The organism is Arthrobacter sp. FW306-07-I (genome assembly GCF_021800405.1).
Taxonomy (GTDB): Bacteria; Actinomycetota; Actinomycetes; order Actinomycetales; family Micrococcaceae; genus Arthrobacter.
In genome coordinates this window covers 1,646,626-1,703,634 of record NZ_CP084550.1, presented here as the reverse complement: position 1 = coordinate 1,703,634, position 57,009 = coordinate 1,646,626, and the positions used below count along the sequence as shown (strand labels likewise).

Genomic DNA, 57,009 nt, shown 5'->3' with positions numbered 1-57,009 from the left:
TACCTGACGTTCATCCCCTCGTGGACGTCCACGCGGGGATCGTTGCGGAGGTGTGGCACCAACTGGCCGTGCCCGACGTCGACCGCCACCACGTGCGCGGCGCCGCGCCGAAGCAGGACGTCGGTGAAACCTCCGGTCGAGGCACCCGCGTCGAGGCACCTTTTGCCCTGCGGCAACACCTCGGGGAAGGCGTCCAGGGCGCCGGCCAGCTTGTGGGCGGCGCGGCTGGCGTAGGTGTCCTGGTCATCGAGTTCGACGGCGAGGTCCCGGCTTTCGTCAACTTGCAGGGAGGCTTTGGCGAGGACGTGGCCGCCCGAGGTGACTTTGCCCCCGGCGATGAGCGACGCTGCATGCGTGCGCGACCTCGCCAGGCCGCGGGCCACCAGGGCCTGGTCGAGGCGGACCGGCATCAGGCTGCCCCGCCGGCGCGGCCGGTTGCCGCCCTGACCTGGTCGATGGAATCGCTGTTCAGGGCTGCCAGCAGTTCGTCGTGGAGCCCGTTGTAGACAGCTTCATGGTCAGCCGCAGGGAGGCCTGGGATCCCGGAAAGCCTTGCCACGGCCCGTGCCACCTGCGGATCGCTGATGTGCTGCCCATTCTCCCGGGCGACGGGTTGCGGCCACTCCGGGGCAGGCTGGGCTGTCGAGTCGTCCGGTTCGGTCAGCTCAGTCATGGAACCAGTCTAGTGATTGAGCCACACCAGCTTGGGCGCCTGCGGGGTTGCAGCCTCTGGCATCTCCGCCCACCAGGCAGCGCAGGCCGCCCGCCAGGAGTCCAGGTTGTCCTGGCTGCCGATGATGCCCACCGCTCCGTTGGCCACGCGTGCCGTCGCTTCGCCGCACACGTAGGTGCCGTCGTCGTGCGTCACGTCCGGGTACGGGCGGTGCAGGTCCGTCAGGTTCCCGATGATGTAGTTGGGTCGTTCCGCGGAACGCGCCGCAAGGATTGTTTCGCGGGTGTCGACGCCGGTCAGCACCGCCACGGTGGCGAAGCCGGCGTTGTTGCCGCCCAGGATGTCCGTGTCCAGCCGGTCCCCCACCACCAGCGGACGCTCGGCCCCAAGACGTTTGGCAGCGGAGTGGAACAAAGGCGCCTCCGGCTTACCTGCGACCCTAGGCTGCTGCGCAGTAGCCGCGGCGACAGCAGCAACCAGGGTGCCGTTCCCCGGGGCGATCCCCCGAGCCTGTGGAATCGTCATGTCCGTGTTGGTCGCCACCCAGAGGGCGCCGGCGTTCACCACATAGGTGGCTTCCGCCAGCTCCTTCCACCCAATGCCGGGGCTGAAGCCCTGCACCACCGCCACCGGTTCCTCGTCCTGGCTGCCCACTGGCACCAGACCGGCCAGCTCGATTTCCCGGGCCAGCGCCGGACTGCCAGTGATGAGGATCCGTGACCCCGGAGCCAGCAGCGACGCCAGCAGGTCCGCCGCCGCCTGCGAGGAACTGACCACCTGGTTGTCCTCGGCGGGCGCACCCAGCTCGCGCAGGTGGGCTGCAACCTCCGCAGGCGAACGGGAGGCGTTGTTCGTCACGTAGCCCAAACCGATGCCCAGCCCGGAGAGCTTCTTCAGCGATTCCACTGCCCCGGGGATTGCATGCGGTCCCGCATACACCACGCCATCCAGGTCGGCCAGCAGGGCATCGAAGCGGGAAACCAGGGAAACGTCAGTCATGGGTGGTCAGTCCCGCCGTTCTTCATTCGCAAAGGTGTCCGCGCCGTCGTGGTGGTGTTCCGCGGCGTCCTGGTCTTCCACCTGGTCCCCGTTGCCGGGCTCGTGCGCAGCTTCGGGGTCAAGCTCGTCGTGTTCCACCGAGTCCTGGTCCGATTCGGCGTCGTCAGAGACGAAGTAGTCGGCCTCCTGGTCATCGATGCCGCCGTCCTGGACAGCCTTCGCTTCGGTGGCGCGTGGGCTCTCCGTAGCTGTGACCTCGTGGTCGGCTGCCGTTGTATCGGTGCCGGTATCGCCGCCGCTTTCAGCTCCGGAAGCCTTGGAAGCACGGTCCAGCATCCGGCGGCGTTCAGCCTCTTCCCGGGCCTCTTCTTCCTCGTCCCAGCCGAGGTCGATGATGTCAGGTTCCTCATCCGCACCCTGGCCCAGGGCATTTTCCGCCACTACAGCCTGCCGGCCCCACTTCTGCGACTCGTCGTCGCGACCTACCGCAGCAAGTGCGTCGGCGTAGGCACGGAACAGACGCGGGCTGTAGGAGAATGCACGGTTGATATCCAGCTGCGGGATCTCGAGCTCCGCCACTGCCGCGTCCAGCTGTCCCAGGTCGGTCCGGGCGCCGGCGGCAACAATGGCCAGTTCAACCTTGCCGGGAGCATCCAGATCCTGGGCTTCCTCCGAGCGGGCAACGTCCAGGGCGCGGTCGGGCCGGCCCAGGCCACGTTCACAGTCGGCCATCACGGGCAGATGCACGTTGGAGCCGCTGATGCGCCGGAAGGTGCGGAACTCGCGGAGCGCTTCACCGTAGTGGCCGGCAGCGTAAGCAGTCAGTCCTACGGCTTCACGCACGGCCGCCAGCCGTCCGCCGCGACGGCTGGCGGCAAGGGCGTGCTGGAAGGCCAGCTCGGGCTCGTCATCAATCAGGCGTCCGGCCATGACCAGGTGGCGGGCCACCCATTCCGCGCTCTTGGACTCGAGCGTCTTGATCTGGTGCTGCGTGGCGCGGTCGAGCTCCTTGCCCGTGACGTCCTCGTCGATTTCGGGTGAGCGTTCCCGGTCAGGGCGGTTGGCGCTGCGAAGGTCCGCGGCGTTGGGCACGCGCGCGGGGCGTTCCTCCTGGCGGTCGCGGCCGAAGCTGCGGGGGCCGGAATCACGGGGGCCTGCGCCGCGGCCGGACTCGGCACGTGAGTCTCGGCGGTCAAAGCTGCGGGGCGCACGTTCCTGCCGGTCGCCAAACGGTTTGCGGTTGTCGCCACCGAACCCACGGCGCTCACCCTCACCATCACGGCGCGGACGATCACCATAAGGCTTACGGTCACGATCAGCGCCGCCACCGAAACCACGACGGTCACCCTCACCATCACGACGCGGACGATCACCATAAGGCTTACGGTCACGATCAGCGCCGCCACCGAAACCACGACGGTCACCCTCACCATCACGACGCGGACGATCACCATAAGGCTTCCGATCACGGTCACCGCCGCCACCGAAACCACGACGGTCACCCTCACCATCACGACGCGGACGATCACCAAAGGGCTTCCGATCACGATCACCGCCGCCACCGAAACCACGACGGTCACCCTCACCATCACGACGCGGACGATCACCAAAGGGCTTCCGATCACGATCACCGCCGCCACCGAAACCACGACGGTCACCCTCACCATCAGGACGCGGACGATCACCAAAGGGCTTCCGATCACGATCACTGCCGCCACCGAAACCACGACGGTCACCCTCACCATCACGACGCGGACGATCACCAAAGGGCTTCCGGTCACGATCCTCGTAGGATTTACGCTCCCCGCCTCCGGTAGCTCCACCGCGGGAGAAATTGTTGCCGTCCCGGTCAGACCGCGACCTAAAGCCGCGGGGCTCACCGCCGGAGTTGTTGTTGCCGCGGAACGCGCCGCGGTCGTTGCCGCGGTTGCCACCGTTGTGCTCGGCCATATGGATTCCTCCTGTTGTGAGCCGACCACTGGCGCAACTGCAGCCGCTCGTTTCGTTTCCTACGCAACCCGAAATCAAGCGCTTCGAAGTCCGTACATCTTCATCAATTCTAGTGGAGCCGCAAAATCCCCTGGGACGATGGGAGCCCTGGCGGCGGTATCGTGGCCATCTTCACACCAACCAGGGACTGTGGTTCTCCCCAACAACGCCCGCTCACGTGTGGCGGGTTCTCCCCCGACGCCCGCTCACATCTGGCAGGTTTTCCCCCGGCCTCCGCTCACGGGGCATGGCCTGAGGTGAGCGGGGGTTGATCGCTTACCCGTCAAAGGTCAGCGTGGGTTGATCGCTTACCCGTCAAAGGTGAGCGGGGGTTGATGGTTCACCCGCCGGAGGTGGGCTGGGGTTTCTGGGAGCCTGGGGCCTGGCGGCTGTGGTGGTTAAAGTGATAGGGCCCTGACGTTTCGTTGTCAGGGCCCTACTCTAATAGTTGTTCCGGCGGTGACCTACTCTCCCACACCCTCCCGGGTGCAGTACCATCGGCGCTGTGGGTCTTAGCTTCCGGGTTCGGAATGGGACCGGGCGTTTCCCCCACGCTATGACCGCCGTAACCTTTTCACCCGAACCCCTTAGGTAATGCCGGGGGTGGGAAGACTTTGTGGTTACAACATTGGTGGTGTTGTTGTATTCAGTTGTTGGTTCCGTGCCATCGACCCCGGTGTTTTGGGGTTGTTGGTTGGGAACCACATAGTGGACGCAAGCAGAGTTTTGTATGTTTCTGTGTGGTGTAAGTTGTTGGCCTATTAGTACCGGTCAGCTTCACGAGTCGTTAGTCCTCGCTTCCACATCCGGCCTATCAACCCAGTGGTCTGGCTGGGGGCCTCTCACACCCGAGGGTGTATGGAAATCTCATCTTGAAGCGAGCTTCCCGCTTAGATGCTTTCAGCGGTTATCCCATCCGAACGTAGCTAATCAGCGGTGCACTTGGCAGTACAACTGACACACCAGAGGTTCGTCCGTCCCGGTCCTCTCGTACTAAGGACAGCCCTTCTCAAATTTCCTGCGCGCGCAGCGGATAGGGACCGAACTGTCTCACGACGTTCTAAACCCAGCTCGCGTACCGCTTTAATGGGCGAACAGCCCAACCCTTGGGACCTACTCCAGCCCCAGGATGCGACGAGCCGACATCGAGGTGCCAAACCATGCCGTCGATATGGACTCTTGGGCAAGATCAGCCTGTTATCCCCGAGGTACCTTTTATCCGTTGAGCGACGGCCATTCCACAATGTACCGCCGGATCACTAGTCCCGACTTTCGTCCCTGCTCGAGATGTCTCTCTCACAGTCAAGCTCCCTTGTGCACTTACACTCGACACCTGATTGCCAACCAGGCTGAGGGAACCTTTGGGCGCCTCCGTTACTTTTTAGGAGGCAACCGCCCCAGTTAAACTACCCATCAGGCACTGTCCCTGACCCGGATTACGGGCCGAAGTTAGATGTCCAAAGTGACCAGAGTGGTATTTCAACGATGACTCCACCCGAACTGGCGTCCGGGCTTCAACGTCTCCCACCTATCCTACACAAGCCACTCCGAACACCAATACCAAACTATAGTAAAGGTCTCGGGGTCTTTCCGTCCTGCTGCGCGTAACGAGCATCTTTACTCGTACTGCAATTTCGCCGAGTTTATGGTTGAGACAGCGGGGAAGTCGTTACTCCATTCGTGCAGGTCGGAACTTACCCGACAAGGAATTTCGCTACCTTAGGATGGTTATAGTTACCACCGCCGTTTACTGGGGCTTAAATTCTCAGCTTCGCCTTACGGCTAACCGGTCCTCTTAACCTTCCAGCACCGGGCAGGAGTCAGTCCGTATACATCGTCTTGCGACTTCGCACGGACCTGTGTTTTTAGTAAACAGTCGCTTCCCCCTGGTCTCTGCGGCCCCGATCCCCTCCCACCAGCGATGTGGTGTTCAAGGTTGGGGCCCCCCTTCTCCCGAAGTTACGGGGGCATTTTGCCGAGTTCCTTAACCATAATTCTCTCGATCGCCTTGGTATTCTCTACCTGATCACCTGTGTCGGTTTGGGGTACGGGCGGCTAAAACCTCGCGTCGATGCTTTTCTCGGCAGCATAGGATCACCAAATCCCCCCATACGGGGGTCCCATCAGATCTCAGGCCATATGAATGGCGGATTTGCCTACCATTCGCCCTACATCCTTAGACCGGGACAACCATCGCCCGGCTCGGCTACCTTCCTGCGTCACACCTGTTAATACGCTTGCCTCCCGGGATCAGGTCCTGCGCTCCACCAAAACCCTTCCGTCCAAAGGACGGTCGGGCAGGTTTCGGGCAGTTAGTATCCCCCGCTCAGCATGGGCGGTTTTTCGCCGGTACGGGAATATCAACCCGTTGTCCATCGACTACGCCTGTCGGCCTCGCCTTAGGTCCCGACTTACCCAGGGCAGATTAGCTTGACCCTGGAACCCTTGATCATTCGGCGGACGGGTTTCTCACCCGTCTTTCGCTACTCATGCCTGCATTCTCACTCGTGTAGGCTCCACCACTGGTTTACACCGCAGCTTCACCGCCCACACGACGCTCCCCTACCCATCCACACTCCTGAACCACGAAGGCTAGGACAATATGTGAATGCCACAACTTCGGCGGTGTACTTGAGCCCCGCTACATTGTCGGCGCGGAATCACTTGACCAGTGAGCTATTACGCACTCTTTTAAGGGTGGCTGCTTCTAAGCCAACCTCCTGGTTGTCTGGGCAACTCCACATCCTTTCCCACTTAGCACACGCTTAGGGGCCTTAGTTGGTGGTCTGGGCTGTTTCCCTCTCGACTATGAAGCTTATCCCCCACAGTCTCACTGCTGCGCTCTCACTTACCGGCATTCGGAGTTTGGCTGACGTCAGTAACCTTGTAGGGCCCATTAGCCATCCAGTAGCTCTACCTCCAGCAAGAAACACGCAACGCTGCACCTAAATGCATTTCGGGGAGAACCAGCTATCACGAAGTTTGATTGGCCTTTCACCCCTACCCACAGCTCATCCCCTCCATTTTCAACTGAAGTGGGTTCGGTCCTCCACGACGTCTTACCGTCGCTTCAACCTGGCCATGGGTAGATCACTTCGCTTCGGGTCTAGATCACGCCACTCACACGCCCTATTCAGACTCGCTTTCGCTACGGCTGCCCCACACGGGTTAACCTCGCGACGTAACACTAACTCGCAGGCTCATTCTTCAAAAGGCACGCCGTCACCAGAATCAGACTGGCTCCGACGGATTGTAAGCACACGGTTTCAGGTACTGTTTCACTCCCCTCCCGGGGTACTTTTCACCTTTCCCTCACGGTACTGGTCCGCTATCGGTCATTAGGGAGTATTTAGGCTTATCAGGTGGTCCTGACAGATTCGCACGGGATTTCTCGGGCCCCGTACTACTTGGGATACTCTCACAGGCGGTACAAACACATTACGGTTACGGGACTAACACCCTCTCTGGCCGGCCTTTCAAAACCGTTCACCTATGCGCGCACATCACACCCCACCAGCCCGGCAGAACTGGTATGGAAAGTCCCACAACCCCGACCATGCAACGCCCGCCGGCTATCACACATGGAACGGTTTAGCCTGATCCGCGTTCGCTCGCCACTACTAACGGAATCACTATTGTTTTCTCTTCCTGCGGGTACTGAGATGTTTCACTTCCCCGCGTTCCCCCCACGCACCCTATGTGTTCAGATGCGGGTCACCAGGCAACTCACGCCCCTGGCGGGGTTTCCCCATTCGGACACCCTGGGATCACAGTCCGGTTATCGACTCCCCCAGGCTTATCGCAGATTCCTACGTCCTTCTTCGGCTCCTAATGCCAAGGCATCCACCGTGTGCTCTTAAAAACTTGACCACAAAGATCAAAAACATTTTCGAGAGAACCACAGAAACTGTCCCGCGCACCCAAAGGCACACGAACCAGATCCAGGTTCATAATCTTGGAAATTGCTTCTTATACAAGATGCTCGCGTCCACTATGTAGTTCTCAAACAACAACCCCACACCACACACCCCACACACAACCCCCCAAAAAAGGAGTCAAACACGTGCAGAAACGTCATGGCAGGGAAACCAGAAACAAACAAACCCGGCAAGACCCGAAAGCCTCCCCGGTCCTGTTGTCTCAGGACCCAACAGTGTGCCAAACACTAAACCACCCGGAAAACCCCCGGCCCACCGTTCCAGAACCACCAGGGTTCGTACTAAAGAAGACCACAAGACCAGACAGCCGCTATTTGTTGATATTCCACCCTTGAGCACCCGCCACGGAACAGTCGTCCGTGCAACGGGCCTTTACTCCTGACAACACACCCACCACCAACATGCATTGGCGACGGATCATTGTAGGTGCTCCTTAGAAAGGAGGTGATCCAGCCGCACCTTCCGGTACGGCTACCTTGTTACGACTTAGTCCCAATCGCCAGTCCCACCTTCGACAGCTCCCTCCCACAAGGGGTTAGGCCACCGGCTTCGGGTGTTACCAACTTTCGTGACTTGACGGGCGGTGTGTACAAGGCCCGGGAACGTATTCACCGCAGCGTTGCTGATCTGCGATTACTAGCGACTCCGACTTCATGGGGTCGAGTTGCAGACCCCAATCCGAACTGAGACCGGCTTTTTGGGATTAGCTCCACCTCACAGTATCGCAACCCTTTGTACCGGCCATTGTAGCATGCGTGAAGCCCAAGACATAAGGGGCATGATGATTTGACGTCGTCCCCACCTTCCTCCGAGTTGACCCCGGCAGTCTCCCATGAGTCCCCGGCACTACCCGCTGGCAACATGGAACGAGGGTTGCGCTCGTTGCGGGACTTAACCCAACATCTCACGACACGAGCTGACGACAACCATGCACCACCTGTAAACCAACCCCAAAGGGGAAGGACTGTTTCCAGCCCGGTCTGGTTCATGTCAAGCCTTGGTAAGGTTCTTCGCGTTGCATCGAATTAATCCGCATGCTCCGCCGCTTGTGCGGGCCCCCGTCAATTCCTTTGAGTTTTAGCCTTGCGGCCGTACTCCCCAGGCGGGGCACTTAATGCGTTAGCTACGGCGCGGAAAACGTGGAATGTCCCCCACACCTAGTGCCCAACGTTTACGGCATGGACTACCAGGGTATCTAATCCTGTTCGCTCCCCATGCTTTCGCTCCTCAGCGTCAGTTAATGCCCAGAGACCTGCCTTCGCCATCGGTGTTCCTCCTGATATCTGCGCATTTCACCGCTACACCAGGAATTCCAGTCTCCCCTACATCACTCTAGTCTGCCCGTACCCACCGCAGATCCGGAGTTGAGCCCCGGACTTTCACGGCAGACGCGACAAACCGCCTACGAGCTCTTTACGCCCAATAATTCCGGATAACGCTTGCGCCCTACGTATTACCGCGGCTGCTGGCACGTAGTTAGCCGGCGCTTCTTCTGCAGGTACCGTCACTTACGCTTCTTCCCTACTGAAAGAGGTTTACAACCCGAAGGCCGTCATCCCTCACGCGGCGTCGCTGCATCAGGCTTTCGCCCATTGTGCAATATTCCCCACTGCTGCCTCCCGTAGGAGTCTGGGCCGTGTCTCAGTCCCAGTGTGGCCGGTCACCCTCTCAGGCCGGCTACCCGTCGTCGCCTTGGTAGGCCATTACCCCACCAACAAGCTGATAGGCCGCGAGTCCATCCAAAACCACAAAAGCTTTCCACCAACCACCATGCGATGATCAGTCATATCCGGTATTAGACCCAGTTTCCCAGGCTTATCCCAGAGTCAAGGGCAGGTTACTCACGTGTTACTCACCCGTTCGCCACTAATCCACCAGCAAGCTGGCATCATCGTTCGACTTGCATGTGTTAAGCACGCCGCCAGCGTTCATCCTGAGCCAGGATCAAACTCTCCGTTGAAAACAAACAGACACAACCACAACCACCGGAAATAACGGCGACCACGGCTGCACAAAATTTGAAACCAGCCAAAAACACCATGCACACCACGGGGTGGCGGCACAGCACAATCAACCAATCACATTACATAATCGGTATCAACAAACTTGGCACACTATTGAGTTCTCAAACAACAGACACATTCGAATATTCCCGGAAACAATTCAAAGAATTTCTATTCCGTATTTCTTCGCTGCGATGTTTTTATCTTATTTCATTCATATTCACTTTTGCAAATCCGGCTATTTTCCCGGAATCAGCTTGGCGAAATGAATCTGCCCAGCAAAATAAGAAGCAGCTTCTCGGGATCCGCGTATTCGCGGTAAGAATTGCTTCTCATTAGTTGGGGGTTTGTCACCACTCAGCGGCGGCGACTCAGAAAACAATACACGCCCCCCAGCGGCCGTGCAAATCGGCTGCCGAAGGGCGTGCATGCAGGACTCAGAGGTGCTAGGGAACCAGTACCTCAACAGTGGCCAGGTTCTTCTTACCCCTGCGCAGGAGCAGGTACTGGCCGTGCAGAAGTTCAGACTCCGAGATCACGGCCTCGGGATCGGACACCTTCTCGTTGTTCACGTAGGCGCCACCCTCCCCTACCGTTCGTCGAGCGGCAGATTTGCTTTCGGACAGACCGGACGCCACCAGCAGGTCCACAATCCCCATCTCATCCACCTGCACGGTGGTGGTGGGCAATTCGGAAGTGGCGGCCTGGAGGGTTGCCTTGTCCAGGGCAGCCAGGTCACCGTTTCCGAACAATGCCGCGGAAGCATTGATCACCTTTTCGGTGGCCTCCACGCCGTGCACCAGTGAGGTCACTTCGAAGGCGAGCTTCCGCTGTCCTTCACGGGCGAATGGACGTTCAGCCACTGAAACGGCAATTTCTTCGATTTCGGCGCGCGTCAGGAAGGTGAACACCTTGAGCCGGTCCACCACATCTGCGTCGGCGGTGTTGAGCCAGAACTGGTAGAAGGCGTACGGGCTGCACATGCCGGCGTCGAGCCAGATGGCGTTGCCCTCGCTCTTGCCAAACTTGGTTCCATCGGAGTTGGTGATAAGCGGGGTTCCAAGGGCGTGGACGCTCTTGCCCTCGACTTTGCGGATCAGTTCCGTACCGCTGGTGAGGTTGCCCCACTGGTCCGAGCCGCCGGTCTGCAGGACGCAGCCGTAATCGCGGTAGAGCTGCAGGTAGTCCATGCCCTGCAGGATCTGGTAGCTGAACTCGGTGTAGCTAATGCCCTCATCGGAGTTCAGCCGGGATGCCACGGCGTCCTTGCGCAGCATGGTGCCCACGCGGAAATGCTTTCCCACTTCACGCAGGAAGTCGATGGCGCTCAGCGGCGCCGTCCAATCCAGGTTGTTCACCATCCTGGCAGCGTTGTCTCCCTCGAAGCTGAGGAAGCGCTGCACCTGGGCCTGGAGGTAGCCAACCCACTCCGCCACCGTGTCCTTGGTGTTCAAGGTGCGTTCCGCCGTCGGACGCGGGTCACCGATCATGCCGGTGGAACCGCCCACCAGTCCCAGCGGCTTGTGGCCGGCCAACTGAAGCCGCCGCATGACCAGCAACTGGACCAGGTTGCCCAGGTGCAGGCTCGGCGCGGTGGGGTCGAAGCCGCAATAGTAGGTGACCGGCCCGTTGGCGAGGAGCTTTTCCAGCTCTGCTTCGTCAGTGGAGACATGGACCAGCCCACGCCACTTCAGTTCCTGCCAAATATTGGCGAAAGTGGGGTCATTGCGCTGCGGTTCGAGGTTGTTCAGTTCAGGCACGCTTCCTAAGTTAGCAGTAACGCCGAAGGCGCCGTCAGCCGGCAATCCCTGGCGGCACCGGTTCCGCTGCAATCAGCCGCAACCGTTGAGTGGCGCGGGTCATGGCCACGTAAAGGTCCCCCACCTTGCCGTGCTCGTGGTTGAGCATCATCGACGGTTCCAGGACCACTACGCCGTCGAACTCCAGGCCTTTCGCCTCACGGGGGCTGATGACCACGATGTCCTGCTCGTAGCTGCCGGCCCCACTGCCGATCCGGCGCCCGTACACGGCACGCAGTGCTGATGTGGCCTGGGGCAGCAGGTCACCATCGGCAATCACGGCCAGCAGGCCGCCGTCGAGCGCTTCAAGCTCCTCCGGAAGCACCTCGACGAGCCGGTCCACCACGGCACCGGGAGAGACTTCGTCGATGATGGGCTCCCAGCGGCCTTCCCGGACGGCCTTGGGGGCGGAAACAACAAGCCCGGCGGCGTTGGCCATCCGGACAGCTGCCTCGGCGATCTGCGACGGCGTACGGTAGTTGACGGTCAGCTCCTCCAGCTGCCAACGGTCCCCGAACATCGGCGCCAGTGCCCCCTGCCAGGAGTTGGCTCCCGCCACAGAGCTGGTCTGCGCGATGTCACCGACGATGGTGAAGGACTTCAGCGGGCAGCGGCGCACCAGCAGCCGCCACTGCATGGGCGACAGCTCCTGGGCCTCATCGACCACGATGTGCCCAAACGCCCAGGTGCGGTCGCTGGTTGCCCGCTCTGCGGCTGTCTGCCGGACATCCTGCTCCCGGTTCTGCTCGGCCAGCTCTTCGGCCGACATAAGCGGGTCCACCCCGGCGGCCTCCATGTTTACCAGGGTTTGCTTGGCGTTGGCCAGGTCCCGGGCACGGTCGTGCTCCTGCTGGGCCAGCCCGCGCCCGGCCGCCGGATCCAGCTCGCCGAGCAGTTCGGCGGCCTCGTCCAGCAGCGGCACGTCGGACTCGGTCCAGGGAGCATCAGCAGGCCGCTGCAGCAGGGCGCGCTCCGCCGGGGTCAGGTTGGGGGTGCAGAACTCCAGTATTTCCGGCTTGCTGAAGAGATCGGTAATCAGCTTCTCCGGCGTCATGGGCATCCAGCAGAGGTTCAGGGCGATCCGCACGTCCCGGGCAGTGCGGACGTCCTCCGCAAGGTAGGAGCGGTCCGCGTTGTTGCCGATGTTGCCGGCCTCGACGAGCTCGGTCATCTGCTCGGTCAGCTCGCGCAGCAGGATTTTCACAAACGTCACGCGTGCCTCGTTGTACGGCTTTCCGGTGGCGCGTGCACGTTCCCGGGCCCGGCGGACCTGGCGGGGCGTCAGCGTGAGCTTGCGTCCGTCCACTTCGAGGATCCGGTTCTGGGCAGGGACGCGCATGCGGTTGGAGACGGCGTTGGCCACGATGGCAGCCATGTCCAGGCGCCCCTTGATGGCGGCCACGGCCGCGTTTGCTTCGGGCACGGCGTTGATGCCGGGCATCAGGCGGCCGACGCTGGCCATGACCACGCCGGTCTCGCCGAGTGAGGGCAGCACCCGTTCGATGTATTTCATGAACGACGACGACGGGCCCACCAGCAGCACGCCTGCACTCTTGAGGCGGTCGCGGTGGGTGTAGAGCAGGTAGGCGGCGCGGTGCAGGGCCACGGCGGTCTTGCCCGTGCCCGGCCCGCCCTGGACCACCACGGCTCCGGAGATGGAGGAGCGGATGATGCGGTCCTGTTCGGACTGGATGGTGCTGACGATGTCCGACATGCGGCCTGTGCGCTTGGAGTTCAGCGCAGCCAGCAGGGCGCCTTCGCCCTGGAGGGACTCGGCGTCCGTGAGCATGGAGGCGTCCAGGACATCGTCTTCAATGGCCTTGACGTCGCGTCCCTGCAGGATCAGGTGCCGGCGGCGGCGCACGCCCTGCCGGTCAAAGGCTGTGGCCTGGTAGAAGTGCCCGGCCTCGGGGGCGCGCCAGTCCACCATCAGCCGCTGCAGGTCCTCGGTGGTGAGCCCGATGCGGCCGATGTACTGTGCTTCCCCGGAGTCCAGGTCCAGGCGGCCGAAGACCAGCCGGTCATCCACCGCGTCCAGCTGCGCCAGGCGGTCCTCATACAGCGCGGCGAACGCGTCACGTTCTGAAACGTTCTGCATGGTGCCCACGGCTCCGGCACGACGGACCTGCGCCAGCTGACGGCGCTTTTCCTCCCGGAGTTCCTCCAGCCGGGCGTACAGGCCGGCAACATACTCCCGTTCGTGGGCCAATTCGGCATCGAGCATTAACGTTCCCCTATCGCGAAAGACAGACCGTCCATTCTACTACCATTTCGATTAACGCTTGTGAAACGTTGCGCCGGGCGGCGCATCTGCCATCCGCTTCCGGGCACGGGGCTGCGCCGCCTTGTATTTGGACACCGTGGGGTCGCCGGTGAGCCAGAACCGCCAGGCGTACTCGTCCGAACCTCCCGCTCCTGCCACGCCCACCCGCGGGCCGGAACTGACGGGACCGCTGGCGCCGGAGGGAAGCTCCAGGCCGAAAGGTGGAGCCAGCGCGTCCCGGCCGCTGTCCGCCGTCGTCAATCCCAGCGCCTTGGCGAGACGGGCAGGCCCGCTGGCCAGGTCCGCGGGACTTTTCGACGTCGGCCGGCGCCGCTGCGCCAGTTCCAGCCCGTCCACGATTTCGCCGGCCCGGAGCAGAAGGGCGGAGGCGACGCCGGCGGGACCGCAGACGATGTTGGTGCAGTGGTGCATCCCGTAGGTGAAGTAGACGTAGAGGTGCCCGGCGGGACCGAACATGGGGGCGTTGCGGGGTGTCGGGCCACGGTAGGTGTGCGAGCCGGGATCCGGGTGCAGGGAGTCCTCGGGTCCCATGTAGGCCTCCACCTCGGTGAGCCGGATGGAAACGGCGCCGTCGCGTGACTCATGGGTCAGCACGGCGCCCAGCAGCTGCGGGGCGAGCTCACGGGCGTCGGCGGACAGGAAGTTCCGCAACCCGTCCGCTCCCAAAGTGCTTTCGTTCATTACTTGACCTTACCCAGATGCTGCGGATTTGATCCTCGGTGAAGCCTGGCCTGGCGAAGTTTTGCCCCCTCCACGCCCATGTCCGATTTCCGCTAGTAGCAGCGAACCCGGGCTGGCAGGATGGAGGAATGGACTTCTGGCAGCGCTACCGGGCAATCGATGCCCGCGACCCCCGGTTCGACGGCCAGTTCTTCACCGCCGTCCGCAGCACGGGGATCTACTGCCGCCCCTCCTGCCCGGCCCGGACACCCAAGGCGGCGAATGTGACGTTCTACGAGACGTCCGCGGCGGCCCACGAGGCAGGCTACCGGGCGTGCAAGCGTTGCCTGCCTGAGGCTGTGCCGGGCACCCCGGCGTGGAACGTGCGGCAGGACGTGGCGGGCCGCGCCATGCGGCTGATCAACGACGGGGTGATCAACCGGGACGGGGTGGCAGGCCTTGCCGCCCGGCTGGGTTATTCGCCCCGGCAGCTCAACCGGATCCTGGGCCAGGAACTCGGTGCCGGCCCCCTGTCCCTGGCCCGCGCGGCGAGGGCCCAGACAGCCCGCACCCTGCTGGTGTCCACGTCCATGAAGCTCGCCGACGTGGCGTTTGCCGCCGGCTTCAGCAGCGTCAGGCAGTTCAATGAGACCATCGCCGAGGTGTTCGCCATGACGCCCACGGCCCTTCGTCAAACGTCCCGGCACCCTTCGCGTGACGGCGGCACGACGGCCCTGACCCTGGGCCTGCCCTACCGCCCGCCCTTCGACCCGGGTATCTTCTCCTTCCTTGCAGTCCGGGCCATTCCCGGAATCGAGGAAGGGACGGCCACCTCCTACGCCCGGACCCTGCGGCTCCCCCACGGCGACGCGCGCTTCCGCGTGGAGTACGACGGCGGCACCCGGGAGCGGCAGCTGACACTCACCGTCGGCGCGGTGGACCTGCGCGACCTTCCGGCGCTGCTCAGCCGCGTGCGCAGGCTGTTCGACCTCGACGCCGACCCGGAAGCCATGGATTCCGCCCTCGTCGCCGACCCCAGGCTCGCTGCCTCCGTCGGTGAGGCGCCGGGGATGCGGATGCCCGGCGCGCTGGATCCCCAGGAGCTGCTGGTCCGGGCCATGGTGGGCCAGCAGGTCACTGTGGCGGCGGCCCGTACCGCGTTGACCCAACTGTCCGCGGCCGGCAGTCCCTCCAGTGCTCCCGGCGAGGGCCTGGACCGCTTGTTTCCCACCCCGGCGGAGATCGCGGCGGGGAGTCATTTGCTCCGCGGTCCACGGCGCAGGATCGAATCGCTGGTGCAGGCCGCGGCCGCGATGGCTGAAGGACACCTCGAGTTCGGATACGGGGACGACCTGGCCGGCCTGCGCGCCAAACTGCTGCCCTTGCCCGGCGTGGGCCCATGGACCGTGGGATACGTGGCAATGCGGGTCCTGGGCGCACCGGACGTCTTCCTTGCCAACGACGCCGCGGTCCGGAACGGGATCCGCGCCCTCGATAATGGAGGCAAAGCCAATGGGGACAACACCGATGGGCACAGCGCCCTGAGCCCCGACTTCCGCGAGACCAGCCCGTGGCGTTCCTACGCCACCATGCACCTTTGGCGCGCTGCTGCCCGGCCCGCCCTGACAACCGCCGCTCCTGGGAAAGGGATGCCATGAAAGCCCAACTGCTGCAGCTGTCCACGCCGGACGGACCGTTCACCGTCCTTGCCCGGGACGGCGTGGTCCTTGCCTCGGGCTGGACGGCCGGCCTTGCTGAACTGACCGGGCAGGTCCATCCCGCCCTCCGCCCCGAGACCGTGGAAGAGGTGGCGGACCTCGGGGACATCTCTTCCGCCGTCGAGGCCTTCTACGACGGCGACCCCGCCCCTGCCATGGCCGTGCCAGTCCTTCAGCAGTCGGGCCCGTTCCGCGTCCACGCCTGGGAGGTCCTGCGCCAGGTCAAGCCGGGTTCGCCCGTCACGTATACCGAGTACGCCGCCTTGGCCGGTAACCCGGGCGCTGTCCGGGCCGCCGCCAGCGCCTGCGCCTTCAACGCCGCGGCGCTGTTCGTTCCCTGCCACCGGGTGATCCGGACGGACGGGTCGCTGGGTGGCTTCCGCTGGGGCCTGCGCGTCAAGGAGAGCCTGCTGGCCCGGGAAGCGGGCTAAGCGCTCTTCTCCCCCGAGCGCGAGATGGCATTTAACGGCAGTGTTGCGCCGCGGCATTGCCGTTAAGTGCCATCTCGCGGAGAGGCTGGGGGCTGGGACTGCTACTTCGGTTCCGGCATTGCCGACGGCCACGGCCGCAGGGTGGGAAGATCCGTACTGTCCCCGGCGGCAGTGGCACGGAGGCTGTCCAGGGACGGCTTCCGTCCGGCCAGCCAGGCGGCGATGTCGGTGACCATGCCGCTGACGACGACGGTGCTGCCGCCGGCTCCAAGGGCCAGCGGCGGCAGTGCCACGGGCTGCAGGACCAACCTGGTTTCGGCCGGCACGCGGGCGGCCAGGAAGTCGAACAGGTGGGAGCAGAACTCCCGGTTCCAGGTTTCCGGTCCCGTGCCGCTGTCCAGGTCCGCGGTGTGGATGACCAGTTCCCGCCAGAGCGCCAGCCCCGCGTCGAAGATCACTCCGTCGCGGAACGCGATGCGCGTCTGCCACTCATCCTCGCCGAGGGCGTCGAATGCGGCCAAGGCCCGCTGCAGCGCGGCGTCCACGTCCTGCCGGTGCTGCGCAAGGCTGTGCCCGGCGGCGAGCTCGATGGCCCGGTTGCGGCCTTCCACGCCGCCGTCGTAAAGCTCCACCTTTTCGCCGCGCCGACCGTATTCCACTTGCCGGGCCAAGGCTTCGCAAATGCCGGCGATGTGGGCCAGGAGGTGTCCGCGGCTCCAGCCGGGAAGGGTGGACGGAGCGCGTTCGCCGCCGTCGGGGATCCGGTCCAGTCCGGCTGTCAATGCCGTGGCGGCCTTGTGCAGTTCAGCCAGCAGACCGGCAGGAGAAGGAGAGGTCATGCGGCCAGCCTAGCGGAGCGGTCAGCCCAGCGGCTGTCCGTCTGCGCCGACACGGTGGCGGACGTGGTTGCCGTCGTTACTCGCCTGCCAGAACTCGATCTCGATGGGCTGCAGGGCGTAGAGCTGCCAGTGCGGGTTGTCGCTGCCATCGGCCCGCGGCCGCTCATGCCAATCGACGGCGGATGCTTCGGCGGAGAGTTCGGCCACGGCGCCAGCCACGCGGACCTGCCGCCCCAGGCCGGGCCAGTAGAAGTTCATCGCGGCCCTGGGCGACTCCGCCAGTTCCCGGCCCTTCCGCGAGGTGCGGGACGTGGCGAAGTGCCAGCCGTCGTCGTCAATGTTCTTGAGGATCAGCATGCGGGAGGACGGCTGGGGACCATCATCCGACCGCGCGTCCACCGTGGCGAGGCTGAAGGCGTGCGGCTGCTGCTCCCCCGCATCGAGCGCCTCGTCCAGCCACTGCTTGAAGAGCAGCGCCGGATCCTGCGGCGCGTTCTCCGGGACGAAAGACGGCAGGTCGGACGGAAAATCAGGAAGCGTGCGGAGGAACTTGCGTAAGGTTTCGCTCATGGGGCCAGCCTAGCGGCGCGCCAGCGACCGTAACGCCCAACGCCCGCTCACTTCTTGCAGCTTAAAGGGCGACGCCCGCTCACGTTCCTGAGGAAAGTGAGCGGGCGTCTGCCAGCAACAGGCCGAAAGTGAGCGGGCGTTTTAGCCTGCGTACTCCCGCACGCCGGCGAGCTCGCCTTCCAGCGCGGCCAGCTGGCGTTCGACGGCGGCTGGTGCCGTACCGCCCTGGGAATTGCGGCTGTTGAGCGAGCCCTCGGTGGAGAGCACGGTCCGGACCTCGGGCGTGAGGTGCTCCGAGATGGCGGCGTACTCTTCGTCCGTCAGGTCCCACAGCTCAACACCGCGGGACTCTGCCTGCCTAACGGCGGCACCGGAGAGCTCATGCGCCTCGCGGAACGGCACACCCTGGCGGACCAACCATTCGGCGATGTCCGTAGCCAGCGCGAAGCCCTGCGGAGCCAGCGATTCCATCCGCTCCGTGTTGAACGTCAGGGTGGCGATCATGCCGGACACGGCAGGGAGCAGCAGCTCCAGGGTGTCCGCGGCGTCGAAGACCGGCTCCTTGTCCTCCTGCAGGTCGCGGTTGTACGCCAGCGGCAGGCCCTTGAGCGTGGCCAGCAGGCCGGTGAGGTTGCCGATAAGGCGCCCCGCCTTGCCGCGGGCCAACTCCGCCACGTCCGGGTTCTTCTTCTGCGGCATGATCGAGGACCCGGTGGAGTAGGAGTCATGCAGCGTGACGAAGGAGAACTCCTTGGTAGCCCAGAAGATGACTTCCTCGGAGATCCGGGACAGATCCACACCGATCATTGAGCAGACCCAGGCGAACTCGGCGAAGACGTCGCGGGACGCGGTGCCGTCGATTGAGTTGTGCACGGCAGAGAAGAAGCCCAGGTCCGCCGCCACCGCCTCCGGATCGAGGCCCAGCGAGGAGCCGGCCAGCGCGCCTGAACCGTAGGGCGAAACACCTGCCCGCTTGTCCCAGTCCTGCAGCCGCTGCACGTCGCGCAGCAGGGCCCAGGCGTGGGCCAGCAGGTGGTGGCTGAGCAGGACGGGCTGCGCGTGCTGCAGGTGGGTGCGGCCGGGCATGGCCACACCATGGTGTACCTTCGCCTGCTCCACCAGCGCGTCCACCGTGGCCAGCACGCCGCCGGCGATGATCCGGGCGTGGTCGCGCAGGAACATCCGGCCCAGGGTGGCCACCTGGTCGTTCCGGGACCGGCCGGCGCGGAGCTTGCCGCCCAGCTGGGCACCGGCCCGCTCGATCAGGCCGCGCTCCAGGGAACCGTGCACGTCCTCATCCGACTCGGCGGGGAGGTACGCGCCGGAGGCCACGTCCTCGTCCAGCTGCGTCAGGGCGGACAGCATGCCTTCCAGCTCGGCGTCGTCCAGCAATCCGGCCTTGTGCAGCACACGGGCGTGCGCCTTGGAGCCGGCAATGTCGTACCGCGCCAGCCGCCAATCGAAGTGCGTGGACTTGCTCAGCGCTGCCAGGGCGTCCGCGGGGCCGCCGGCGAACCGGCCGCCCCACAGCGCGCCGGCGTTTGTCGCCTCCGTTTTTTGCTCAGCCACAGGGGCTACTTCCCTGCGACGCGGATGTCGCGGCGGGCGGCAACCTTGGCGGACATGCCCCACAGTTCGATGAAGCCCTTGGCCTGGGACTGGTCGAAGGTGTCACCGGTGTCGTAGGTGGCCAGCGAGAAGTCGTACAGCGAGGTGTCGGAGCGGCGTCCGTTGACGATCGCCTGGCCGCCGTGCAGGGTCATGCGGATGTCGCCGGAGACGTACTTCTGGGTGTCCTCGATAAAGGCGTCCAGGGAGCGCTTGAGCGGCGAGAACCACTGGCCGTCGTAGACCAGCTCGGCCCAGCGCTGGCCAACGGTGGCCTTGAAGCGGGCCTGCTCGCGTTCAACAGTGATGTCCTCGAGGTGCTTGTGCGCGGTGATCAGCGCCATGGCGCCGGGGGCTTCGTAGATTTCGCGGGACTTGATGCCCACCAGGCGGTCCTCGACGACGTCGATGCGGCCCACGCCCTGGGCGCCGGCGCGGCGGTTGAGTTCCTTGATGGCCTGGAGCGGGGTGACCTTGACGCCGTCGATCGCGACAGGAACGCCGGCTTCGAAGGAGATGATGACCTCATCCGGTGCCGGCGGGAACTCCGGGGTGGCGGTGTAGTCGTAGATGTCCTTGGTGGGGGCGTTCCAGATGTCCTCGAGGTAGCCGGTTTCCACGGCGCGTCCCCAGACGTTCTGGTCGATGGAGTACGGGTTCTTCTTGGTGGTCTCGATGGGCAGTCCCTTTTCCTCGGCGAAGGCGATGGCCTTGTCGCGGGTCAGGGCGAGGTCGCGGACCGGAGCGATACACTTCAGGTCCGGGCCCAGGGTCTGGATGCCCACTTCGAAGCGGACCTGGTCGTTGCCCTTGCCGGTGCAGCCGTGGGCCACGGTGGTGGCGCCGAATTCGCGGGCAGCCTTGACCAGGTGCTTGACGATGACCGGGCGGGAGATGGCGGAGACCAGCGGATAGTGGCCTTGGTAGAGGGCGTTGGCCTTCAGGGTGGGCACGCAGTATTCGTTGGCGAACTCGTCGGAGGCGTCGGCCACGTAGGCTTCGACGGCGCCGCAGCCCAGGGCGCGCTGACGGATGGTTTCCAGCGATTCGCCGCCCTGTCCGACGTCGACCGCCACGGCGATGACCTCGGCACCGGTGGCTTCACCGATCCAGCCGATGGCGACGGACGTGTCCAGGCCGCCGGAGTAGGCCAGCACAATGCGTTCAGTCACTTTAAATGCTCCTTGTTGGGGGTTGGTTGATTCTTTGTCTTCAAGCTTATTGCCCGGCTTCCTCAGCCATTTGCAGGAAGCGGGCGGCGAGGTCCTGGCCGCCCAACGGGTCGCGGGAGACCAGCAGTACGGTGTCATCACCGGCGATAGTGCCCAGGATGGACGGCATCACCGAGTGGTCGATGGCCAAGGCCAGGAAGTTCGCGGCACCGGGGGGAGTCCGGAGGACTGCGATGTTGCCGGACGCCTCCGCGGTGACCAGCAGCTCGCTGCACAGCCGGGCCAGCCGGGCGTCCAGGATTTCCTGGGTCACACCGCTCTTGGCGCCACGCTCACCGCCTTCGCCAGGCACCGCGTACACCAGCACGCCTTCCTTGCCGCGCACCCGGACAGCGCCCAGCTCGACGAGGTCGCGGGACAGCGTGGCCTGGGTGACCTGGACGCCGTCGTCCGCCAGCAACGCCGCGAGCTCCGCCTGGGAACGCACGGACTGCCCGGTGAGGATGGCGGTGATGCGCGCCTGCCGGGCGGTCTTGGTGGCCGGGCTGGTGCCGGGGGTGGACGGCTGGGCGGACACTAGAACGTGCTCTCTCCGGTGCCTTCGACCGGGGCCAGTCCGTCGACGAACGCCAGGCCCGAGCGGTGCATCAGCCAGGCCATCAGCGCCTTCTGCGCGTGCAGCCTGTTTTCCGCTTCGTCCCACACGATGGACTGCGGGCCGTCGATGACGTCGGCGGAAATTTCGTAGCCGCGGTAGGCGGGAAGGCAGTGAAGCACGACGGCGTCATCCGCAGCCAGCGCCATGGCGTCAGAGTCCACGGAGTAGTCCCGGAACAGCTGCATCCGGGCTTCCTTTTCGGCCTCCTGCCCCATGGAAACCCAGGTATCGGTGGCTACAACGTCGGCCCCCTGCAAAGCTTCCTTTGCGTCGCTGGTGATCAGCACGGAACCACCGGTTTCGGCCGCGCGGTCCTCGGCAGCCGCAACGATGTCCGCGGCCGGGAGGTAGCCCTCCGGTCCGGCGATGCGGACGTGCATCCCGGCCGTGACGCCGGCCAGAAGGTAGGAGTTGGCCATGTTGTTGGCGGCGTCGCCCAGGTAGCTCATGGTCAGTCCCTTGAGCTGGCCCTTGTGTTCCTTGACGGCCAGCAGGTCCGCCAGGAGCTGGCAGGGGTGGTAGTCGTCGCAGAGGGCGTTGATGACGGGCACCCTGGAGTTCTCCGCCATGGCCACCAGGCCGGCGTGGGCGCCGGTGCGCCACACGATGGTGGAGACCATGCGTTCGAGCACCTTGGCGGTGTCCTCCACGGATTCCTTGTGCCCGATCTGCGCCTCGCCGGGGTTGATGATCAGGGCGTTTCCGCCCATGTCGGCAACGCCGGTGGCGAACGAGACGCGGGTCCGGGTGGAAGTCTTGTCGAAGATTACGGCCACGGTTTTGCGGCCGCTGCCTTCGGCGGCGTACGGCTGGACGCTGTAGGGGGCTGCCTTCATTCGGGCAGCGAGCTCCAGGACTTCGGCCTGCTCGGCCGGGGAGAGGTCGGTGTCCTTGAGGAAGTGCCGGGTTGCGGTGGTCACTGGGCGTCCTTAGCTGCTTGGAGGATTGCCGGGAAAGCGGCGAGGAAGGTGTCGGCCTGCGCCGTGGTAAGGATCAGCGGCGGTGCCAGGCGGATGGTGCGCGGGCCGGGGCTGTTGACGATGAATCCGGCGTCAAGGGCGGCCTGCACGACTGCCGGTGCCACGTCGGCGTCGAGGTCGAACCCTATGAGGAGCCCTTCGCCGCGAACCTCGGTGACGCCGGGGATGGCAGCCAGCGCGGAACGCAGGTGTTCCCCCACCGCCGTTGCGTTGGCGAGCACGTTCTGGCTTTCGAGGGCGTGCAGGGTGGCAAGGGCGGCAGCGGTCGCCACCGGGTTGCCGCCAAAGGTGGTGCCGTGCTGGCCGGCGGACAACAACGACGACGTCGCCTCACCGAAGGTGATGAGGGCACCGATGGGGAACCCGCCGCCCAGGCCCTTGGCCAGGGTGATGGCGTCGGGGACGATCCCGGCATCCTCGCTGGCGAGCCATTTGCCTGTGCGGCCGATGCCGGTCTGGACCTCGTCCAGGATCAGCAGGGCGCCGGCGTTGCTGGTGGCTTCCCGCGCGGCCTTGAGGTAGCCCGCGGGAAGCGGCCGGACGCCGGCCTCGCCCTGGATGGGCTCCAGGAAGACGGCAGCCACGGTTTCGTCCACCGCCGCCTCCAGCGCGGCGATATCGCCGAACGGAATGTGCACCACGCCGCCGGGAAGCGGCTCGAAGGGTGCGCGGTAGGCTTCCTTGGCGGTGAGTGCCAGCGCACCCATGGTCCGGCCGTGGAAGGCACCCTCGAGCGCGATGATCCTGGTGCGCTTGGTTCCGTCCGTTCCGGTGTTGCGGCGGGCCAGCTTGAAGGCGGCCTCGTTTGCCTCGGTGCCGGAGTTGCTGAAGAACACCTTGGAGCCGGCAGGAGCGTGGGCGAGTTCCAGGAGCTTCTCGGCCAGTGCCACCTGGGTGGGGCTGGTGAAGAAGTTGGAGACGTGTCCCAGGGTGGCCAGTTGGCTGGCGATGACCGATGTCACGAAGGGGTGGGCGTGGCCCAGCGCGTTGACGGCGATGCCGCCCAGCAGGTCCAGGTACTCCTTGCCGTCCGCGTCCCACACCAGGCAGCCGGCGCCGCGCACCAGGACCCGTTGGGGGGTGCCGAAGACATTCATCAGCGAAGAGGAGTAGCGGGACAGCCACTCGGAGCCGGCGTGGCCCGTGGTTTCCACTAACTCGGTCACTGTGGATTTTTCCATCGTGTTCATCCGTTGATCTCCTCGTCCGGGACTACCTGGGTGCCGATGCCCGCCGTCGTAAATGTTTCAAGAAGCATGGAGTGGGCCAGGCGCCCGTCCACGATGTGCGCCCTTTCCACGCCCTCGTCGACGGCCTTCAAGCAGGCTGCCATCTTGGGGATCATGCCCGACTGGAGGCCCGGCAGCATCTCCCGCAGCTCGGAAGCCGTAAGGGACGAGATCAGGGAGGACTTATCCGGCCAGTTGGCATAGAGGCCTTCAACGTCGGTCAGGATCACCAGCTTGGAGGCGCCCAGCGCGGAGGCGACGGCGGCCGCAGCCGTATCCGCGTTGACGTTCAGGACCTGCCCGGTGGGCTGGAACCGGACGGGCCCCACGATGCCCTCCCCGGCGTCGACAATTTCCGGGGCCACCGTGGAGATCACGGGGATGCGGCCGGCGTCGAGGATGTCCACGATGCCGGCGGGGTCGACGCCCACCACCTCGCCCACCAGGCCAAGGTCCACCTCTTCGCCGTCCACCACGGTGCCGGTGCGGACGGCGCGCAGCAGGCCGCCGTCTTCGCCGGACATGCCGACGGCGTAGGGCCCGTGGGAGTTGATGAGCCCCACGAGTTCACGGCCCACCTGGCCAGTGAGGACCATGCGGACCACCTCCATGGCCTCGGGGGTGGTGACGCGCAGGCCGCCCTTGAACTCGGATTCGATGCCCAGCCGGCCCAGCATCGAGTTGATCTGGGGGCCGCCGCCGTGGACCACCACGGGGTGGATGCCCACGTGGTGGAGGAAGACGATGTCCTCGGCAAAGGCGCGGCGGAGTTCATCGTTGACCATGGCGTTGCCGCCGTATTTGACCACCATGATGCTGCCGGCGAAGCGCTGGATCCAGGGCAGGGCCTCGATCAGGGTTTCAGCCTTGTCCTGCGCGGCGGACATGGTGGTGTTTTCACGCGTCTGGGTGTTCATGGTGTCACTTTCCACAGCGGTTTGGGCTTGGCGGGTTTTGCCCGGGCGGTGCTCCTAGCTGGAGTAGGCGCTGTTTTCGTGGACGTAGTCGTGGGTGAGGTCGTTGGTCCAGATGGTTGCCTCGGCATCGCCTGCCTGCAGGTCAATCTCCACCAGGACCTCGCGGGGCTCCAGGTCCACCAGGCTACGGTCATCGCCGATGCTGCCGTTGCGGCAGATCTGGACCCCATTCATGGCGACGTTGAGCTTGTCCGGCTCGAAGGCGGCGTCCGTGGTGCCGACAGCCGAGAGCACGCGGCCCCAGTTGGGGTCCTTGCCGAAGATGGCGGTCTTGAACAGGTTGGAGCGGGCCACGGAGCGGCTGACGGTCTCGGCGTCGGCTTCGCTGGCGGCGTTGAATGTGCGGATGGCGATGTCGTGGCTGGCTCCTTCCGCGTCGGCGATCAGCTTCCGGGCCAGCTCCGCGCATACCTGCGTGAGCCCTGCACCGAAGTCCTCGGCGGACGGGACGGCTCCGGAAGCGCCGGAGGCAAGCAGGACAACCGTGTCGTTGGTGGACATGCAGCCGTCCGAGTCGGCGCGGTCGAAGGTGACGCGCGTGGCGTCGCGGAGGACGACGTCGAGCATTTCCGGCTGCACCATGGCATCGGTGGTGAGGACCACCAGCATGGTGGCCAGGCCGGGGGCCAGCATGCCGGCGCCCTTGGCGATTCCCCCGATGCTGAATTCCTGGCCGTCCGCGTCGGTGCCGATGAAGAGGGCCGACTTGGGCACGCTGTCAGTGGTCATGATTGCGGTGCCGGCATCCGCTCCGCCATCAGTGCTGAGGGCCGCGGCGGCAGCCTCCACCCCCGGCAGGATCTTGTCCATGGGCAGCTGCTCGCCGATCAGGCCGGTGGAGCAGACGAAAACGTCCGTGGCGGAGATGCCCAGCACCTCGGCTACTTTTTCCGCTGTGCTGTGGGTGTTCTGGAAGCCGGTGGGTCCGGTGCAGGCATTGGCTCCGCCGGAGTTGAGGATGACGGCGTCCACGCGGCCGTCGGAGACCACCTGGCGGGACCAGTGCACGGGCGCTGCTGCGACGCGGTTGCTGGTGAAGACGGCGGCGGCGGCCTTGGAGGGTCCGTCGTTGACGACCAGGGCGAGGTCCGGGTTGCCCGACGCCTTGAGTCCGGCGGTAACGCCGGCTGCCCGGAATCCCTGGGGTGTGGTGATGGTCACGGGGCTACTCCCTGCAGGTTGAGGCCGGCGGTTTCAGGCAGGCCGAGTGCGATGTTCATGGACTGCACGGCGCCGCCGGCCGTGCCCTTGGTGAGATTGTCGATCACGCAGGTGACAATGACCCGTCCCGTGTGGGCATCGAAGGCCAGCTGCATGGCTGCATGGTTGGAGCCCTGGACCGACTTGGTTGTGGGCCACTGGCCCTCCGGCAACAGGTGGACGAAGGGCTCGTCTTCATATGCCTCGGCCCAGGCCAGGCGCAGTTGCGCCGCCGTGGTGCCGGCCTTGACCTTTGCGGTGGCGGTGGTGAGGATGCCGCGGCTCATCGGAGCCAGCGTGGGCGTGAAGGAGACCGTAACCTTTTCCCCCGCCGCGTTGGACAGGCCCTGCTCGATTTCCGGGGTGTGCCGGTGTCCGCCGCCCACTCCATAGGGGCTCATCGAGCCCATGACCTCGGAACCGATCAAGTTGACCTTGGCGGCCTTGCCCGCACCCGAGGTGCCGGACGCGGAAACAATGACGACGTCGTCGGGCTCCAGCACGTGGCCAGCGAACCCGGGAGCCAGCGCCAGGAGGGCTGAGGTTGGGTAGCATCCGGGAACGGCGATGCGGGTGGCGCCCTTGAGGGCTTCGCGCTGGCCGGGCAGCTCGGGAAGCCCGTAGGGCCAGGTTCCGGCGTGGGCGGAGCCGTAGAACTTTTCCCAGGCGGCCGGGTCCTCGAGGCGATGGTCGGCGCCGGCGTCGATCACCACCGTCCCCTTCGGCAGCCGGGCCGCGATCTCAGCAGAGGCCCCGTGCGGCAGCGCAAGGAAGACGACATCATGGCCGGAGAGGTTCTCCACCGTGGTGTCCTCAAGGAGGCGGCTGGCAAGTCCATGCAGGTGCGGCTGCAGCTCACCCAGGCGGGAACCTGCGTTGCTGTGGGCCGTGATGGCGCCGATGGTCACCCCGGGATGTCCGGCCAGGAGGCGCAGGACCTCTCCCCCGGCATAGCCGCTGGCTCCCGAAACCGCAACAGAAATAGTCATACTCCGACTATACAGCAATAGTTATGCACTGGTATCGATAATTATGCATACGCTTTCCTGTGATGAGGACAGCAGTTGCCGGGCAGGCGTTCCCTGTCCCTAGGATGGTTTCGGCAGCCGGGGCCGGAGACGCCGGGCCCCGCGAAAGGAGAGCCATGACGCACGCAATCGTCGCACGGGAGGCAGGCGGACCGGAAGTCCTCGACTACATGGAAGTGGAGCCGCCCGTCCCAGGTCCCGGACAGTTGCTCTTCAAGGTCGGGGCGGCCGGCGTCAACTTCATCGATACCTATAAGCGCAGCGGCACCTACAAAGTGCCCTACCCCTTTACGCCCGGGTCGGAGGCAGCCGGCACGGTCGAAGCGGTGGGCGAAGGTGTTACCGGCTTTGCCGTGGGTGACCGGGTGGCCACAGCGGAAGGCATTGAGTGCTATGCGGACTACGCACTTGTGGATGAGGACGCAGCCCTTCCGGTCCCCAAAGGACTGGACATCTTCACTGCCGCAGCACTGCCCCTGCAGGGCGTCACTGCCCACTACCTCATGAATTCGACGTTCAAGGTGGAGCCGGGCCATAAGGTGCTGCTGCATGCGGGGGCGGGCGGCGTAGGGCTGCTGCTGATCCAGATGCTGAAGGCACGAGGGGCGGAAGTCCTGACCACTGTCTCCACCGACGAAAAGGAACAGTTGGCGCGCGACGCCGGCGCGGACCACGTGCTGCGTTACGACGGATTTGCGGAGCGGGTCAGGGACATTACCAGCGGGACCGGCGTGGACGTGGTGTACGACGGCGTGGGCAAGGACACCTTCGACGGTTCCTTGGCGTCTTTGCGGGTCCGCGGAATGCTGGTGCTGTTCGGTGCCGCCTCGGGCCCGGTTCCGCCCTTTGACCCGCAACGCCTCAACGCCGGGGGTTCCCTTTTCCTGACGCGCCCCACCATGGGCCACTACCTGCGGGATGCAGCGGAGCGGCGCTGGCGCTCTGACGAGATTTTTGCCGCCGCCGCGGACGGCAGCCTGAAGGTCCGGATCGGCGCCCGCTACCCCTTGAGCCAGGCCGGGCAGGCGCACCGCGACCTCGAGGGCCGGAAGACCACCGGGAAGGTCCTCCTGGTGCCCTGACACATGGTCAGGGGCCACACTGGCCGAACATTGGAAAGTCCCCGCAACCCATCAGGGTTGCGGGGACTTCCGTTTTCGAGGGGGTGCCGCTAGCGCTGGACGGCTCCGAAGCGCTCGGCCGCAAGTGCAACTGCGCTTTCGCGGGCTGCCGAGGCTTCGTCTGCGGTCAGCGTGCGATCGGCGGCCCGGAAACGGAGCCCGAAGGCCAGCGATTTCTTGCCTTCCTCGATACCCTTCCCTGCGTAGACGTCGAACAGCGCCACGTCTTCCAGCAGCTCACCGGCACCTTCGCGGAGTGCGGCGAGAACCGCGTCCGCCGGCACGTCGGCCGGGACCACGAGCGCCACGTCCTGGGTGGCCACCGGGAACGTCGAGATGTGGCGCGCCACAATCACGTCGGGTGCGGCCTCGAACAGCGCGTCGGCGTTGATCTCAACGGCAACCGAACGGGCGGGCATGTCCGAGGCTGCCAGCAGCTTGGGGTGCAGTTCGCCGGCGTACCCCACGGTCTCACCCGTCCGCAGTGCAAGCCTGGCGGTGCGGCCGGGATGGAATGCCTGGTGGCTGCCTTGGCTGACCACCAGGTCCACGCCGAGGACGTCGCCGGCAAGGCGGGCAACGTCCAGCGCATCGGCCCAGTCCCATACGCGGGGTGTGTGTGACGCGGCGGCCGGGGAATCGTGGCCGGTGAGGACGGCGGCCACGTGGAACGGCTGGTCCGGGACGCCGTCGAACAGGTCGTCCAGCACCTCATCGGAGGGCTTGACTCCGAGCGGCGGGATGGAGGCTGTGCCCACGCTTTCGCCGGGGAGGAACACCAGGCCCGATTCGAAGAGGGCCAGGTCGCGGAAGCCGCGCGAATGGTTCCGCTTGGCCACCTCGATCAGTCCGGGCAGGATGGACGTGCGAAGGTAGCCGTGCTCCTCGCTGATGGGGTTGGCGAGCTTGACGGCGGTCCGCTCCGCGCCCTGCTCCGCCACCCCAAAGGTGTCGTTGGCGGTCTTGGACACGAACGGGTACGCCAGGACCTCGGTGAGGCCGAAATCCGCCAAGGCCTGGATCAGGCGCCGGCGCTGCTGCTGGACCCTGGTGAGGCCGCGGCCGGGAGGGGCAACCGGAAGCGTGGCGGGGATCTTGTCGTAACCCACCAGCCGGGCGATCTCCTCGGTGAGGTCTTCCTTGGTCTCCAAGTCGCTGCGCCAGCTGGGCGGCGTAACGGTCCAGCCGCCGTCGTGCTTTACCACCACGGCGCCCAGGTCTTCAAGGGACGTGACGATCTGTTCCTCGGTGAAGTCGATGCCGATGCGTGCGGCAGCGAAGCCTGCGGGCAGATCGATCGTGATGGTTTCCGGAGCAGTGCCGACGTCGGTGCCGGCTTCGTCCGCCGTGCCACCGGCCAGTTCCACCAGGAGGTCCACCACGCGCTGCGCCGCTACGCCGGCCACCTGCCAGTCCACGCCGCGTTCGAAGCGCTTGGATGCCTCGGACGGCAGCTTGTGCCGGCGGCGCGAGCGCCCGATGGAGACCTCGTCGAAGTGCGCGGACTCTACGAGGATGTTGGACGTCGAGTCCCCCACCTCGGTTGCCGCGCCGCCCATGACGCCGGCGATGCCGATGGCACCGGAGTCGTCGGTGATGAGCAGGTCCTCGGCGTCAAGGGTGCGCTCCTTGCCGTCCAGCGTGGTGATCTTCTCGCCCGCCGCGGCCCGGCGCACCACGATGTCCCCGGACAGCTTGTCCAGGTCGTAGCAGTGCGTGGGCTGGCCCAGTTCCAGCATCACGTAGTTGGATATGTCCACAGGCAACGAGATGGAGCGGATGCCTGCCAGCCGGAGCCGGGACACCATCCACTGCGGGGTGGGCTTCGTGGCGTCCACGCCACGAACCGTGCGTGCCACGAAACGGTCGCAGCCGGGCTTGCCGTAGATGGGGGCATCGTCATTGAGCTTGATGCCGTAGCCGCCGGAAAGCTCCGCCGGAGCCTGCACCCTGGATGCGGGATCCGTGAAGGCGGTTCCGGTGGCGTGCGCATATTCACGGGCCACACCGCGGATGGAGAAGGCGTAGCCGCGGTCCGGGGTGACGTTGATTTCCGCGGCCTGGTCGTAGAGGCCCAGCAGCTCCATGGCGTCGGTACCCACTTCGGGGTCCAGCCCGATGCGGGACAGCACCAGGATGCCGTCGTGGTCCTCGCCGATACCCAACTCGCGGACGGAGGCGATCATCCCGGCCGAGAGGTGCCCATAGGTCTTGCGGGCCGCGATGTGGAAGTCGCCGGGCAGCACGGCACCCGGAAGGGTGACCACTACCTTGTCGCCCTCAACGAAGTTGTGGGCGCCGCACACGATGCCCTGCACACCGGAGGGGTCAATGCCCTTGCCGGTGAGCGTCTGCTCCTGCCCCTCCGGGACCACACGGACCTGGCACCAGTTAATGGTCTTGCCGTTGCTCTGCGGTTCCTTGACAATGCTCAGGACCTGGCCCACCACGATGGGACCCTGCAGGGTATCCGTGGGGCGGTGGACCGCCTCCTCCTCGAAGCCGACCTTGACCAGCTCTGCCATGACGTCTTCGGCCGTTGCTTCGGCCGGTACTGCCGCGAATTCACGCAGCCAGGAAAGTGGGATACGCACTGTTAGATCTCCATCCCGAAGTGCTCGCTGAACCGTACATCGCCTTCGATCATGTCGCGCATGTCCCCCACCTCGTTGCGGAACATGAGGGTGCGCTCGATGCCCATGCCGAAGGCAAAACCTGAATAGACGTCGGGGTCGATGCCGGCGGCGCGCAGGACGTTGGGGTTGACCATGCCGCAGCCGCCCCACTCGATCCAGGCCGGCCCGCCCTTGGCACCCGGGTGGAAGATGTCCAGCTCGGCCGAAGGCTCGGTGAAGGGGAAGTAGTTGGGGCGCAGCCGGATCTGGGCTTCGTCGCCGAACATCTGCCGGGCGAAGTGTTCCAGGGTGCCGCGCAGGTCCGCCATGCTGAGGTTCTTGTCGATGGCCAGGCCTTCGAACTGGTGGAACACCGGGGTGTGGGTTGCGTCCAGCTCATCGGTACGGAACACCTTGCCGGGGCACAGCACGTAGATGGGCACCTCGCGCTCCAGCATGGAGCGTACCTGCACCGGGGAGGTGTGGGTACGCATCAGCAGGTGGGCTTCGGGCGGCTCCACGAAAAACGTGTCCTGCATTTCGCGCGCGGGGTGGTCCGGCTTGAAGTTCAGGGCGTCGAAGTTGAACCACTCGGATTCGACCTCCGGGCCTTCGGCGATTTCCCAGCCCATGCCTACGAAGATGTCCGCCACGCGGTCCTGCAGCGTGGAGAGCGGGTGGCGGGCTCCGGCACGGCGGCGGCGCGGAGCGGCGGTGACGTCCACGGTCTCCTCCACGAGGATCCGGGCGTCATTTTCGGCTTCCAGCACTTCCGCGCGCTCGGCGAGCGCCTTGTTGACCTTCCCGCGGGAGGCACCCATCAGCTTTCCGGCGAGCGCCTTCTGGTCCTTGGGCAGCCGGCCGATCTCACGGTTGGCAAGGCTGAGCGGAGACTTCTCGCCACTGTGGGCAAGGCGCACCGCCTTCAGCTCGTCAAGGGTGGCCGCACCGGCGATGGCGGTGATGGCCTGGTCTACAGCGGCGTTGATGGCGGCCTCATCCGTGGGGTTCGGGATGGCGGCGCCCGGCAAAGTTTCAGTCATCTACTGTTCTTAGCTACGAGTCGTGGCTGCCGGCGGGCGGGACAGCCGCACGCGGTTTCCCGCCCGGTGCCGTCCGCCGCTGGCAGGTCATGGATGAATGCTGTACATCAGGGGCATTCAATGACCAGGTCAGGGCTCGCCGGCAGGACCGGCGGCCACTGCCCTCCAGTCTAGTTGAACCCTCCGGCTACCATGGCCTCATGACTTCGCGGCAGCGCACGGGCTCCCTTGACGGCCCGACGACGGCCCAGCGGCTCAGGTGGGCAGCGAACCTCCTCAACGGGAGCACCCTGGCCGGGCTCGCCGTCGCGCTTGCCGCCCGGACACGCATCAGCCGCGGTCCCCGCGGCATGGTTATTGCCGCGGGTTACCGCTGGCGGTTGCCCTTCGCGCACGCCTACACCCTGGGCAACGTGGTCCTGTGCCGCAGCACAGCCGAGGAGCTGGTCTCCCGTCCGGCGCTCCTGGGCCATGAGGAACGGCACTGCAGCCAGTACGCGTGGTGCCTGGGACTGCCGTTTGTCCCGCTGTACCTGGCAGCTGCCGCCTGGTCCGTGCTGCGCACCGGAAATCCGGGGACGGCGAACATCTTTGAACGACGGGCGGGGCTTGCCGCGGGCGGCTACCCCCTTACGGGAAGGCGGACGTGATGGGTCCGGACCCGCACGTACAGGTTGGAGCAGGAACGGTCACCGTGACGGGAACAGGGTCCGCCGAGGCGGCCCCGGACCTGGTGCTGGTTTCGGTGGGTGCGGAGTGCCGCGCCGAGTCGGTCCAGGAAGCGTATGCGGCAGCCGGCGAGGCCCTCGCTGCAGTGGGTTCGGTGCTCCGCGGCCGCGGCGTTGCCCCCGCCGACCTCCGCACCGCAGGGCTGAGCGTCCGGGCCGACCTTGCCTGGCGGGACGGGGAAGGACAGAAACTCGTGGGCTACGTGGCAGCCGGCAGCCTTCTGGTGAAGCTTCGCGACATGGGCAGCGCATCGGGCACGGTTTCGGAAGCCGTCCACGCGGCGGGGGACGCTGCCCGGCTCAACAGCCTGCAGCTGGTCCTGTCCGACGACTCCGCCATCCGGGCCGAGGCCCGGGACGCCGCGTGGGCGGACGCGCTCCGCATCGCCGGGCAGTACGCCGCCCTGGCCTCGGGCACCTTGGGACGGGTGTTGTCCGTGGCAGACCAGCGGCCGGTTTCAGGGCCCGTACCGCTTGCCGGCCTGCAGCGGGCCTCCGCCACGGAGTCCGTGGCCCTTGAGCCCGGCGAGAACCGGGTGGAGGCTGCCGTGACCGTCACGTGGGAGCTGCAGCACTGACACTCCTCGGGCAGGGGTGAGGCGGAGGGCCCGCGTTGCAGCCTTGACTTCTATTCGAACATGTTTTCGAATGGAGGCATGAGATGGGAAGCGCAAGCACTGGTGCCCACACCCAACCCCGCAGGCGCGGCCGCTCCGGCACTGCTTCCGCTGGCGGGCCTGGTCCGCTCCGTCACCACGCCTGAGTTCGCCGGCATCACGTTCCACGAGGTCACTGCCAAATCGGTGCTCAACAGGGTGCCGGCGGGGTCCAAGATGCCCTTCGAATGGACCGTCAATCCCTATCGCGGCTGCAGCCACGCCTGCGTCTACTGCTTTGCCCGCAAGACCCACACGTACCTGGATTTCGACGCCGGCATGGACTTCGACAACCAGGTGGTGGTCAAGGTGAACGCAGCGGAAGTCCTGCGCAAGGAGCTGAACAAGGCCTCCTGGACGCGCCAGCAAGTGGCGCTGGGCACCAACACCGATCCCTACCAGCGGGCCGAGGGCCGGTACCGGCTCATGCCGGGAATCATCACGGCGCTTGCCGAGTCCGGCACTCCCCTGTCCATCCTCACCAAGGGAACCCTCCTGGCGCGGGACATCCCGCTGCTCAAGAGCGCCGCCACGCAGGTCCCGGTAGGGCTCGGCATTTCCCTGGCCATGACGAACGAAGCACTGTCCGAGGCGATCGAGCCCGGAACCCCCGGACCCAGGGCCCGGCTCCGGCTGGTGTCCCGGCTCCGCGAAGCGGGACTTCCGTGCGGTGTGATGGCCATGCCCATTCTGCCGTGGCTGTCCGACAGCGATGAGGCACTCGATGCGCTGTTCGGCTCGCTGGCGGCGGCGGGCGCCACCGGAGTCACCGCGGGCGCCCTGTACCTGAAGCCAGGCACCAAGGAGTGGTTCATGAAGTGGATCGCGGCCAACCACCCCGAACTGGCGGGCCGCTACCGGCGGCTGTACGGCACCGGCTCCTACGCGTCCAAGGAATACCGGACGTGGCTCGCCGGCAGGGTCCGGTACTTCAAGGCGCGCCACGGCTTTTCGCATTCGTCAGGCTTCAGCCACCGCGACCTGGACAAACCGAATTTGGACGATCCACGCGTCGAAGAGGCGCAGTACCCGGCGGGCATCATCCCCGCTGCCGTTCCGGGTGGCTCCACTGCCGTGCCTTCGGTGTCGCGGTCCGGAGTGCAGGACTCCCTGTTCTGACTTTTTGCGTGTCAGTCGCAGGGCTCAGTCCCGGGGCCGGCCTTTGGGGCTCAGTCCTGTCCGGTCAGTCCTGGGTGAGGGGCTCCTCTACCGGCAACGCCACAGAGTCCAGGAGGGCGCTGACAATCGGATAATCCGCCGGGATCCAGGGCAGGCCAAGGACGGCCTCCCGATTTCGCAGGTCCACCCAGCGCAGTTCGTCATGGTCTTCAAGGGGCATGGCCTCGCCGCTGGTCACTTCGGCGAACCAGACCCGCATGCTGGCGCGTTCATTGAGGGGCCAGCCCTGAGGTTCTTCCGCGGGCAGCTCCGGCCCCAGGCGGACATCGATGCCCAGTTCCTCGGCCAGTTCGCGCGCCAGCGCTGATTCGGGTTCCTCGCCGGGCTCCACCTTGCCGACTGGAAACTCCCACAACCCGGCCAGATGCTCCGGCGCGCTCCGCCGCGCCACCAGCATTGCCGCCGGCCGGGCCAGGTTGTCCACCACGGCTCCGCCCACTACCTGTATCAGTCCAGTCACCGGCTCATTCTATGGGCCACAATGGGAATGTCCGGAACAACATCCGGCAGCCCGTCGACGCAACAGGAATAGCTCCTGTCCGCGCGGGGTTTGCCACATTGTCCGGATCTTCCTGCCCCATTGCCGTGGCACCGTCCATTCCATGTTCCACCTTCGAAAAGCAGGCATATGAGCAGCGTTCTTTCCCCGTCCACGGCAGCCGGCACCAAGGCCCCCAATATCGGAATGGCCATCTTTGCGCTGGCCATGGGCGGCGTGGGCATCGGCGTCACCGAGTTCACCATGATGGGCCTGCTGAAGGAAGTGGAACAGGGCCTGGGGATCAGCACGCCCGAGGCCGGCCACCTTATCTCCGCGTATGCGCTGGGAGTGGTGGTCGGCGCTCCCCTACTGGCCGCCGTCGGCGCCAAGCTCCCCCGCAAGAAACTGGCGCTGGGGCTCCTGCTGTTCTTCACTGTGGCCAACCTGAGCTCTTTCGTCGCCCCGGACTACGGGTCGATGCTCGTGTCCCGCTTTGCCGCCGGCCTCCCGCACGGGGCCTTCTTTGGCGTTGCTGCCGTCATAGCCGCCTCCCTGGTCCCGGCCAGCCGGCGGGGCTGGGCCATCTCGATGGTCATGGCGGGGCTCAGCGTCTCCAACGTGGTGGGAGTACCGTTTGCCACGTGGTTGGGCCAGACCTTCGGATGGCGGCTGCTGTTTGTCCTGGTGGGCGCAATCGGGCTGCTGGCGTTGGCCATGGTGTGGAAGTTCGTGCCCTTCCAGGCCGCCCACCCCGATGCGAGCATCCGGCGTGAACTTGGTGCCCTCAAGCGGCTGCAGGTGTGGCTGGCACTCCTGGTGGGCATCGTGGGCTTCGGCGGCTTCTTCGCCACCTATACCTACATCGCCCACACCATGACCGCGGTGGCCGGCATCCCGTCCGCACTGATCCCTCTGGTGGTGGCGCTGTACGGGCTGGGCATGGTGGCCGGGAACATCGTGGGTGGCCGGCTGGCCGACAAGTCCGTCATGGGCACCCTGTACCGGGTCCTCCCGGGCGTTGCCGTGGCCCTTGTGGTCTACGCTGTGGCCGCGCATTGGCCGTGGAGCGCCATGGTCATGGTGTTCGTGGTGGGCGCCTCCGGCTCCATGCTTATTCCCGCCCTCCAGACCCGGCTGCTGGACGCCTCGCCGGACGCGCCGTCACTGGCATCCTCGCTGAACCATGCCGCGCTGAACGTCGCCAATGCCTTGGGAGCGTTCCTCGGCGGCCTGGTCATTGCCCTCGGCTGGGGCTTCACCGCCCCGGCGCTCGTCGGCGCCGTCCTGGCGCTCCTCGGTTTCGGCGTGGCCCTCTTCAGCGGCCTGATGGAACGCAAACGGCCGCTCGCTGCGTAGGCCGCGACGGGCACGCCCTTCGCTGCATGGCCTGCCGCCAAGGGGCCTAACGATGCTGCAACGCCGCCCCCGGGGCTACTGACTTTAGGGGGGGCTTATGTTAGCTTGAGCCACATCGGGACTATTAATCCCGGTCATAATGAGGAGGAGACATGGGTTTTCTTGCTTGGATTATTTTGGGCCTGATTGTTGGGGCCATCGTTAAAGCCGTGATGCCCGGACGGGTTGGCGGCGGCTGGGTGACCAGCCTCATCCTGGGTGTCGTCGGGGCCATTGTTGGCGGCTGGATTGGCAGCCTGCTGTTCAACAAGGGCGATCTTGCCTTCTTCGACCTCGGCACCTGGATTCTCGCTATCGTCGGTGGCCTGGTTGTCGCCGGCATCTACGGAGCAGTCACCGGACGCGGAAAAGCCAGCCGCGCACCCTGATCGCTCTGTCAATCAATAACCGACGGGCCCCGGAATTCCGGGGCCTTTCTTTGTGCCCCGCATTGCCGCCGTCGTTCCTTTCTTATGCCCCGATCCTTCTTTTTGCCGTCCTGCCGCCGAGTGCCTTACCCCACCTCTCCGGTGTACGCCGCAGCTTCAACCCTGCGCTGGGACCGGGCACTGGCGTAGAGGCACACCGTAGCCGCGGTCCCAAGGTTGAGGCTTTCGGCGGCACCGTACACGGGGACAGCTACACGGTGGTCCGCCAGCGCCAACTCCTCGTCGGAGAGTCCTTGGGCTTCGTTACCGAAGAACCAGGCAGTCGGTTCAGCGAGGTCGTAAGCGGACCCGGGGCCAGTTCCGGTGAGCCTTCGCCGGGCGCTCTCGTCCTGCAGTACGTCCAGGTCCAGCTGTCCGTATCCGTCAGCGGCGAGGACGCCGATGCCACGGGCCTTGCATGCCGCAGCCAGCTCCGCAGGGTCCGCGGCCAGGACGACCGGAAGGTGGAACAACGAGCCGGCGGTGGACCGGACCGCTTTGGGGTTGTAGATATCCACGCTGGAGGCGGTGAAGACCACCGCGTCTGCGCCGGCCGAGTCCGCCGCCCGCAGTATAGTTCCGGCGTTGCCCGGGTCCCTGACCTGGCACAGGACGGCAATCAGGCGGGGGCCGGCATCCAGCACATCCGCCAGGGACACATCAACGAAGCGGCAGACGGCGACGATCCCCTGCGGATTGACCGTGTCTGCCATGGCCGCCAGGACGTCGTCGGTTGCCAGCCTTGCCGTGGTGCCATGGGCGAGCTCTTCGAACTCGGGATAACGGTCAAGGCAGCTTTCGCTGGCAAAAACTTCCGTGACCACGCCGGGAGCACCTGCTGCAAGGCGCTGCTGGTGGAGCTTGAGTGCCTCCCGGACGGCTTGCGGCCCTTCGGCCAGGAACTGGCCGCGCTTTAAACGGGCCGGGCGCCCTGCAAGTTTTGCCACGTCCCTGACCCGATCGGCTCGGGGGTTGGACAGTGGAAGATCTTGCGGGCGCCCGGTTTCGTTCATACAAGAACTGTAGTAGCTGCTGCCACCTGTTCCTGAATGGGCCCCTCAAAGGAGGGGCGGCAGCACTGGCTAGGCTGCGGCAACCTTCTTGGCGGAGGTGTCTGCCGGCAGGGAGTCCTTGGCCACCTGGACCAGTGCGGCGAAGGCGTTGGCGTCGGAGACGGCAAGCTCGGCCAGCATACGGCGGTCAACCTCGACCTCGGCGGCCTTCAGGCCCTGGATGAGGCGGTTGTAGGTGAGGCCGTTGGCGCGGGAAGCAGCGTTGATGCGCTGGATCCACAGGCGGCGGAAGTCACCCTTCTTCTTCTTGCGGTCGCCGTAGCTGTACACAAACGAGTGCAGCAGCTGCTCTTTGGCCTTGCGGTACAGGCGCGAACGCTGTCCGCGGTAACCCTTTGCCCGTTCAAGGACAACCCGGCGCTTCTTGTGGGCGTTAACCGCCCTCTTCACACGTGCCACGTGCGTACTCCTTCGAAAATCTGATCCCAAGCATCTGTTGCCGGAAATCCGGCGGCGGCCTGAGAAGGCTGTTTGGCAGGTGACCGGCCACCAGGGGGCGGCCCGTCAATAAAACTTGGGAACTAGATGCCGAGCATCTTCCGGATGACCTTGGCATCGCCCTTGAAGACGATCTTGTCGCCGGCAAGGCGACGGGTCAGGCGGGAGGACTTGTGCTCCAGGTAGTGGCGGCGGTTGGCCTGCTGGCGGCGCAGCTTGCCGCTGCCGGTCAGCTTGAAGCGCTTCTTGGCACCACTGTGGGTCTTCATCTTCGGCATGGGAACCGATCTCCTTACGTTTCTGCTGGCCCGGAGGCCGCAGTTCTATCGCGCAGCCGCCCCTGCGGGCAGCATGCTGGTTGCTGACTGCCGGAGGGCGTACCCCCGGCAGCTGTGAACTAGTTGGTCTTCTTGCCGGCCGGCTTCGGCACTGCCTTGGGGGCAGGGCGCGCAGCAGGCTTGGGCGCGGCAGGCCTGGCCACCGGCTTCGGCGGAGCAGGCACAGCAGCAGGCTTGGGCGCCGCCGGGGCAGCAGCTTCCGGGCTGGCAGCCGCTGCAGGCTTCGGCGCCGGAGCGGCCTTCGGCGCAGCCGCTTTGGGAGCTTCCTGCTTCGGCGCGGCCTTCGTAGCGGCAGCCTTGGGAGCTTCCTGCTTCGGAGCGGCAGCCTTAGGAGCTTCCTGCTTCGGAGCGGCAGCCTTAGGAGCTTCCTGCTCCGGGGCGGCAGCCTCAGGGGCTTCCTGCTTCGGTGCTTCCTGCTCCGGAGCGGCAGCCTCGGGCTCGGTGGACACAGTGAAGCCTTCCGGCAGGAGGTCCGCCAGTGACTGCGTCATGGGGGCCTGGTCCTCGCCGGAGGTGTCAACGCGTCCGGAAGCCTTGGCTTCGTTCTGTGCCTTGGCCTCGGCGCGCTGCGTGGCACGCCGTGCTTCAGCCTTAGCCTCGGCCTTGTTCTTCAGCGGGCCAACCACCATGACCATGTTGCGGCCGTCGATGCGGGGGCTGGACTCCACCACGCCAACTTCGGCGACGTCGTCTGCGAAGCGCTGGAGCAGGCGAATGCCCATCTCCGGACGCTGCTGCTCACGGCCGCGGAACTGGATCATGGCCTTGACCTTGTCCCCGGCACCGAGGAAGCGAAGGGCGTGCCCGCGCTTGGTCTCGTAGTCGTGGGTGTCGATCTTCAGGCGGAAGCGGATTTCCTTCAGAACGGTGTTCGTCTGGTTCTTCCGGGCCTCACGTGCCTTGACCGCGGCCTCGTACTTGTACTTGCCGAAGTCCATCAGCTTGCACACCGGAGGCTTCGCCTGAGGTGCAACTTCAACGAGATCAAGGTCGGATTCGGCAGCCAGGCGCAGGGCATCCTCAATACGGACGATTCCTACCTGTTCACCTGCAGGTCCGACCAGCCGCACCTCGGGGACGCGGATACGCTCATTGATTCTTGGCTCGCTAATGTTAAAGCTCCTGTGTTTGTTGTTGTTTCCGGCAAATAGAGAAGGCCCCCAATTGCCGGAGCAATCGAAGGCCTCAAAGAGGTTGGCTAAGCAACCCCGTGAAGGGGCCGCACATGCACAGTCCCGGCAAATGCCGGCCCATGCCCAACCAAGTACCCGGCAACCTTGCGTCCCCTGCACGTTCCAATGGAACGCCTGGGACAGCGGCTGACGCGGGTGGGAGAGAACTCCGCTTGCAAACTGCATGCCATTCTACAGAAAAAATTCCCGCCAACGCCCGAAAACGCTGTGGGAACCTGATTGTTTGGGACAATCCCTGAAATAACGACATCCAGTCGGTCTGTGTCAAGCTTACCAGTATGAGCACCTCAGACAGCAATTCGTACGTCTTCGAACCCGGCGACGCAGGCGCAGACGTTTCCCAACAGATCCGGGACATCTCGGAAGTTCCCGCCATCGAGGTCATCACCACGGCCGCAGTTCACCTGATGAGCGCCGCCGCGGTAAAGCTTGGCCTGGCCGAGGAAGACAACGCAGCCGAGTTGAAGGACCTGGACGAGGCCCGGAAATTGATCACGGCACTGGCCGGCCTTGTCACCGCCGCCGCCCCCGAAATCGGCTCCCAGCACGCCGGTCCCTTGCGCGACGGCCTGCGTTCCCTCCAGCTGGCCTTCCGCGAAGAGTCGCTGATTCCGGACGCTCCGGGCAAGGGCCCCGGTGAAAAGTACACCGGGGCAGTGAACTAAGGAAGAACTCCCCCAAGCAACGCCCGACGGCGGGACGGCCTCTTGAAGGTCGTCCCGCCGTCGCGCTTTAACACCACCCATTGCTCCGTAACTGCCGTTTGGAGGGGCCAAAAGGACAACTACGCAGCAATCGATGAAAGGGCACTGCTTAGGCAGCAGCCCTGCGACGGCGCTGTTGGAGCGCCAGGCCCACCAGGCACAGCACCACGCCCGCGGCGCCGACGGACACGAAACCTCCGGAGGGCCCCATGGCATCGATGAACACTCCGGCCAGCGGGGAACCCAGGGCAACGCCGGCGGTCAGGGCCGACCCGTACCAGCCCATGGCCTCCCCGCGCCGCTCCTCCGACACCAGGTCCGCCACCTTTTCGGAGGCTGCGGAGAGCACGGGGGCGCACAGCAGGCCCGGCAGGACGGAGACGAAGGCCAGCGTCCAGGTGTCGTGCGCGAAAGCCATGGGCAGGGTCAGGGCGGCCATGCCCAGCAGCAGGAAGATCGGCGGGATGGGCCGGTGCATGGCGCCGTAAATCAAGCCGCCCACCACCGAAGCGGCGCACCAGAAGACGAACACGATGCCGATTTCACGTTGGTGTCCGCCGATTTCCAGCGCTGCGACGATGCCGACGTCGGTGCCGCTGAGGACCATTCCGGCGCCGGCGGCCACGGCGAAGAGTGCCGCGACCGTGGCGGTGAACCATGAGAAGCCACCCGCCAGCCTTCTCCTCAGGCCCTGTGCGGCGCTGGTGGCAGCTCCGGCGGGGGCCAGCTCCGCGGCGGCTTCCTGTACATGGGCCGGAGCCGTGGACACGACCGCTACTTCGGCGGCGTGCTGCTCATCCTCCGCGCATTCGACTGTCAGTCCCTGGCTGCGGGTGGGCGGGTTGAACCACATGAGGAACAGCCCGGCAAGGGACGTTGCCACGCCCACGACCGTGAGGCCGGCAGTGGTGAAGCCGCTGGTGGCTACAACCGCGCCGGCGGCCGGGCCGATCATGAACACCATTTCGGTGGTGATGGCATCGAGGGCGAAGGCGGTGCGGCGCTGGTCGCCCTCGGCCAGGACACCAAGGGACTGCCGGACCACGCTGAAGATGGGCAGCGTGAGCAGGCCGCCCACGAAGACCAGCGGAAGGAGCCATTGGTAGGACACGTGCGGCACCACAGCCCAGATCACAGTTTCTGAGATCACCGAGGGGATGAGCGCGGTGCGCAGCCCCACCGTGTCCACACGCCGCCCACGCCAGGGCGCTCCGAGGGCGATGCCGATGGTCATGACGGCCGCGGCAGCGCCGGCCGCGGCATAGCCTTGGCCCAGGGTGAGGACGATGTGCAGGGTGAGCAGGACGCCGGCGGCCGAGTGCGGGATCCGGGCAACCATGCCCACCAGCAGCAGCCGGCGGATAGGCCGGATGGCGAGCAACTCCCGGTAGAGAGCGAAATTCACGAAAGCGGTCCTTCAGGGTGCGCCGCAATCCCGGCGGGGATCACCCATCCGGCTGGCGGCTAGTCGGAAGCGCGCCTTAGTTTGATCTCAAGCGAATCGACGCGCTCCCCAAACAATACATTCCGCGACCACTCCGCCTGCAGGCCGGCTACCAGTTGCTGGACACCGGCGGCGTCCAGGCCGTCCTCGAGGTACAGCACCACCTGCAGTTCCGGCCCCGTACCGCCGCCCGGGAGTACTGATCCGTCGGCGGCCCTTGCGGCCACTCCCCCGCCGGGCAGGAGCTCGAGCCGGCGGATGGCGGCAAAGCCGGAGGCCGCGCGGCCCATTTCGGCTGCGAGCTCCTCGTCGCTGTAGGAGGGGATCCAGTCATGCTGCTTGGCGAGGGCCCAAACGCCGGGCCTGCGCACCACGAACGTCACGTCGGCGCCCGGGTCCAGGACCAGGAGTTCGGCTCCTTCCGCGACTGCCGAGAGCGCCGCCCGGGCGGCGTAGACGGCTACCGGCCTGGCCTCCGGATGCCATGCCGACAGCGCGGCGGCCGAGGTGAATGCCGGCAGCGCGGTCCTCCCGTCGGCTGCCTTGAGCGTCACCAGGGCCATGTCCGCCTGCTTGTCGGCGTGCAGGCCGTGAGCGGTCTCTTGCTCCTCAGCCAACTGCGCCACGATCGGGATGAAGACCCGCGCAGTTGCCAGCGAGGAAACGACTGCTTCTTCACCGCCCCGTCCCTCACGGAGCGCCGCGACCGCGGCGACGTAGCCGGCGTCGGCCGTGCCGTCGTCGTCCTCGAAGTTATGGATTTTGGCGTCGTCGCCGGCGAGGCTCCGCCCCGCCCATGGCTGGCCCGCAGAATCCGTGGCGCCGCCGGCACCGGCCAGCGCGGCAGCAATATGTCCGGGCAGCCGGCGGACTGCAGGGCGTTCCGGTTCCTCGACGTTGGACATGGCTTTAGTGCGCCCCGGACCTAGCGCCGGCCGGCGACGTCGAGGGCCTCCGGAAGCGTGAAGGCTCCCGAGTACAGGGCCTTGCCCACGATGGCGCCTTCCACGCCCAGGGGGACCAGCGAGCGGAGGACCTTGAGGTCGTCCAGGCTGGAGATTCCGCCGGAGGCCACCACCGGCTTTCCGGTCTTCTCCACCATCTGGCGCAGGAGTTCCACGTTCGGTCCCTGCAGCGTGCCGTCCTTGGTCACGTCGGTCACCACGTACCGGGCGCAGCCGGCCTCTTCGAGGCGGCCCAGGACGTCCCACAGGTCCCCGCCTTCCTTGGTCCAGCCGCGGCCCGCAAGGGTCGTGCCGCGGACATCGAGCCCCACGGCAATCCTGTCGCCGAAGCGCTCGATGGCCCGGGCGGTCCACTCCGGGTTCTCCAGTGCTGCGGTGCCAAGGTTGACCCGTGCGACCCCCAGGTCAAGGGCTGCTTCGAGCGTCTCGTCGTCACGGAGGCCGCCGGAGAGTTCCACCTTGATGTCCAGCCGGCCCACCACCTCCCGGAGGAGGTCGGCGTTGGATCCGCGCCCGAAAGCGGCATCCAGGTCCACCAGGTGGACCCACTCGGCACCCTGCTGCTGCCAGTTGAGTGCCGCTTCAAGGGGGGTGCCGTAGCTGGTCTCGCTCCCGGCCTCGCCCTGGACCAGCCGCACGGCCTGGCCGTTGACGACGTCGACGGCGGGCAGCAGTTCAAGTACCGGCAGGTCATGTGCGGTGGTCATACTCATCCTCGGTGTTGGTTCTCGGGCTCAGGGCGATTGGCTGAAAATTGGGCGGGCTTGGGGCGTGCCGTTGCTGATGTGCCGGGCGGACTCCCCAGGGCGGCCCACCCTCCGGTGGGTACTCAGCTGGCCGGCAGTGTGAGCAGGTAGGCGGCGAGCAGCGCCATGGCGGCCAGGACATAGAACGCCACCTGGGTCCACAGCGGCTTGCGCTGCTGCCGGAAGGAGATGCCGCCACCGATCAGGATGCCGGCGAGCCCCATCAGTAGTACGGACCACATCTATGCGCCGCTGCCGGGGTCGGCTGATGCTGCTCCGGAACTGGATTCGTCATTGGCTGGTTTGCGCAGGCCTTCCACCCAGTTACGCAGCAGACGCGCACCGGCGTCTCCTGATTTTTCGGGGTGGAACTGGGTGGCGCAGAGCGGGCCGTTTTCCACGGCCGCAATGAAGGGAGCGCCGTGCTCGGACCAGGTGACCATCGGCGGAGCCATCCGGGGCTGGATCACGTCGAAGTTCCATTCCTGCACGCCGTAGGAGTGCACGAAGTAGAAGCGCTCGTTTTCGACGCCGGCAAAGAGCTTGGAGCCTTCGGGGACCTGGACGGTGTTCCAGCCCATATGGGGGACGACTTCCGCGGGAAGGGCCTCCACCTTTCCGGGCCACTCGCCGATGCCTTCGGCTTCGGTGCCGTGCTCCACGCCGGCCTCGAACAGGACTTGGAGGCCTACGCAAATGCCCAGCACCGGGCGGCCGCCGGCAACGCGCCTGCCGATGAGCCGAATGCCGTCCACGGCCTTGAGTTCGCGCATCACCGTCTCGAAAGCGCCGACGCCGGGCACCACCAGTCCGTCCGCGTTCAGCACGTCCTCCGGCTTGGAACTCAGGATCACTTCCGCGCCGGCACGTTCCAGTGCGCGGACCGCTGACCGAACGTTCCCGGAACCGTAGTCCAGAACCGTGACAGTTGGCTTGCCCTCGGGGGAAGGCAGCTTGCGTGAGGCGGAGGGGTCGATGATGGCCCCGTCCTTAAGGACCTGGCCGCTCACAGTGCGCCCTTGGTGGACGGGATGCCCTCGACGCGGGGATCCGGTTCGACGGCGGCGCGCAGGGCACGGGCGAAGGCTTTGAACTGCGCCTCGACGATGTGGTGCGGGTCCCGGCCGGCCAATACGGTCATGTGCAGGCAGATGCCGGCGTGCAGCGTGATGGCTTCGAAGACGTGGCGGGTCAGGGAGCCAGTGAAGTGGCCGCCGATCAGGTGGTACTCCTGGCCTGCCGGCTCGCCGCCGTGCACCAGGTAGGGGCGGCCGGAGACATCCACTACCGCGTTGGCAAGCGCTTCATCAAGCGGCACAGTGGCCTCACCGAAACGTCGGATTCCCGCCTTGTTGCCCAGGGCAGTGCGCAGGACCTCGCCGAAGGTGATGGCAACGTCCTCCACGGTGTGGTGGACGTCGATGTGGGTGTCGCCGGTGGCCTTGACCGTCATGTCGATCAGGGAGTGCTTGCACAGGGCAGTCAGCATGTGGTCGTAAAACGGCACCGAGGTATCGATATCCGACACTCCGGTTCCGTCGAGGTTGATCTCCACGAGGACGGAGGACTCGCTGGTGGCACGCTCCATGCGGGCGGTCCTGGCCGCAGCCGTATTCAATCCGGTTGGACTCATGGTGAAAGGATCCTTTGTGGGAGAAGAAGTGGTTCAAGGCGCCGACGCCGCACTATAAGTCTAGGCGGGAAGCGCGGCCTGGCCCGCAAGGATGCGTTCCAGGGACGTGAGGAAGGCTGTGGTTTCCGCCTCAGTGCCCGCAGTAACCCGAAGGTGGCCGGGGATGCCGACGTCACGGATCAGCACACCGGCGTCCAGCAGTTCCTGCCAGACCTGGTGGGGGTTTTCCAGGCCGCCGAAGAACACGTAATTGGAGTCGGAGGCCGCGGGCGTCAGGCCCATCCGTGTCAGTTCCGCCACGATCCGGTCCCGCTGGGCCTTGATGTCCTGGACGTCCGCCATAAGGGCCTCGCGGTGTTCGAGGGCGGCAAGCGCAGTGGCCTGGGTGATGGCCGAGAGGTGGTACGGAAGGCGCACCAACCGCAGGGCGTCGGTGACCTCCGGCGCGGCGGCCATGTAACCAAGCCGGGCGCCGGCCAGGGCAAATGCCTTGCTCATGGTGCGGGACACGATCAGCCGCTCCCGGCCGGGAAGCAGGGTCAGCGCGCTGGGCGTTCCGTCGTGCGCGAACTCGTGGTAAGCCTCGTCCACGATCACGATCGCCTGGCTGTCCTCCCCGGCCTCGTAGACAGCCTCCACGACATCCAGACCGAGCCCGGTTCCCGTGGGATTGTTGGGCGAGCAGAGGAACACGATGTTCGGCTGCAGTTCCTTGACCTGCCGTGCGGCCGACTCTGCGCTCAGGTCGTAGCCCTCGGAGCGCTCCCCGGTGATGTACTGCGTGTCGGTCCCGCTGGCCAGCAGGGGGTACATGGAGTACGTGGGTGGAAAGCCCAGGGCGGTGCGGCCCGGGCCTCCGAAAGCCTGGAGGATCTGCTGCAGGACCTCATTGGAGCCATTGGCTGCCCATACGTTGTTTTCGTCAAGCCCATGCCCGAGGTACTCCGCCAAGGCTTTCCGGAGTGCAGTGAACTCCCGGTCAGGGTAGCGGTTCAGGCCTGCGGCAGCCTCCGTGACTGCGGCGGAAATGGCGGCGCGCACATCGGCGGGGACGCCATGGGTGTTCTCATTGACGTTCAGGAGAATGGGGACGTCCAGTTGGGGCGCCCCATAAGGGGTGAGCCCGCGAAGGTTGCTGCGGAGGGGAAGCCGGTTCAGACGCTCTAGCTGGTCGTTCACCTGAACAGTTTAGTTGCCGCAGCAACGACCGGAAAATGTGACGGTTCCTGTTCGCCCTCAGCGTGCCACATCCCGCTTCTCCGGCGCCATGCCTGGAGTGGACAGCGGGCTTCAGTGTGTTGGGACAAACAGTTGCTGCCCGGGCAGGACTGAGCCGGCGCTGAGGTTGTTGAGCTGGACGATGTCTGCCACCACGTCCCGGGCGTCCCGGTTCGGATCAACAGCACCGGCGATGGTCCACAGTGACTGGCCCGGCTGCACGGTAACCGTGACAGTCGGTGTCACCGCCAAATCCGCGGCGGAGTCTGAGGCCTTGGCGGGCGAGTTGAAGAACCCCGACAGCGACAGCAGGAAAACAGCGACGAGTACCAGCGGAACGCCGATCAGGACGATCCGCCCCCGCCGGGTAAGCCGCAGGGGCGCGGACGAAGGTGAAACGTGGTGACGAGATGAAGCTGACATGAACTGAGCCCTCCTGGACCTGCCGTGCTGCCCGGGTGTTCCCCCGAGGCCGCCCCGACCATTCAGACGACGGTCCGGAACTTCCTCCGGCCACGTTTTCGAATAGGGCGTGCGCTGGTTAGAACACATGTTCGAACTTTGCTTGTTAAGTTTTAGCACCTATCAACGAACAATGTCGAGACTCGCTAGAACAAATGTTTGAAAAAGCAATGTGGCTGGCCTAGCTTTGAAACCAAAGAACAACCACCCCTGAAGTTGAACAGCAGGGTCTGACAATGACAGTGGGAGTCCTTCCGGCGGTGCGTGCAAGCCAGCACCGGGGCGGAAGATCCGGCGGCAAGCGAAAGGCATTGGCGAATATGGCAGCAGCAGCCGCCGGGGGCAGGACCGCCCCGCAAACCAAGAGGACCGCCAAAGGCTTGACGCCCCGGCAAAAGAAAATCCTCGAAACCATACAGCGCTCCGTCAATGAGAACGGGTACCCGCCCTCCATGCGCGAGATCGGCGACACCGTCGGACTGGCAAGCCTGTCCAGCGTGACCCACCAGCTCTCCCAGCTGGAAAAACTCGGTTACCTGCGTCGCGATCCCAAGCGGCCCCGCGCCATGGAAGTGCTGATGCCCCTCACGCTGGACGGGGGTACAGGCAAGGCCGCAGGCGACTCCCCTGCGACGCAACCCGCCGGCGGAGGCGCCTCAGTGACCGAGCTGCCCACCGCGCTCGATACCGCAATGGTTCCCCTGGTGGGCCGGATCGCTGCCGGCGGTCCCATCCTCGCGGAGCAGCTTGTTGAGGATGTCATGCCGCTCCCCCGCCAGTTGGTGGGCCAGGGCGAACTCTTCATGCTGCGGGTGGCCGGCGACTCCATGGTGGACGCCGCCATTTGTGACGGTGACTGGGTGGTGGTCCGGCGCCAGGCTGACGCAGCCAACGGGGACATCGTTGCTGCGCTGCTCGACGACGAAGCGACCGTCAAGACCTTCCGCCAGCGAGACGGCCATACCTGGCTGCTCCCCCAGAACACGCAGTACGAACCCATCCTGGGCGACCATGCCACCATCATGGGCAAAGTCGTCTCGGTCCTGCGTTCGCTCTAGCGCGCTCCCTCCCGCCACAAGCACCGGCCCGCGCTGCAGGAATCCGTCCGGGCCGTCCTGGGCCCGGCGGAGGCACTCCAGGGGCGCGCTGTGCCCCTGGAGCTCCGCGGTGCGTCGTCAGGAGGCTACCGGACTGCGTCCGCCCCCAGCCTGGTGAGGGCTGCCAGCGCCTTGCTGCGGTCCGTGGTGGCCCAAAACGGCGGCAGGGCAGCCCGCAGGAACCCGGCGTAGCGCTCGGTTGCCAACCGGGAGTCCAGCACGGCCACAACGCCCTTATCCCCGGTTGACCTGATCAACCGCCCGGCGCCCTGGGCCAGGCGGATGGCCGCGTGGGTGGCTGATACGGACATGAATCCGTTGCCGCCGGCCTGTGCCACGGCCCGGGAACGCGCCGTCATCAGTGGATCGTCCGGCCGCGGGAACGGAATACGGTCAATCACCACCAGCCGGCAGGAGCCGCCCGGCACGTCGACTCCCTGCCACAGGGACATGGTTCCGAAAAGGCAGGTGTCCGGCTCATCGGCGAACTGTTTGACCAGGCCGGTCATGGTCGACTCCCCTTGGCACAGGACGGTCACGTCCAGTTTGGGCCGCAGGGCGTCTGCGGCCTCCTCGGCAGCCCGGCGTGAGGAAAACAGGCAAAGGGCTCCCCCGCCGGACGCCTTAATCAGGGCTTCCAGTTCCTCCAGAGCCTCCGGAGACACCCCGCGGCCGGGCTTGGGCAGGTGCCCGGCCACATAGAGGATGCCCTGCTTGGGGTAGTCGAAGGGCGAGCCGACGTCCACGCCGGTCCAGCTGGGGGCGCCGTCGCCAAGAAGGCCCAGTCCTCCTGCAGCAGGTTCAAAAGCGGAACCGATGGCCAGGGTGGCGGAAGTCAGCACGACAGTGTGGTCGGCAAAGAGCCCTTCCCGCAGCCGCCCGGCGACGGACAATGGGGCGATGTTGATCAGCACCGGCGCAGTCTCGTCCGGCGGCGAGTAGCCCTGGCCGGGGTCAAAGGTGCTGGCGCGGGAGAACCACACGACTTCCCGGTTTTCCCTGGCGGCGACCAGACGCTCGCACAGTTCCAGGATGAGCATGAGGCGGGACCTGGCCAGCTGCCGGCCGCCGTCGGCAGTGGTGTTGCTGTCCCCTTTGGAATCGGACAGTGCAGCCCGGCAGGCCTCACGGAGCTGGTCCACGCAGTCCAGCTGTTCATCGTTCAGGCCGTTAGGAAGCAGGCCGCTGGGTGCGCCGGCGAGGGCCAGCTCAAGGTTGGCCGCTGCGGCATTGAGGGCATCAACGGTGATGGCGGTGTGTTTCCGGGCACCGGCAGCGGCGGCGTGGACCATCGCGACGGACAGCTGGCCGGACACTGCTCCGGTGACCCGGTCCTGGAGTTCGTGCGCTTCGTCCACCACCACGACGTCGTACTCGGGCAGGACGGCAAGTCCTTCGAATGCGCTGACGGCGAGCATGGCGTGGTTGGTCACCACCACGTCCGCTTCGGCAGCGTCCTGCCGGGCGAGCTCGCTGAAGCACTCGGCAGCCATGGGGCACTTCTGGGCACCCAGGCACTCCATGGACGTCACGGAGACCTGCCGCCAGGCGCGGTCGGTCACGCCCGGGAGCAGTTCATCCCGGTCACCCGTGGCCGTTTTCTCCGCCCACTCCCGGAGACGGACCACTTCCTTACCAAGCTGGGACGAGGGGCCGCCCACGGACGCTGCGAAGTGCGGCACGCTGGTGTCCTCGCCAAGCGAGAAAAGCTGGCCTTCGGAGGGCTCTTCGGAGGGGAAACCGCCTTCGAGCTTGTGGCGGCAGACGTAGTTGGAGCGGCCCTTGACCAAGGCAACCTTGACGGGCCGTTCCAGTGCCGGGGTGATGTTCTTCAGCAGACGGGGCAGGTCCCTGCCGACGATCTGGGTTTGCAGGGCAAGCGTGGCTGTGGAGACCAAAGCAGGCTTGTTGCTTTCCAGGGCATGGGCGATCAGCGGCACCAGGTAGGCAAGCGACTTACCGGTGCCGGTGCCGGCCTGGACCAGCAGGTGGTTGCCGGTTTCGATGGCGCGGGCCACCTGCAGGGCCATTTGATGCTGTCCGGTGCGGCTTTGACCGCCCATGCCTGCGACGGCCCGGTCAAGCAGTTCGATGACGAACTGCTCACCGGCCGTCTGCGCGGCTTCGTCCGCCGCGGGGTCACCCATTGACGGTGAAGGGTTCCAGTTCGGACGCCAGGCCCTCCCGGACCATGACGGCAGCCCTGGTGCCGGCCTCCACGTGGTCCAGGCTGAGGATCTCGGCGTCGGACTCGTGAAGCTTGCTGATCAGGTCGCCGCGCTCGTACGGGATGAGCAATTCCATCTTGACCGAAGGCCGGGGAATGGATTCGCTGATGACCTTCAGCAGTTCCGGGATCCCCTCGCCCGTGCGGGCAGAGACCACCACATGGCGCGGTTCGCGCTGCCTCAGCCGCTCCACTACGAAGGGGTCGGCGGCGTCAGCCTTGTTCAGCACGATGATCTCCGGCACCTTCCGGGCGTCAACTTCGCTGAAGACCTTCCGGACGGCAGCAATCTGGCCTTCCGGGTCAGGGTGCGAGGCGTCCACCACGTGCAGGATCAGGTCGGCGTCCGCCACTTCCTCGAGCGTGGAGCGGAAGGCCTCGACCAGCTGGGTTGGCAGCGAACGGACGAATCCCACGGTATCCGCCAAGGTGTAGCCCAGGCCATCGGCCGTTTCCGCCTTGCGCACGGTGGGATCCAGGGTGGCGAACAGGGCGTTCTCCACGAGGACGCCGGCGTCGGTGAGCCGGTTGAGCAGGGACGACTTGCCGGCGTTGGTGTACCCGGCGATGGCAACGGAGGGCACTTCATTACGACGGCGGTTGGCCCGCTTGGTCTCCCGCGCGGGCTTCATCGCGGCGATTTCGCGCCGCAGCTTGGCCATGCGGGTACGGATGCGTCGCCGGTCCAGTTCGATCTTGGTTTCACCGGGGCCACGGGAGCCCATGCCGGCGGCGGCGCCACCCACCTGGCCACCGGCCTGGCGGGACATCGACTCGCCCCAGCCACGCAGGCGGGGAAGCAGGTATTCCAGCTGTGCGAGCTCCACCTGCGCCTTGCCCTCGCGGCTCTTGGCATGCTGGGCGAAGATATCCAGGATCAGGGCGGTCCGGTCGATGACCTTGACCTTGACGATGTCCTCCAGGGCGCGCCGCTGCGAAGGTGCCAGTTCGGCGTCCACCACCACGGTATCCGCGCCTGTGGATATCACAATGTCCTTCAGCTCCTGCGCCTTGCCCGAGCCCAGGAAGGTTCCGGGGTCCGGCTTGTCGCGGCGCTGGACCAGCCCGTCGAGGACCTCCGAGCCCGCAGTCTCGGCAAGGGCGGCCAGCTCGCGCAGGGAGTTTTCGGCGTCGGCAAGGGTGCCCTCGGACCAGAGCCCGGCCAGGACCACGCGCTCCAGGCGCAGCTGGCGGTACTCAACCTCGGTGACGTCCTCAAGCTCGGTGGACAGACCTGCGCGCCGGCGCAGGGCGCGCCGCTCCTCAAGGTCCTGCTGGTCGCCGTCGTAGGTTGAATGCTCTTCGTCCAGGCGGGAAATGGCCTGTGCCCTGCCGAGCACCGCTTTTCCATCTCCGCTGCCCTCACCGCGGGGCGTGCTGACATTTTTGGCCGGTACGTCCTTGGCGAGGATCCGGTCGATGACAGCCTGGATCTCCTGCGGACTCATGTCCTGGGCGGCTGGATCGGAACCGGTATTGGGCTGGCTGGTCATGGTCTCCTTTGAAGATTCGGCAATTCCAGAATAGTGCTGATTGGGCGGAAGTTGGAAAGTATTCGCGCTGGGCTGACGGCCTGCGGTCATGGTTCTCCTGGTGGTCTGCACCGGCTGCGATGCCGGGCTGGGAATGCCGCGTTGACACGGCGGCAGGGCGGAAAAGGCCGGAGAGTGGCGGGACGTGCGCGGGATGCTGACGTTCGGTATCGTCCGGCGGCCGGGCAGACCCAGTGGTCTGGCCGGCGCGCAAGCGGAAGGCGTGGAGCCTGCGTCGCTGCGGAACGGACTGTCGCTGGAGGACAGGGGTCGGGACGGGCATGGCCCATGCCGGCTACTCGAAGATCAGGAACATGCGTTCAAGCGTAGCAGAGGGGCCGCAGCACAGTTTCCCTTTACGCTGCCAGGGGAACTACTCTGGCGAGTTATGGAGTCAGCACACTATTTCAGCACGTCCCCCGCCGGTCCCTTCACCCGCAAGCCGCTCACGGTTGAGCTGGCCGGGAGGCCGCGCAGGCTCCACACGTCCACAGGCATCTTCAGTCCGGATGGGGTCGACAAGGGCACTGCCGTGCTCCTGGCCGAGGTTCCTGATCCGAACCCCCAGGGCAACCTCCTGGACATCGGCTGCGGTTGGGGTCCCGTTGCACTGACCATGGCCCTGCTGGCTCCCCAGTCCAAGGTCTACGCGGTGGACGTCAACGAACGCTGCATCGCCCTGACCAACGAAAATGCCGCCGCGTTGGGACTGGCCAACGTCGTCGCCAGCACGCCGCAGGAGGTGGACCCCAGCGTCCGCTTCGACACCATCTGGTCCAATCCGCCGATCAGGATTGGCAAGGACGAGCTGCACGCCCTGCTCAAGCTCTGGCTGCCCCGCCTGGCTGACGGCGGGACGGCATGGCTGGTGGTGCAGAAGAATCTGGGTTCGGATTCGCTCCAGCGCTGGCTGGCGGCGGAGCTGGACGATTCTTTCACCGTGACGCGGGAGTCAACGTCCAAGTCCTTCCGGATCCTCAAGGTTACGAAAGTGTCCCGCTCGCCACAATAACGGCGGGACCGCTGAGTTCCACATGCTCGTGGCCGCCGGGGCCGGCAAAGAACTTCACGCCCACCACACCCCCGGGAACGTGGACGCGCCAAGCATCGGGAGCTTCAGCCCCGGCCCAATGCCGGATGGCGACGGCCGCAGCACAGGCGCCCGTCCCGCAGGACTGGGTCTCCCCCACCCCGCGCTCATGCACCCGCATGGTCACCGAACCTACTCCCTCATGGACCAGCGGCTCCGCGGGAACCACGAACTCCACGTTGGTCCCGTTCGGCGGTACGGGGTCCACCTTCGGCGCGGTGAAGAGCCTGGTGCCGGCCAGTTCGGAAAGTTCCGCGAGGGCAACCACCGTGTGCGGATTCCCCATGCTCACGGACAACGCGGGCCGCGCAACTTCCAGCCCGTCGGCGGTGACCAGCGAATCCATGGCCTTGGCAGTGGCCTCCCCGGGGAAAATGAACTCCCACGGCCCCATGTCCACTGCGTACCCGTCCCCGGTGCGGACCACCGTCTTCACGCCGCCGCGCGTGCCAATGGCGAGCGATCCGCCGTCGGGCAGGTCGATCAGGCCCTCGGTGCGCAGGAAGTGGACGAACACCCGGACCCCGTTACCGCACATTTCGGACAACGAACCGTCCGCGTTGCGGTAGTCCATGAACCATTCCGCGTTCGGGGAATCGGTTAGCAGTTCACGGCCTTCGGGCAGGAACCGGGACGGCACCGCCCTGATCAGCCCATCCGCCCCAATGCCGCGGTGGCGGTCGCAGAGCGCGGCGGACTGGTCCGCGCTGATGGCGTGCGTCCCGTCGGGATCGGCGACCAGGACGAAGTCATTACCGGTGCCATGCCCCTTGGAGAAGCGGAGCCCGCTCAGTGTGCGCAGGGCGGGTCCGAAGGTTTCTGCGGGGGTTGCATTCATGGTCCCAAGCGTAGCGGCGCACACGTCTGGTGCTGAAACCACGGTCCTAAAAGCACAGTGCTTAAACGGCAGCAGCGGGGAGGTACCGTCAGCGCAAGGCTCGCCCCGCCTTTTCTAGCGGCTCAGCTCCGCAGCCTTGCCCACGAGCTCCGGATCCTGCCAGTCCAGCCACGTGATCCGGGGATCGGCGCGGAACCAAGTCAATTGCCGCCGGGCGAACTGGCGGGTGGCCACGATGGTTTCCTCCGCGGCATCCTCGACGGCGGAGGTGCCATCAATGACCCGCAAAAACTGCGAATAGCCCAGTGCACGGGAAGCGGTCTTGCCCTGGCGCAGGCCCAAAGGGTCGAGCCGCCGAACCTCCTCGAGCAGGCCGGCGTCCACCATTCGGTGCACCCGTTCTGCCAGGCGCTCACGAAGTACCGCCCGGTCTACGCCAAGGCCCACCTGGACGGCCGGCTGGTAGTACTCCCGGCGGGGCATGAAGGAACTGAAAGGGCGCCCGGTGAGCTCGTGGACCTCCAGCGCACGAATGATCCGCCGGGCATCCGAGACCCTGTCGGCGGAGACCGGATCCACGCTCTTCAGTCGGGCCAGGAGCTCCTGCGTTCCGACCTGGGTATGCTCCGCTTCCAGGCGGGCGCGCACAGCTGGGTCTGTGCCCGGGAACTCCAGGACGTCCAGGGCGGCGCGGACGTACAGCCCGGAGCCGCCGGCCAGGATCGCGCGCTTGCCGCGGGCGTGGACGTCCGCGATGGCCGCCCGGGCCTGCTGCTGGAAGTCGGAGACGCTGGCCTCCTGGGTCACGTCCAGGATATCCAGGAGATGGTGCGGAACGCCTTTGCGTTCATCCGCCGTGATCTTTGCCGTGCCGATGTCCATGCCGCGGTAGAACTGCATGGCGTCGGCGTTGATGACCTCGCCATCCAGTTCCAGGGCAAGGCTGACGGCAAGGTCGGACTTGCCGGAGCCGGTGGGACCGACGACGGCGATAACGGGCGGGGCAGCCACCTGTCAGCGGGTGCGCAGCGGCAGCGAGGGCATACCGAGGGAGACGCCCTTCCGTCCCTGCGGGGAACCGGGAGCCGGCGCTCCGCAGGAGTCTGCCTGCGACCTGTCCCAGGCATCCCCTGCCCGGGACCGGCGCAGGCTGTAGTCCTCGAGCGTGGGATCGGCCACCAGGTGGAACGCCGCCGCCTCGGTGATGGTAACGGTGACCAGGTCTCCCGGTCGGGGAGCGGGTGCACCCTCGGGAACCGAGAAATGCACCAGCCGCTGGTCCTGGGAGCGGCCGGACAATCTGTGGGTCTCCTCCGACTTGCGGCCGGACTGCGCCGTGACCATGACCTCGAGCCTCCGGCCCAGCTGTTTCCGGTTCTCCTCTGCGGCGATGCGGTCCTGCAGGGCGGTGAGCCGTTCGAAGCGCTCCTGGACCACAGCCTTGGGCAACTGGTCGGGGAGGTCGGCTGCGGGGGTTCCCGGGCGCTTTGAATACTGGAACGTGAAGGCAGTGGCGAAGCGCGACTGCTCCACGACGTCCAGCGTTGCCTGGAAGTCCTCTTCAGTCTCGCCGGGGAACCCCACGATGATGTCCGTGGAGATGGCTGCGTGCGGAATCCTTTCCCGGACCTTGTCCAGGATGCCCAGGAACTTGGTGGACCGGTAGGAGCGCTTCATGGCTTTGAGGATGCGGTCCGAGCCGGACTGCAGCGGCATGTGCAGCTGCGGCATCACGTTGTGCGTCTCCGCCATGGCGTCGATGACGTCGTCGGTGAATGCTGCCGGGTGCGGGCTGGTGAAGCGGACCCGTTCAAGGCCCTCGATTTCACCGCAGGCGCGCAGCAGCTTGGAGAAGGCCTGGCGGTCGCCGAACTCCACTCCGTAGGAGTTGACGTTCTGGCCGAGCAGGGTCACCTCGATGGCGCCGTCGTCCACCAATGCCTGGATCTCAGCGAGGATGTCCCCGGGCCGCCGGTCTTTTTCCTTGCCGCGGAGCGCCGGCACGATGCAAAAGGTGCAGGTGTTGTTGCATCCCACGGAAATGGACACCCAGCCGGAGTAAACGGAGTCGCGTTTGGTGGGCAGTGTGGACGGGAAGACGTCCAAGGATTCGAGAATCTCCAGCTGCGCCTCATTATTGTGCCGCGCCCGGTCCAGGAGGGCGGGCAGGGCGCCGACGTTGTGGGTGCCAAAGACGGCATCCACCCATGGCGCCTTCTTGAGGATGGTCTCCCGGTCCTTCTGGGCCAGGCATCCGCCGACGGCGATCTGCATGCCGGGGTTGGCTGCCTTGACCGGGGCGAGAATGCCCAGGTTCCCGTAAAGCTTGTTGTCAGCGTTTTCCCGAACCGCGCACGTGTTGAACACCACGACGTCGGCCTGGTCGCCTTCCGCCGGGACGTAGCCCGCGTCCTCGAGCATGCCGGCCATGCGCTCCGAATCGTGGACGTTCATTTGGCAGCCGAAGGTGCGGACCTGGTAGGTGCGTGGCTGCAGGGCTGCGGCCTGCGGAACGGCCCCGGCGTCGACGGAAGGGGCGGCGCCGGGCTGGGGGGAAGGAATGGTCAAACTCACCCGTTAAGGGTACCGGCTTTGGACCGGACCTTCGTCGGCTTCCTGCCGCGCATCGAGGACCTCGTTGACGATCCGGAACGCCTGGGACGGCTGGTAGCCCTTTCTGGCCAGCATGGAGGCCAGCCGCCGGACCGCCTTGTCCCGCTCCCCCGGGCCTGAGGCGTCCGTCGCGGGCCGGAGCTTGCGCTCAACCAAGGCGCGGGCCGCGGCTTCCTCGTCATCGTCAGTCAGTTGCTCCAGGGCCGAGGCCGCGGTTTCCTGGTCGATGCCTTTCTCCGCGAGTTCACGCCGCAGCGCACCCTTGGCCAGCTTGCGGGACTGGGATCGGCTCCTGACCCACATGTCGGCAAATTCGGCATCGTTGATCAGGCGTACTTCCTGGAACTTGTCCAGCACCGCTTCGGCAATGTGCTCGGGGATATTCCGTTCTGCCAGTTTCCGGGCGAGCTGCAGCCTGCTCTTGGGCGCCGCAGTGAGCTGCCGGTACACGATGGCCTGTGCGACAGAGAAGGGGTCCGGTTCGGCGTCAATGGACTGCGGGTCCTCAGGGACCTCGAAGTCGTCCGGCGGCCCAGGCAATGGGCCGCCGGACGAGGACCGCCGCGAGCGTGATCCAGCCAAGGGCTAGAACCCGTCGACGGCTTTCAGCTTCGGTGCATCCTTGGAGTCGTCTTCGGCGGGCTTGACCCCGACACCGAGCTTTTCCTTGATGAGGCGTTCGAGTTCGGCGGCGAGCTCAGGATTATCGCGCAGGAACCGGCGCGAGTTCTCCATGCCCTGGCCCAGCTGGTCGCCGTCATAGGTGAACCAGGAGCCGGACTTCTTGATGATGCCGTGCTCCACGCCCATGTCGATGATGCCGCCCTCGCGGGAGATGCCCTGGCCGTAGATGATGTCGAACTCCGCAACCTTGAACGGCGGGGCCATCTTGTTCTTGACGATCTTGGCCTTGGTCCGGTTGCCGACGGAATCGGCGCCTTCCTTGAGGGTCTGGATCCGGCGGACGTCGATACGGATCGAAGCGTAGAACTTCAGG

General features: G+C 65.8%; 51 protein-coding genes and 3 rRNA genes (2 of these 54 cut by a window edge). 11 read left to right on the top strand and 43 right to left on the bottom strand.

All coding sequences use genetic code 11. The features are described 5' to 3' along the window. From LFT46_RS07835 to LFT46_RS07785, 11 genes are all read right to left on the bottom strand, one after another. Positions 1-410, bottom strand: the 5' portion of a protein-coding gene (locus tag LFT46_RS07835) for a TlyA family RNA methyltransferase (protein WP_236801977.1). The gene continues 406 nt to the left of window position 1, outside the view; 410 of the gene's 816 nt are visible here — the first part of the coding sequence; it begins with the start codon at positions 408-410; its stop codon lies beyond the left edge, outside the window. Beyond that, positions 410-673, bottom strand: a complete 264-nt coding sequence (locus tag LFT46_RS07830) for a hypothetical protein (RefSeq protein WP_236801976.1) — start codon at positions 671-673, stop codon at positions 410-412. Before LFT46_RS07830 ends, LFT46_RS07835 begins: the two co-directional genes overlap by 1 nt. A 9-nt stretch (positions 674-682) precedes the next feature. Then, positions 683-1,672: an HAD-IIA family hydrolase gene (locus LFT46_RS07825; RefSeq protein WP_236801975.1), complete on the bottom strand. Its 990-nt coding sequence runs from the start codon at positions 1,670-1,672 to the stop codon at positions 683-685. Between the two features lie 6 nt (positions 1,673-1,678). Further along, entirely contained in the window at positions 1,679-2,602 is a 924-nt protein-coding gene (locus LFT46_RS07820) for a hypothetical protein (protein ID WP_236802828.1), read from the bottom strand. Then, complete coding sequence (locus LFT46_RS07815; RefSeq protein WP_236821760.1) at positions 2,587-3,453, bottom strand: hypothetical protein; 867 nt, start codon at positions 3,451-3,453, stop codon at positions 2,587-2,589. Before LFT46_RS07815 ends, LFT46_RS07820 begins: the two co-directional genes overlap by 16 nt. Positions 3,454-4,112: 659 nt before the next feature. Further along, positions 4,113-4,229: ribosomal RNA gene (gene rrf, locus LFT46_RS07810) — 5S ribosomal RNA — on the bottom strand. A gap of 172 nt (positions 4,230-4,401) precedes the next feature. Beyond that, positions 4,402-7,531, bottom strand: a 23S ribosomal RNA gene (locus LFT46_RS07805). 505 nt (positions 7,532-8,036) lie between these two features. Beyond that, positions 8,037-9,559 (bottom strand): 16S ribosomal RNA (locus tag LFT46_RS07800). The 16S, 23S and 5S rRNA genes sit together here, the layout of an rRNA operon. Positions 9,560-10,048: 489 nt before the next feature. Beyond that, complete coding sequence (gene tyrS, locus LFT46_RS07795) at positions 10,049-11,362, bottom strand: tyrosine--tRNA ligase (protein WP_236801973.1); 1,314 nt, start codon at positions 11,360-11,362, stop codon at positions 10,049-10,051. A 34-nt stretch (positions 11,363-11,396) separates the two neighbouring features. Continuing rightward, a complete protein-coding gene (locus LFT46_RS07790) occupies positions 11,397-13,625 on the bottom strand; it encodes a HelD family protein (protein ID WP_236801972.1) in 2,229 nt (742 codons plus the stop codon). 51 nt (positions 13,626-13,676) lie between these two features. Further along, positions 13,677-14,366 (bottom strand): DNA-3-methyladenine glycosylase, encoded by a 690-nt coding sequence (locus LFT46_RS07785; protein WP_236821759.1) that lies wholly within the window; start codon positions 14,364-14,366, stop codon positions 13,677-13,679. 128 nt (positions 14,367-14,494) lie between these two features. Here LFT46_RS07785 and LFT46_RS07780 point away from each other — a divergent pair, with 128 nt between their 5' ends. Both LFT46_RS07780 and LFT46_RS07775 read left to right on the top strand, forming a co-directional pair. Continuing rightward, the gene (locus LFT46_RS07780; protein WP_236801970.1) at positions 14,495-16,003 is read left to right on the top strand and encodes an AlkA N-terminal domain-containing protein; all 1,509 of its coding nucleotides are present in this window, start codon (positions 14,495-14,497) and stop codon (positions 16,001-16,003) included. After that, a complete protein-coding gene (locus LFT46_RS07775) occupies positions 16,000-16,494 on the top strand; it encodes a methylated-DNA--[protein]-cysteine S-methyltransferase (RefSeq protein ID WP_236801969.1) in 495 nt (164 codons plus the stop codon). Before LFT46_RS07780 ends, LFT46_RS07775 begins: the two co-directional genes overlap by 4 nt. Before the next feature lie 101 nt (positions 16,495-16,595). Here the strand turns inward: LFT46_RS07775 and LFT46_RS07770 are convergent, their stop codons facing one another. The 10 genes from LFT46_RS07770 to argC form a co-directional block, all read right to left on the bottom strand. Then, on the bottom strand, positions 16,596-17,333 hold the full coding sequence (locus LFT46_RS07770) for a maleylpyruvate isomerase family mycothiol-dependent enzyme (RefSeq protein WP_236801968.1): 738 nt from the start codon (positions 17,331-17,333) through the stop codon (positions 16,596-16,598). A 21-nt stretch (positions 17,334-17,354) separates the two neighbouring features. Further along, entirely contained in the window at positions 17,355-17,903 is a 549-nt protein-coding gene (locus LFT46_RS07765) for a pyridoxine/pyridoxamine 5'-phosphate oxidase (protein WP_236801967.1), read from the bottom strand. 141 nt (positions 17,904-18,044) lie between these two features. After that, positions 18,045-19,472, bottom strand: coding sequence for an argininosuccinate lyase (gene argH / locus LFT46_RS07760; RefSeq protein WP_236801966.1), 1,428 nt, complete (start codon positions 19,470-19,472; stop codon positions 18,045-18,047). Positions 19,473-19,477: 5 nt separating this feature from the next. Then, positions 19,478-20,683, bottom strand: coding sequence for an argininosuccinate synthase (locus LFT46_RS07755; RefSeq protein WP_236801965.1), 1,206 nt, complete (start codon positions 20,681-20,683; stop codon positions 19,478-19,480). A gap of 46 nt (positions 20,684-20,729) precedes the next feature. Next, positions 20,730-21,260, bottom strand: coding sequence for an arginine repressor (locus LFT46_RS07750; protein WP_236801964.1), 531 nt, complete (start codon positions 21,258-21,260; stop codon positions 20,730-20,732). Beyond that, positions 21,260-22,261, bottom strand: a complete 1,002-nt coding sequence (gene argF / locus LFT46_RS07745; RefSeq protein ID WP_236801963.1) for an ornithine carbamoyltransferase — start codon at positions 22,259-22,261, stop codon at positions 21,260-21,262. The genes LFT46_RS07750 and argF overlap by 1 nt, the downstream gene beginning before the upstream one ends. After that, the gene (locus LFT46_RS07740) at positions 22,258-23,511 is read right to left on the bottom strand and encodes an acetylornithine transaminase (protein ID WP_236801962.1); all 1,254 of its coding nucleotides are present in this window, start codon (positions 23,509-23,511) and stop codon (positions 22,258-22,260) included. The genes argF and LFT46_RS07740 overlap by 4 nt, the downstream gene beginning before the upstream one ends. Next, positions 23,508-24,467, bottom strand: coding sequence for an acetylglutamate kinase (gene argB / locus LFT46_RS07735; protein WP_236801961.1), 960 nt, complete (start codon positions 24,465-24,467; stop codon positions 23,508-23,510). Before argB ends, LFT46_RS07740 begins: the two co-directional genes overlap by 4 nt. 54 nt (positions 24,468-24,521) lie before the next feature. Continuing rightward, entirely contained in the window at positions 24,522-25,688 is a 1,167-nt protein-coding gene (gene argJ, locus LFT46_RS07730) for a bifunctional glutamate N-acetyltransferase/amino-acid acetyltransferase ArgJ (protein ID WP_236801960.1), read from the bottom strand. Further along, the gene (gene argC, locus LFT46_RS07725; RefSeq protein ID WP_236821758.1) at positions 25,685-26,716 is read right to left on the bottom strand and encodes an N-acetyl-gamma-glutamyl-phosphate reductase; all 1,032 of its coding nucleotides are present in this window, start codon (positions 26,714-26,716) and stop codon (positions 25,685-25,687) included. Before argC ends, argJ begins: the two co-directional genes overlap by 4 nt. Positions 26,717-26,871: 155 nt before the next feature. On the opposite strand from argC, the gene LFT46_RS07720 reads away from it, so the two are divergent. Then, entirely contained in the window at positions 26,872-27,837 is a 966-nt protein-coding gene (locus LFT46_RS07720; RefSeq protein ID WP_236801958.1) for a quinone oxidoreductase family protein, read from the top strand. 89 nt (positions 27,838-27,926) lie between these two features. Here the strand turns inward: LFT46_RS07720 and pheT are convergent, their stop codons facing one another. Together pheT and pheS are read right to left on the bottom strand one after the other, a co-directional pair. Continuing rightward, positions 27,927-30,470: a phenylalanine--tRNA ligase subunit beta gene (gene pheT, locus LFT46_RS07715; protein ID WP_236801957.1), complete on the bottom strand. Its 2,544-nt coding sequence runs from the start codon at positions 30,468-30,470 to the stop codon at positions 27,927-27,929. A 2-nt stretch (positions 30,471-30,472) separates the two neighbouring features. Next, positions 30,473-31,534: a phenylalanine--tRNA ligase subunit alpha gene (gene pheS / locus LFT46_RS07710; protein WP_236801956.1), complete on the bottom strand. Its 1,062-nt coding sequence runs from the start codon at positions 31,532-31,534 to the stop codon at positions 30,473-30,475. A 200-nt stretch (positions 31,535-31,734) separates the two neighbouring features. On the opposite strand from pheS, the gene LFT46_RS07705 reads away from it, so the two are divergent. From LFT46_RS07705 to LFT46_RS07695, 3 genes are all read left to right on the top strand, one after another. Further along, positions 31,735-32,184, top strand: coding sequence for a hypothetical protein (locus LFT46_RS07705; protein ID WP_236801955.1), 450 nt, complete (start codon positions 31,735-31,737; stop codon positions 32,182-32,184). Continuing rightward, a complete protein-coding gene (locus LFT46_RS07700; protein ID WP_236801954.1) occupies positions 32,184-32,840 on the top strand; it encodes an SIMPL domain-containing protein in 657 nt (218 codons plus the stop codon). Before LFT46_RS07705 ends, LFT46_RS07700 begins: the two co-directional genes overlap by 1 nt. Before the next feature lie 78 nt (positions 32,841-32,918). Continuing rightward, positions 32,919-34,037, top strand: a complete 1,119-nt coding sequence (locus tag LFT46_RS07695) for an Rv2578c family radical SAM protein (protein WP_236821757.1) — start codon at positions 32,919-32,921, stop codon at positions 34,035-34,037. A gap of 64 nt (positions 34,038-34,101) precedes the next feature. Here LFT46_RS07695 and LFT46_RS07690 read toward each other — a convergent pair whose 3' ends face one another. Beyond that, a complete protein-coding gene (locus LFT46_RS07690) occupies positions 34,102-34,557 on the bottom strand; it encodes a (deoxy)nucleoside triphosphate pyrophosphohydrolase (protein ID WP_272910828.1) in 456 nt (151 codons plus the stop codon). 168 nt (positions 34,558-34,725) lie between these two features. On the opposite strand from LFT46_RS07690, the gene LFT46_RS07685 reads away from it, so the two are divergent. Continuing rightward, entirely contained in the window at positions 34,726-35,934 is a 1,209-nt protein-coding gene (locus LFT46_RS07685) for an MFS transporter (protein WP_236801952.1), read from the top strand. Positions 35,935-36,086: 152 nt separating this feature from the next. Beyond that, positions 36,087-36,362 (top strand): GlsB/YeaQ/YmgE family stress response membrane protein, encoded by a 276-nt coding sequence (locus tag LFT46_RS07680; protein ID WP_159632311.1) that lies wholly within the window; start codon positions 36,087-36,089, stop codon positions 36,360-36,362. 125 nt (positions 36,363-36,487) lie between these two features. Here the strand turns inward: LFT46_RS07680 and LFT46_RS07675 are convergent, their stop codons facing one another. From LFT46_RS07675 to infC, 4 genes are all read right to left on the bottom strand, one after another. Beyond that, positions 36,488-37,414, bottom strand: coding sequence for a TrmH family RNA methyltransferase (locus tag LFT46_RS07675; RefSeq protein ID WP_236821756.1), 927 nt, complete (start codon positions 37,412-37,414; stop codon positions 36,488-36,490). Between the two features lie 69 nt (positions 37,415-37,483). Next, positions 37,484-37,873: a 50S ribosomal protein L20 gene (gene rplT / locus LFT46_RS07670; protein ID WP_018763610.1), complete on the bottom strand. Its 390-nt coding sequence runs from the start codon at positions 37,871-37,873 to the stop codon at positions 37,484-37,486. Between the two features lie 122 nt (positions 37,874-37,995). Further along, entirely contained in the window at positions 37,996-38,190 is a 195-nt protein-coding gene (gene rpmI, locus LFT46_RS07665; RefSeq protein WP_009358635.1) for a 50S ribosomal protein L35, read from the bottom strand. Between the two features lie 119 nt (positions 38,191-38,309). Then, a complete protein-coding gene (gene infC / locus LFT46_RS07660; protein ID WP_236821755.1) occupies positions 38,310-39,320 on the bottom strand; it encodes a translation initiation factor IF-3 in 1,011 nt (336 codons plus the stop codon). A gap of 401 nt (positions 39,321-39,721) precedes the next feature. Between infC and LFT46_RS07655 the strand changes: the two genes are divergently transcribed. Next, entirely contained in the window at positions 39,722-40,108 is a 387-nt protein-coding gene (locus tag LFT46_RS07655; protein ID WP_236801948.1) for a DUF1844 domain-containing protein, read from the top strand. Between the two features lie 148 nt (positions 40,109-40,256). Here LFT46_RS07655 and LFT46_RS07650 read toward each other — a convergent pair whose 3' ends face one another. The 8 genes from LFT46_RS07650 to LFT46_RS07615 all read right to left on the bottom strand — a co-directional run bounded on the left by LFT46_RS07650 (position 40,257) and on the right by LFT46_RS07615 (position 46,576). Beyond that, the gene (locus LFT46_RS07650; protein ID WP_236821754.1) at positions 40,257-41,552 is read right to left on the bottom strand and encodes an MFS transporter; all 1,296 of its coding nucleotides are present in this window, start codon (positions 41,550-41,552) and stop codon (positions 40,257-40,259) included. 59 nt (positions 41,553-41,611) lie between these two features. Next, positions 41,612-42,496: an SseB family protein gene (locus LFT46_RS07645; RefSeq protein WP_236801946.1), complete on the bottom strand. Its 885-nt coding sequence runs from the start codon at positions 42,494-42,496 to the stop codon at positions 41,612-41,614. 20 nt (positions 42,497-42,516) lie between these two features. After that, positions 42,517-43,263, bottom strand: a complete 747-nt coding sequence (gene priA, locus LFT46_RS07640) for a bifunctional 1-(5-phosphoribosyl)-5-((5-phosphoribosylamino)methylideneamino)imidazole-4-carboxamide isomerase/phosphoribosylanthranilate isomerase PriA (protein ID WP_236801945.1) — start codon at positions 43,261-43,263, stop codon at positions 42,517-42,519. Between the two features lie 122 nt (positions 43,264-43,385). After that, a complete protein-coding gene (locus LFT46_RS07635; RefSeq protein ID WP_167562184.1) occupies positions 43,386-43,544 on the bottom strand; it encodes a hypothetical protein in 159 nt (52 codons plus the stop codon). Further along, positions 43,545-44,312: an imidazole glycerol phosphate synthase subunit HisH gene (gene hisH, locus LFT46_RS07630; protein WP_236801944.1), complete on the bottom strand. Its 768-nt coding sequence runs from the start codon at positions 44,310-44,312 to the stop codon at positions 43,545-43,547. Continuing rightward, positions 44,309-44,935, bottom strand: coding sequence for an imidazoleglycerol-phosphate dehydratase HisB (hisB, locus tag LFT46_RS07625; RefSeq protein ID WP_236801943.1), 627 nt, complete (start codon positions 44,933-44,935; stop codon positions 44,309-44,311). The genes hisH and hisB overlap by 4 nt, the downstream gene beginning before the upstream one ends. Before the next feature lie 60 nt (positions 44,936-44,995). Further along, entirely contained in the window at positions 44,996-46,114 is a 1,119-nt protein-coding gene (locus tag LFT46_RS07620; protein ID WP_236821753.1) for a histidinol-phosphate transaminase, read from the bottom strand. Between the two features lie 111 nt (positions 46,115-46,225). Further along, on the bottom strand, positions 46,226-46,576 hold the full coding sequence (locus LFT46_RS07615) for a LysM peptidoglycan-binding domain-containing protein (protein WP_236801941.1): 351 nt from the start codon (positions 46,574-46,576) through the stop codon (positions 46,226-46,228). Between the two features lie 359 nt (positions 46,577-46,935). Between LFT46_RS07615 and lexA the strand changes: the two genes are divergently transcribed. After that, entirely contained in the window at positions 46,936-47,673 is a 738-nt protein-coding gene (lexA, locus tag LFT46_RS07610; RefSeq protein ID WP_236801940.1) for a transcriptional repressor LexA, read from the top strand. A gap of 125 nt (positions 47,674-47,798) precedes the next feature. Here the strand turns inward: lexA and LFT46_RS07605 are convergent, their stop codons facing one another. Together LFT46_RS07605 and hflX are read right to left on the bottom strand one after the other, a co-directional pair. Then, the gene (locus LFT46_RS07605) at positions 47,799-49,859 is read right to left on the bottom strand and encodes an ATP-dependent DNA helicase (protein ID WP_236821752.1); all 2,061 of its coding nucleotides are present in this window, start codon (positions 49,857-49,859) and stop codon (positions 47,799-47,801) included. Beyond that, the gene (gene hflX / locus LFT46_RS07600; protein WP_236821751.1) at positions 49,852-51,432 is read right to left on the bottom strand and encodes a GTPase HflX; all 1,581 of its coding nucleotides are present in this window, start codon (positions 51,430-51,432) and stop codon (positions 49,852-49,854) included. Before hflX ends, LFT46_RS07605 begins: the two co-directional genes overlap by 8 nt. 427 nt (positions 51,433-51,859) lie before the next feature. Here hflX and LFT46_RS07595 point away from each other — a divergent pair, with 427 nt between their 5' ends. Then, a complete protein-coding gene (locus LFT46_RS07595) occupies positions 51,860-52,483 on the top strand; it encodes a class I SAM-dependent methyltransferase (protein ID WP_236821750.1) in 624 nt (207 codons plus the stop codon). Here LFT46_RS07595 and dapF read toward each other — a convergent pair. The 5 genes from dapF to recA all read right to left on the bottom strand — a co-directional run. Continuing rightward, positions 52,455-53,399 carry a diaminopimelate epimerase gene (dapF, locus tag LFT46_RS07590; RefSeq protein WP_236821749.1) on the bottom strand — a complete coding sequence of 315 codons (945 nt, stop codon included), beginning with the start codon at positions 53,397-53,399 and terminating at the stop codon, positions 52,455-52,457. The two genes, LFT46_RS07595 and dapF, sit on opposite strands and share 29 nt — an antisense overlap. A gap of 114 nt (positions 53,400-53,513) precedes the next feature. Further along, complete coding sequence (gene miaA / locus LFT46_RS07585) at positions 53,514-54,410, bottom strand: tRNA (adenosine(37)-N6)-dimethylallyltransferase MiaA (protein WP_236821748.1); 897 nt, start codon at positions 54,408-54,410, stop codon at positions 53,514-53,516. 3 nt (positions 54,411-54,413) lie between these two features. Continuing rightward, the gene (miaB, locus tag LFT46_RS07580; protein WP_373462212.1) at positions 54,414-55,973 is read right to left on the bottom strand and encodes a tRNA (N6-isopentenyl adenosine(37)-C2)-methylthiotransferase MiaB; all 1,560 of its coding nucleotides are present in this window, start codon (positions 55,971-55,973) and stop codon (positions 54,414-54,416) included. 3 nt (positions 55,974-55,976) lie between these two features. Then, complete coding sequence (locus LFT46_RS07575) at positions 55,977-56,504, bottom strand: regulatory protein RecX (RefSeq protein ID WP_236802824.1); 528 nt, start codon at positions 56,502-56,504, stop codon at positions 55,977-55,979. Positions 56,505-56,597: 93 nt separating this feature from the next. Further along, positions 56,598-57,009, bottom strand: partial view of a recombinase RecA gene (recA, locus tag LFT46_RS07570; RefSeq protein WP_236802823.1) — the 3' end only. It continues 644 nt past the right edge of the window; only the last 412 of its 1,056 coding nucleotides appear in the window; its start codon lies beyond the right edge, outside the window; it ends in the stop codon at positions 56,598-56,600.

What these genes read in the sequence shown, in the direction of transcription:
- LFT46_RS07605 (WP_236821752.1), bottom strand. Translation starts at nt 49,859, where the DNA reads ATGGGTGACCCCGCGGCGGACGAAGCCGCGCAGACGGCCGGTGAGCAG.
- pheS (WP_236801956.1), bottom strand. Translation starts at nt 31,534, where the DNA reads ATGACTGAAACTTTGCCGGGCGCCGCCATCCCGAACCCCACGGATGAG.
- argB (WP_236801961.1), bottom strand. Translation starts at nt 24,467, where the DNA reads ATGAACACCCAGACGCGTGAAAACACCACCATGTCCGCCGCGCAGGAC.
- LFT46_RS07595 (WP_236821750.1), top strand. Translation starts at nt 51,860, where the DNA reads ATGGAGTCAGCACACTATTTCAGCACGTCCCCCGCCGGTCCCTTCACC.
- LFT46_RS07785 (WP_236821759.1), bottom strand. Translation starts at nt 14,366, where the DNA reads ATGAACGAAAGCACTTTGGGAGCGGACGGGTTGCGGAACTTCCTGTCC.
- LFT46_RS07685 (WP_236801952.1), top strand. Translation starts at nt 34,726, where the DNA reads ATGAGCAGCGTTCTTTCCCCGTCCACGGCAGCCGGCACCAAGGCCCCC.
- LFT46_RS07765 (WP_236801967.1), bottom strand. Translation starts at nt 17,903, where the DNA reads ATGAGCGAAACCTTACGCAAGTTCCTCCGCACGCTTCCTGATTTTCCG.
- lexA (WP_236801940.1), top strand. Translation starts at nt 46,936, where the DNA reads ATGGCAGCAGCAGCCGCCGGGGGCAGGACCGCCCCGCAAACCAAGAGG.
- LFT46_RS07740 (WP_236801962.1), bottom strand. Translation starts at nt 23,511, where the DNA reads ATGAACACGATGGAAAAATCCACAGTGACCGAGTTAGTGGAAACCACG.
- LFT46_RS07645 (WP_236801946.1), bottom strand. Translation starts at nt 42,496, where the DNA reads ATGTCCAACGTCGAGGAACCGGAACGCCCTGCAGTCCGCCGGCTGCCC.
- LFT46_RS07720 (WP_236801958.1), top strand. Translation starts at nt 26,872, where the DNA reads ATGACGCACGCAATCGTCGCACGGGAGGCAGGCGGACCGGAAGTCCTC.
- LFT46_RS07775 (WP_236801969.1), top strand. Translation starts at nt 16,000, where the DNA reads ATGAAAGCCCAACTGCTGCAGCTGTCCACGCCGGACGGACCGTTCACC.
- LFT46_RS07680 (WP_159632311.1), top strand. Translation starts at nt 36,087, where the DNA reads ATGGGTTTTCTTGCTTGGATTATTTTGGGCCTGATTGTTGGGGCCATC.
- LFT46_RS07675 (WP_236821756.1), bottom strand. Translation starts at nt 37,414, where the DNA reads ATGAACGAAACCGGGCGCCCGCAAGATCTTCCACTGTCCAACCCCCGA.
- LFT46_RS07830 (WP_236801976.1), bottom strand. Translation starts at nt 673, where the DNA reads ATGACTGAGCTGACCGAACCGGACGACTCGACAGCCCAGCCTGCCCCG.
- LFT46_RS07635 (WP_167562184.1), bottom strand. Translation starts at nt 43,544, where the DNA reads ATGTGGTCCGTACTACTGATGGGGCTCGCCGGCATCCTGATCGGTGGC.
- LFT46_RS07825 (WP_236801975.1), bottom strand. Translation starts at nt 1,672, where the DNA reads ATGACTGACGTTTCCCTGGTTTCCCGCTTCGATGCCCTGCTGGCCGAC.
- hisB (WP_236801943.1), bottom strand. Translation starts at nt 44,935, where the DNA reads ATGAGTCCAACCGGATTGAATACGGCTGCGGCCAGGACCGCCCGCATG.
- argC (WP_236821758.1), bottom strand. Translation starts at nt 26,716, where the DNA reads ATGACTATTTCTGTTGCGGTTTCGGGAGCCAGCGGCTATGCCGGGGGA.
- rpmI (WP_009358635.1), bottom strand. Translation starts at nt 38,190, where the DNA reads ATGCCGAAGATGAAGACCCACAGTGGTGCCAAGAAGCGCTTCAAGCTG.
- LFT46_RS07820 (WP_236802828.1), bottom strand. Translation starts at nt 2,602, where the DNA reads ATGGCCGGACGCCTGATTGATGACGAGCCCGAGCTGGCCTTCCAGCAC.
- LFT46_RS07695 (WP_236821757.1), top strand. Translation starts at nt 32,919, where the DNA reads ATGAGATGGGAAGCGCAAGCACTGGTGCCCACACCCAACCCCGCAGGC.
- LFT46_RS07780 (WP_236801970.1), top strand. Translation starts at nt 14,495, where the DNA reads ATGGACTTCTGGCAGCGCTACCGGGCAATCGATGCCCGCGACCCCCGG.
- dapF (WP_236821749.1), bottom strand. Translation starts at nt 53,399, where the DNA reads ATGAATGCAACCCCCGCAGAAACCTTCGGACCCGCCCTGCGCACACTG.
- priA (WP_236801945.1), bottom strand. Translation starts at nt 43,263, where the DNA reads ATGACCACCGCACATGACCTGCCGGTACTTGAACTGCTGCCCGCCGTC.
- hflX (WP_236821751.1), bottom strand. Translation starts at nt 51,432, where the DNA reads ATGACCAGCCAGCCCAATACCGGTTCCGATCCAGCCGCCCAGGACATG.
- LFT46_RS07700 (WP_236801954.1), top strand. Translation starts at nt 32,184, where the DNA reads ATGGGTCCGGACCCGCACGTACAGGTTGGAGCAGGAACGGTCACCGTG.
- LFT46_RS07655 (WP_236801948.1), top strand. Translation starts at nt 39,722, where the DNA reads ATGAGCACCTCAGACAGCAATTCGTACGTCTTCGAACCCGGCGACGCA.
- LFT46_RS07615 (WP_236801941.1), bottom strand. Translation starts at nt 46,576, where the DNA reads ATGTCAGCTTCATCTCGTCACCACGTTTCACCTTCGTCCGCGCCCCTG.
- LFT46_RS07770 (WP_236801968.1), bottom strand. Translation starts at nt 17,333, where the DNA reads ATGACCTCTCCTTCTCCTGCCGGTCTGCTGGCTGAACTGCACAAGGCC.
- LFT46_RS07790 (WP_236801972.1), bottom strand. Translation starts at nt 13,625, where the DNA reads ATGCTCGATGCCGAATTGGCCCACGAACGGGAGTATGTTGCCGGCCTG.
- LFT46_RS07705 (WP_236801955.1), top strand. Translation starts at nt 31,735, where the DNA reads ATGACTTCGCGGCAGCGCACGGGCTCCCTTGACGGCCCGACGACGGCC.